Annotated in this window: 56 protein-coding genes, 2 tRNA genes, 6 pseudogenes and 1 other annotated feature (1 of these 65 running past the window's edge); of the genes and pseudogenes, 10 read left to right on the top strand and 54 right to left on the bottom strand. The window is 35.2% G+C overall.

All coding sequences use genetic code 11. The features are described from left to right. The 15 genes and pseudogenes from JCM6256_RS00880 to JCM6256_RS00810 all read right to left on the bottom strand — a co-directional run. Nucleotides 1-683: the 5' portion of a DivIVA domain-containing protein gene (locus tag JCM6256_RS00880; RefSeq protein ID WP_025079964.1), read on the bottom strand. The gene continues 184 nt to the left of window position 1, outside the view; 683 of the gene's 867 nt are visible here — the first part of the coding sequence; it begins with the start codon at nt 681-683; its stop codon lies beyond the left edge, outside the window. Beyond that, nucleotides 656-1,459: a YlmH family RNA-binding protein gene (locus JCM6256_RS00875; RefSeq protein ID WP_025079963.1), complete on the bottom strand. Its 804-nt coding sequence runs from the start codon at nt 1,457-1,459 to the stop codon at nt 656-658. The genes JCM6256_RS00880 and JCM6256_RS00875 overlap by 28 nt, the downstream gene beginning before the upstream one ends. Continuing rightward, nucleotides 1,459-1,755 carry a YggT family protein gene (locus JCM6256_RS00870; protein ID WP_025079962.1) on the bottom strand — a complete coding sequence of 99 codons (297 nt, stop codon included), beginning with the start codon at nt 1,753-1,755 and terminating at the stop codon, nt 1,459-1,461. Before JCM6256_RS00870 ends, JCM6256_RS00875 begins: the two co-directional genes overlap by 1 nt. Next, nucleotides 1,755-2,198 (bottom strand): cell division protein SepF, encoded by a 444-nt coding sequence (locus JCM6256_RS00865; protein WP_025079961.1) that lies wholly within the window; start codon nt 2,196-2,198, stop codon nt 1,755-1,757. The genes JCM6256_RS00870 and JCM6256_RS00865 overlap by 1 nt, the downstream gene beginning before the upstream one ends. A 16-nt stretch (nt 2,199-2,214) precedes the next feature. Continuing rightward, nucleotides 2,215-3,588, bottom strand: coding sequence for a cell division protein FtsZ (ftsZ, locus tag JCM6256_RS00860; RefSeq protein WP_025079960.1), 1,374 nt, complete (start codon nt 3,586-3,588; stop codon nt 2,215-2,217). Nucleotides 3,589-3,604: 16 nt separating this feature from the next. After that, a pseudogene (ftsA, locus tag JCM6256_RS09355) lies at nt 3,605-4,968 on the bottom strand (cell division protein FtsA). A gap of 65 nt (nt 4,969-5,033) precedes the next feature. Then, nucleotides 5,034-5,885, bottom strand: a complete 852-nt coding sequence (locus JCM6256_RS00850) for a cell division protein FtsQ/DivIB (protein ID WP_025079959.1) — start codon at nt 5,883-5,885, stop codon at nt 5,034-5,036. A 16-nt stretch (nt 5,886-5,901) separates the two neighbouring features. Then, entirely contained in the window at nt 5,902-7,008 is a 1,107-nt protein-coding gene (gene murG, locus JCM6256_RS00845) for an undecaprenyldiphospho-muramoylpentapeptide beta-N-acetylglucosaminyltransferase (protein ID WP_025079958.1), read from the bottom strand. 1 nt (nt 7,009) lies between these two features. Then, the gene (murD, locus tag JCM6256_RS00840) at nt 7,010-8,389 is read right to left on the bottom strand and encodes a UDP-N-acetylmuramoyl-L-alanine--D-glutamate ligase (RefSeq protein WP_025079957.1); all 1,380 of its coding nucleotides are present in this window, start codon (nt 8,387-8,389) and stop codon (nt 7,010-7,012) included. 15 nt (nt 8,390-8,404) lie between these two features. Beyond that, the gene (mraY, locus tag JCM6256_RS00835) at nt 8,405-9,364 is read right to left on the bottom strand and encodes a phospho-N-acetylmuramoyl-pentapeptide-transferase (RefSeq protein ID WP_025079956.1); all 960 of its coding nucleotides are present in this window, start codon (nt 9,362-9,364) and stop codon (nt 8,405-8,407) included. Between the two features lie 4 nt (nt 9,365-9,368). Then, complete coding sequence (locus JCM6256_RS00830; protein ID WP_025079955.1) at nt 9,369-11,537, bottom strand: penicillin-binding transpeptidase domain-containing protein; 2,169 nt, start codon at nt 11,535-11,537, stop codon at nt 9,369-9,371. After that, nucleotides 11,537-11,899 (bottom strand): cell division protein FtsL, encoded by a 363-nt coding sequence (gene ftsL, locus JCM6256_RS00825; protein ID WP_025079954.1) that lies wholly within the window; start codon nt 11,897-11,899, stop codon nt 11,537-11,539. The genes JCM6256_RS00830 and ftsL overlap by 1 nt, the downstream gene beginning before the upstream one ends. Before the next feature lie 13 nt (nt 11,900-11,912). Continuing rightward, on the bottom strand, nt 11,913-12,860 hold the full coding sequence (gene rsmH, locus JCM6256_RS00820) for a 16S rRNA (cytosine(1402)-N(4))-methyltransferase RsmH (protein WP_025079953.1): 948 nt from the start codon (nt 12,858-12,860) through the stop codon (nt 11,913-11,915). Between the two features lie 4 nt (nt 12,861-12,864). Then, nucleotides 12,865-13,296 (bottom strand): division/cell wall cluster transcriptional repressor MraZ, encoded by a 432-nt coding sequence (mraZ, locus tag JCM6256_RS00815; RefSeq protein ID WP_025079952.1) that lies wholly within the window; start codon nt 13,294-13,296, stop codon nt 12,865-12,867. 167 nt (nt 13,297-13,463) lie between these two features. Beyond that, complete coding sequence (locus tag JCM6256_RS00810; RefSeq protein ID WP_025079951.1) at nt 13,464-13,793, bottom strand: DUF3397 domain-containing protein; 330 nt, start codon at nt 13,791-13,793, stop codon at nt 13,464-13,466. A 92-nt stretch (nt 13,794-13,885) separates the two neighbouring features. Between JCM6256_RS00810 and JCM6256_RS10455 the strand changes: the two genes are divergently transcribed. Next, complete coding sequence (locus tag JCM6256_RS10455; protein WP_081778526.1) at nt 13,886-14,020, top strand: DUF4044 domain-containing protein; 135 nt, start codon at nt 13,886-13,888, stop codon at nt 14,018-14,020. 47 nt (nt 14,021-14,067) lie between these two features. On the opposite strand, the gene mreD is transcribed toward JCM6256_RS10455, so the two are convergent. The 11 genes from mreD to ezrA form a co-directional block, all read right to left on the bottom strand. Next, a complete protein-coding gene (gene mreD / locus JCM6256_RS00800; RefSeq protein WP_025079950.1) occupies nt 14,068-14,604 on the bottom strand; it encodes a rod shape-determining protein MreD in 537 nt (178 codons plus the stop codon). After that, nucleotides 14,604-15,455 (bottom strand): rod shape-determining protein MreC, encoded by an 852-nt coding sequence (gene mreC / locus JCM6256_RS00795; protein WP_025079949.1) that lies wholly within the window; start codon nt 15,453-15,455, stop codon nt 14,604-14,606. The genes mreD and mreC overlap by 1 nt, the downstream gene beginning before the upstream one ends. 46 nt (nt 15,456-15,501) lie before the next feature. Further along, the gene (locus JCM6256_RS00790; RefSeq protein WP_025079948.1) at nt 15,502-16,506 is read right to left on the bottom strand and encodes a rod shape-determining protein; all 1,005 of its coding nucleotides are present in this window, start codon (nt 16,504-16,506) and stop codon (nt 15,502-15,504) included. 94 nt (nt 16,507-16,600) lie between these two features. Beyond that, nucleotides 16,601-17,224 (bottom strand): JAB domain-containing protein, encoded by a 624-nt coding sequence (locus JCM6256_RS00785; protein WP_025079947.1) that lies wholly within the window; start codon nt 17,222-17,224, stop codon nt 16,601-16,603. Nucleotides 17,225-17,261: 37 nt separating this feature from the next. Further along, nucleotides 17,262-17,939, bottom strand: a complete 678-nt coding sequence (locus JCM6256_RS00780) for an HAD family hydrolase (protein WP_025079946.1) — start codon at nt 17,937-17,939, stop codon at nt 17,262-17,264. Further along, nucleotides 17,939-19,198, bottom strand: coding sequence for a bifunctional folylpolyglutamate synthase/dihydrofolate synthase (locus JCM6256_RS00775; protein ID WP_025079945.1), 1,260 nt, complete (start codon nt 19,196-19,198; stop codon nt 17,939-17,941). Before JCM6256_RS00775 ends, JCM6256_RS00780 begins: the two co-directional genes overlap by 1 nt. Before the next feature lies 1 nt (nt 19,199). Continuing rightward, nucleotides 19,200-21,839, bottom strand: a complete 2,640-nt coding sequence (locus JCM6256_RS00770) for a valine--tRNA ligase (protein WP_025079944.1) — start codon at nt 21,837-21,839, stop codon at nt 19,200-19,202. Between the two features lie 284 nt (nt 21,840-22,123). Then, nucleotides 22,124-22,834, bottom strand: coding sequence for a pseudouridine synthase (locus tag JCM6256_RS00765; RefSeq protein ID WP_025079943.1), 711 nt, complete (start codon nt 22,832-22,834; stop codon nt 22,124-22,126). Nucleotides 22,835-22,919: 85 nt separating this feature from the next. Next, nucleotides 22,920-24,140, bottom strand: coding sequence for a tRNA uracil 4-sulfurtransferase ThiI (gene thiI, locus JCM6256_RS00760; RefSeq protein ID WP_025079942.1), 1,221 nt, complete (start codon nt 24,138-24,140; stop codon nt 22,920-22,922). Beyond that, nucleotides 24,140-25,300, bottom strand: coding sequence for a cysteine desulfurase family protein (locus JCM6256_RS00755; protein WP_025079941.1), 1,161 nt, complete (start codon nt 25,298-25,300; stop codon nt 24,140-24,142). The genes thiI and JCM6256_RS00755 overlap by 1 nt, the downstream gene beginning before the upstream one ends. Nucleotides 25,301-25,384: 84 nt before the next feature. Continuing rightward, nucleotides 25,385-27,100 (bottom strand): septation ring formation regulator EzrA, encoded by a 1,716-nt coding sequence (ezrA, locus tag JCM6256_RS00750; RefSeq protein WP_025079940.1) that lies wholly within the window; start codon nt 27,098-27,100, stop codon nt 25,385-25,387. Between the two features lie 282 nt (nt 27,101-27,382). Between ezrA and rpsD the strand changes: the two genes are divergently transcribed. From rpsD to JCM6256_RS00725, 5 genes are all read left to right on the top strand, one after another. Further along, entirely contained in the window at nt 27,383-27,994 is a 612-nt protein-coding gene (gene rpsD, locus JCM6256_RS00745) for a 30S ribosomal protein S4 (protein WP_025079939.1), read from the top strand. Between the two features lie 80 nt (nt 27,995-28,074). Then, complete coding sequence (locus JCM6256_RS00740; RefSeq protein WP_025079938.1) at nt 28,075-28,545, top strand: YueI family protein; 471 nt, start codon at nt 28,075-28,077, stop codon at nt 28,543-28,545. Then, nucleotides 28,545-29,861, top strand: a complete 1,317-nt coding sequence (locus tag JCM6256_RS00735) for a replication-associated recombination protein A (RefSeq protein WP_025079937.1) — start codon at nt 28,545-28,547, stop codon at nt 29,859-29,861. The genes JCM6256_RS00740 and JCM6256_RS00735 overlap by 1 nt, the downstream gene beginning before the upstream one ends. A 309-nt stretch (nt 29,862-30,170) precedes the next feature. Further along, a complete protein-coding gene (locus JCM6256_RS00730; protein WP_025079936.1) occupies nt 30,171-30,452 on the top strand; it encodes a hypothetical protein in 282 nt (93 codons plus the stop codon). 57 nt (nt 30,453-30,509) lie between these two features. Next, nucleotides 30,510-30,977 (top strand): universal stress protein, encoded by a 468-nt coding sequence (locus JCM6256_RS00725; protein ID WP_025079935.1) that lies wholly within the window; start codon nt 30,510-30,512, stop codon nt 30,975-30,977. 63 nt (nt 30,978-31,040) lie between these two features. On the opposite strand, the pseudogene JCM6256_RS09350 reads toward JCM6256_RS00725, so the two are convergent. From JCM6256_RS09350 to JCM6256_RS00635, 18 genes and pseudogenes are all read right to left on the bottom strand, one after another. Beyond that, nucleotides 31,041-32,233: pseudogene (locus tag JCM6256_RS09350) on the bottom strand (FtsW/RodA/SpoVE family cell cycle protein). A gap of 22 nt (nt 32,234-32,255) precedes the next feature. Then, nucleotides 32,256-32,483, bottom strand: coding sequence for a DUF2969 domain-containing protein (locus tag JCM6256_RS00715; RefSeq protein WP_025079934.1), 228 nt, complete (start codon nt 32,481-32,483; stop codon nt 32,256-32,258). A gap of 8 nt (nt 32,484-32,491) precedes the next feature. Further along, the gene (yidD, locus tag JCM6256_RS00710; RefSeq protein WP_025079933.1) at nt 32,492-32,785 is read right to left on the bottom strand and encodes a membrane protein insertion efficiency factor YidD; all 294 of its coding nucleotides are present in this window, start codon (nt 32,783-32,785) and stop codon (nt 32,492-32,494) included. A 17-nt stretch (nt 32,786-32,802) separates the two neighbouring features. Next, entirely contained in the window at nt 32,803-33,792 is a 990-nt protein-coding gene (locus JCM6256_RS00705) for a rod shape-determining protein (protein ID WP_025079932.1), read from the bottom strand. A gap of 82 nt (nt 33,793-33,874) precedes the next feature. Then, nucleotides 33,875-34,106: pseudogene (locus JCM6256_RS09345) on the bottom strand (DUF1146 family protein). A 70-nt stretch (nt 34,107-34,176) separates the two neighbouring features. Beyond that, a complete protein-coding gene (locus JCM6256_RS00695; RefSeq protein WP_025079931.1) occupies nt 34,177-34,614 on the bottom strand; it encodes a F0F1 ATP synthase subunit epsilon in 438 nt (145 codons plus the stop codon). 11 nt (nt 34,615-34,625) lie between these two features. Continuing rightward, entirely contained in the window at nt 34,626-36,065 is a 1,440-nt protein-coding gene (gene atpD, locus JCM6256_RS00690; protein WP_025079930.1) for a F0F1 ATP synthase subunit beta, read from the bottom strand. Between the two features lie 25 nt (nt 36,066-36,090). Further along, nucleotides 36,091-37,053, bottom strand: coding sequence for a F0F1 ATP synthase subunit gamma (locus JCM6256_RS00685; RefSeq protein WP_025079929.1), 963 nt, complete (start codon nt 37,051-37,053; stop codon nt 36,091-36,093). A gap of 10 nt (nt 37,054-37,063) precedes the next feature. After that, nucleotides 37,064-38,575, bottom strand: a complete 1,512-nt coding sequence (gene atpA / locus JCM6256_RS00680; protein ID WP_025079928.1) for a F0F1 ATP synthase subunit alpha — start codon at nt 38,573-38,575, stop codon at nt 37,064-37,066. A gap of 14 nt (nt 38,576-38,589) precedes the next feature. Continuing rightward, entirely contained in the window at nt 38,590-39,138 is a 549-nt protein-coding gene (atpH, locus tag JCM6256_RS00675) for an ATP synthase F1 subunit delta (protein WP_025079927.1), read from the bottom strand. Continuing rightward, nucleotides 39,138-39,644 (bottom strand): F0F1 ATP synthase subunit B, encoded by a 507-nt coding sequence (gene atpF, locus JCM6256_RS00670; protein ID WP_025079926.1) that lies wholly within the window; start codon nt 39,642-39,644, stop codon nt 39,138-39,140. Before atpF ends, atpH begins: the two co-directional genes overlap by 1 nt. Nucleotides 39,645-39,696: 52 nt before the next feature. Next, nucleotides 39,697-39,921 (bottom strand): F0F1 ATP synthase subunit C, encoded by a 225-nt coding sequence (gene atpE, locus JCM6256_RS00665; protein WP_025079925.1) that lies wholly within the window; start codon nt 39,919-39,921, stop codon nt 39,697-39,699. An 18-nt stretch (nt 39,922-39,939) separates the two neighbouring features. Next, nucleotides 39,940-40,653, bottom strand: a complete 714-nt coding sequence (gene atpB, locus JCM6256_RS00660) for a F0F1 ATP synthase subunit A (protein WP_025079924.1) — start codon at nt 40,651-40,653, stop codon at nt 39,940-39,942. Between the two features lie 134 nt (nt 40,654-40,787). Beyond that, nucleotides 40,788-41,417 (bottom strand): uracil phosphoribosyltransferase, encoded by a 630-nt coding sequence (upp, locus tag JCM6256_RS00655; protein WP_025079923.1) that lies wholly within the window; start codon nt 41,415-41,417, stop codon nt 40,788-40,790. Nucleotides 41,418-41,504: 87 nt separating this feature from the next. Continuing rightward, entirely contained in the window at nt 41,505-42,506 is a 1,002-nt protein-coding gene (locus tag JCM6256_RS00650; protein WP_025079922.1) for an L-threonylcarbamoyladenylate synthase, read from the bottom strand. Continuing rightward, complete coding sequence (gene prmC, locus JCM6256_RS00645) at nt 42,506-43,348, bottom strand: peptide chain release factor N(5)-glutamine methyltransferase (protein ID WP_025079921.1); 843 nt, start codon at nt 43,346-43,348, stop codon at nt 42,506-42,508. Before prmC ends, JCM6256_RS00650 begins: the two co-directional genes overlap by 1 nt. Beyond that, nucleotides 43,341-44,428: pseudogene (gene prfA / locus JCM6256_RS09340) on the bottom strand (peptide chain release factor 1). The gene prmC and the pseudogene prfA overlap by 8 nt, the downstream one beginning before the upstream one ends. Nucleotides 44,429-44,454: 26 nt before the next feature. After that, nucleotides 44,455-45,057 carry a thymidine kinase gene (locus tag JCM6256_RS00635; protein ID WP_025079920.1) on the bottom strand — a complete coding sequence of 201 codons (603 nt, stop codon included), beginning with the start codon at nt 45,055-45,057 and terminating at the stop codon, nt 44,455-44,457. A gap of 142 nt (nt 45,058-45,199) precedes the next feature. On the opposite strand from JCM6256_RS00635, the gene JCM6256_RS00630 reads away from it, so the two are divergent. After that, the gene (locus JCM6256_RS00630) at nt 45,200-46,552 is read left to right on the top strand and encodes a Mur ligase family protein (RefSeq protein WP_025079919.1); all 1,353 of its coding nucleotides are present in this window, start codon (nt 45,200-45,202) and stop codon (nt 46,550-46,552) included. A gap of 28 nt (nt 46,553-46,580) precedes the next feature. Here JCM6256_RS00630 and JCM6256_RS10545 read toward each other — a convergent pair whose 3' ends face one another. The 6 genes from JCM6256_RS10545 to JCM6256_RS00600 form a co-directional block, all read right to left on the bottom strand. Further along, entirely contained in the window at nt 46,581-46,730 is a 150-nt protein-coding gene (locus tag JCM6256_RS10545; RefSeq protein ID WP_155833135.1) for a hypothetical protein, read from the bottom strand. A gap of 51 nt (nt 46,731-46,781) precedes the next feature. Next, nucleotides 46,782-47,018, bottom strand: a binding site (T-box leader). 20 nt (nt 47,019-47,038) lie between these two features. Continuing rightward, complete coding sequence (locus tag JCM6256_RS00620; protein WP_025079918.1) at nt 47,039-47,515, bottom strand: S-ribosylhomocysteine lyase; 477 nt, start codon at nt 47,513-47,515, stop codon at nt 47,039-47,041. A gap of 38 nt (nt 47,516-47,553) precedes the next feature. After that, nucleotides 47,554-48,666, bottom strand: a complete 1,113-nt coding sequence (locus tag JCM6256_RS00615) for a 5-methyltetrahydropteroyltriglutamate--homocysteine S-methyltransferase (protein WP_025079917.1) — start codon at nt 48,664-48,666, stop codon at nt 47,554-47,556. A 41-nt stretch (nt 48,667-48,707) separates the two neighbouring features. Then, nucleotides 48,708-48,830: a hypothetical protein gene (locus tag JCM6256_RS10795; protein ID WP_269079374.1), complete on the bottom strand. Its 123-nt coding sequence runs from the start codon at nt 48,828-48,830 to the stop codon at nt 48,708-48,710. 469 nt (nt 48,831-49,299) lie between these two features. Beyond that, nucleotides 49,300-49,372: transfer RNA gene (locus tag JCM6256_RS00605), tRNA-Gln, on the bottom strand. A 6-nt stretch (nt 49,373-49,378) separates the two neighbouring features. Beyond that, nucleotides 49,379-49,450, bottom strand: a tRNA-Glu gene (locus JCM6256_RS00600). Nucleotides 49,451-49,533: 83 nt separating this feature from the next. Between JCM6256_RS00600 and JCM6256_RS00595 the strand changes: the two genes are divergently transcribed. After that, nucleotides 49,534-50,550 carry a serine hydrolase domain-containing protein gene (locus tag JCM6256_RS00595; RefSeq protein ID WP_025079916.1) on the top strand — a complete coding sequence of 339 codons (1,017 nt, stop codon included), beginning with the start codon at nt 49,534-49,536 and terminating at the stop codon, nt 50,548-50,550. A gap of 94 nt (nt 50,551-50,644) precedes the next feature. On the opposite strand, the gene JCM6256_RS09335 is transcribed toward JCM6256_RS00595, so the two are convergent. Continuing rightward, nucleotides 50,645-51,505 (bottom strand): MFS transporter, encoded by an 861-nt coding sequence (locus tag JCM6256_RS09335; protein WP_051545862.1) that lies wholly within the window; start codon nt 51,503-51,505, stop codon nt 50,645-50,647. Nucleotides 51,506-51,648: 143 nt separating this feature from the next. Between JCM6256_RS09335 and JCM6256_RS10450 the strand changes: the two are divergent. Beyond that, nucleotides 51,649-52,656: pseudogene (locus JCM6256_RS10450) on the top strand (RNA-guided endonuclease TnpB family protein). Between the two features lie 86 nt (nt 52,657-52,742). On the opposite strand, the pseudogene JCM6256_RS09325 reads toward JCM6256_RS10450, so the two are convergent. The 3 genes and pseudogenes from JCM6256_RS09325 to JCM6256_RS00565 all read right to left on the bottom strand — a co-directional run. Continuing rightward, nucleotides 52,743-53,216: pseudogene (locus tag JCM6256_RS09325) on the bottom strand (MFS transporter); the annotation flags it as partial. A 94-nt stretch (nt 53,217-53,310) separates the two neighbouring features. Then, entirely contained in the window at nt 53,311-54,648 is a 1,338-nt protein-coding gene (locus JCM6256_RS00570) for a glucose-6-phosphate isomerase (protein WP_025079913.1), read from the bottom strand. A gap of 89 nt (nt 54,649-54,737) precedes the next feature. Continuing rightward, on the bottom strand, nt 54,738-55,352 hold the full coding sequence (locus tag JCM6256_RS00565; protein ID WP_025079912.1) for a VanZ family protein: 615 nt from the start codon (nt 55,350-55,352) through the stop codon (nt 54,738-54,740). Between the two features lie 150 nt (nt 55,353-55,502). Here JCM6256_RS00565 and JCM6256_RS00560 point away from each other — a divergent pair. After that, nucleotides 55,503-57,671: LTA synthase family protein (locus JCM6256_RS00560; RefSeq protein WP_025079911.1), on the top strand; the 2,169-nt coding region annotated here is incomplete at its 3' end.

The raw sequence follows: 57,671 nt of genomic DNA, 5'->3' as shown, positions 1-57,671 counted from the left end.
ATATCTTCATCATCGATATCATCATCTACTTCAACCCACTCGCCTATATCATCTGAATTCTCATCTTCTTCAGCTATCTTTTCTTCACGTGCAAATTCATCTTCCTGTGAATCAGAAATTGGTAGCGGTTCGGCACCATTTCCTGGATAAAAACGTTCTGTATGGAAGTACTCATCCAGTGAATGTTGCCATTCGCTATCATTCAAACTATCAATTTGCTTTTGAAGCATTTCCTGAATATGTTGACGAAATTCACCAACTTCCTTTTTCAAACGTTTATAATCATCTGATAGTACTTCTTGTTGTTGGCGTTGATAATCAGTATCTGTTTGTGCTTGTTTCTTAGCTTCAGAAACTGTCCTTTCAGCTTGTTTTTTTGCATCCGCAATCATTCGATTAGCTGACTTTTGTGCTGAAACTAGAATCTGATTTACTTCTTCTTCTTTTTTATCATATTCATCAACACGCGATTGAAGATTATCAATCTTTTGATTTAAAGATGCAATTTGATTCTTTAAATCTACAACCTGATCTAAGCTATCACCGTAATCATCAACAATTTGATCTAGAAAACTATCAACTTCATAACGATCATATCCATTGCGACCCCGATGTTTAAACTCTTTATTATGAATATCCATCGGTGTCAATTGACCTACTTGTGTTTCTTTTTTGTCTGCCAAATTCTCAACACCACCCTGTATTTACCTTTTCTTGTTGACACGATGTCTTCTATCTGCAATCTTCCAAAATGTCGTAGACTCAAAACATCATTTGCTTCTACCATTATATTCGAATTTTGGACATCATGCCAATTTAATTTGACCTCTTTAGCTTCAATAGATTTTTGGACTTGTCCTCTGCTTTGTTTGCTGACTCTAGCCAATACAGCATCAATTCGCAAAGAGGCAACTATTTCTGTTCTTTCCTCCGAATCATCTTGAGGCTCAAGAATATTTTTAAATAAGATCGGTCTAACTTTTACTTGCGTTTTACCAATTCTATCAATTTGTTCAGTAAAAAAAGAGGTTAATTCTGATTTGCCGAAAAATTGCCATTCTCCTTCACCATCGGTAATTATGTCACCAAAAGTATCCATTTCAATTCCCGAATTAGCCAAAGCACCTAGAATTGAACTATGATTTAATTGGGTGAATTTTGTTGGATATTCGATATTAAACGCGGTCACCTGATAATCCTTTGGAGTTAAATTAACCCATTCTTCACTTAAATATACTCGCTTTTTTTCAGCATTTTTGTATCCACCAAATTCTTGAATAAAAGCATCATTTCCAACAATAGTTTTCAAAATATCTCTTTCACCTGGGTCTAGAAAATCAGTTAAAATATTTTGATGCTTAAAAACAAGATTATTAAAAAGACCAACTAATTTATCAATAGTTGGTCTTTCTTCTTGGCTAAAATGTGGATAAAAGCTACTAGCTTGTCTTTTCTCCATTATCCCACCAATTTATATAAAATATTTGCTATCCATTGTAAGGCATAATCTTGAATAAAATACAGAATAAAGATCCCAATTACAGGTGAAATATCAATCCCTGTACTATATGCAAGTTTTTCCAATGGACCTTTTCTAAACAAACTTAAATAAGGATTTACAATCTTATTCAAAAATTGTCCAACTACAGAATTGGCTAACATGGGCAACCAACTCATAATTGCACTAATTACAATAAGAAGACAATACAACCATATAATCCATGAGATTACAGATAAAATATAATAAATTGCCATTAACCTATATTATCCTTCTTATCAATTAATTCGCTGATTTTTCCATCAGTAACAAACTTAGGTGGAGTTGCTAAGAAAATTTTGTCACCAATACGTTGAATTTCACCATTTAAAGCATAAACAGTACCAGTAATAAAGTCCACAATTCTTCTAGCTGAACTGTCTTCCATACGACCAAAGTTAATTACTACAGCTTTATTTTGCAAAAGATTTTGTGCCACATCTTTCGCATCTGAATAAACTCTTGGCTCATAAAGAACTATTTGACTCTTAGTAGAACTCATGCCGGATTTAATGGAGACAACATTATCGCGATTGAAATTATTTAAAGGTATTTGTTCTTCTTCAGTGTCTTCTTGACGATCTTCAACATAACTTTCATCATCAACTGTATCATCATCATCTGAGATACCGAAGAATCTACCTAATTTATCAAAAGCCATATTATCTTCCTCCTAATTAGTCCTCGCTACGATGTTTAAAGAACGGAATATCATTATTATCGTCATCATCATCTTGAGCACTAGTTTCAATTTGGGAAATACTATTCTGTTCGTCATTACTAAATGATTCAAAACTAGTATCACGATTTTCATCTGGTTCAGTTGGATTAGGTCTTCTAGTATTTTGGTTAGTATCGTTCAATCCCCAAACACTAGTAGGGTCAACCATTGTATCGTGCTTTTGTGCAGGCTTAACTGCAGATTGACTTTCAGCTGGTTTAACAGTTTGATTTGGTTGAACTGTTTGACCAATTTGTGATTGCTTAGGTGGCACTGTAGCATTATTTTCGTTTGAAGCAGTAGTTTCCTTCTTAGGTTGAGACTTAATTTGGTGACTGCGACCAGGAAGTTGTTTTGATGCAGCTTCCTCAGCAGCAGAATCAATACCTGTGGCAATCACAGTAACAACAACTTCATCGCCCAAGTTAGGATTGATTGATGTACCAAAGATAATATTTACATCATCCCCTGCAGCCTTAGAAACGATTTCTGAAGCATCTTGAGCTTCAAATAATGTCAAATCTGGACCACCAGTAATGTTAAGAAGCACTTGCTTAGCACCATCAATAGATACTTCTAAAAGAGGTGAAGAAATAGCCAACTTAGTAGCTTCAACAGTTCTATTTTCACCACTAGCACGACCAATACCCATTAAAGCTGCACCTTGGTTTTCCATAACAGTTTTAACATCAGCAAAGTCTAAGTTAACGTAGTCAGTTGAAGTTATCAAATCTGAAATACCTTGAACACCTTGTTTCAAAACATTATCAGCTTCTTTAAAGGCATCCATCATTGGAGTCTTTTTATCTACCATTTCAAGTAGACGGTTATTAGCAATAATAACTAAAGTATCAACATATTGCTTTAATTGTGTAATACCTTCTGCTGCGTTTCTTGATCTCTTAGGACCTTCAAAACTGAATGGACGAGTAACAACACCCACGGTAAGAGCACCAGTTTCTCGAGCTATTTTAGCAACAACCGGAGCAGCACCAGTACCAGTACCGCCACCCATACCGGCAGTGATAAAAATCATATCTGCACCTTTAAGTGCATCCTCAATAGTTTGTTCACTTTCCTCGGCAGCTTTTTGTCCAACTTCAGGATGAGAACCTGCACCCAAACCTCTTGTCAACTTAGGTCCAAGTTGAATCTTGTCTTCTGCCTTATTGCTATTTAAAGCTTGAACATCAGTGTTAGCAGCAATAAATGAAACGCCTTGCACACCGTCATCGATCATTCGATTAACCGCATTACCGCCGGCACCACCAACACCGATTACCTTAATGACAGCATTTTTATTGTCATCTGAATCGAATGTAAAATCCATCTAATTTAACCTACCTTTAGTCGAAGAACTTTTTGAAGAAGTTTTTTAAACTTCCAGTTCTACTTTGATTATTTTCTCTTTCTTTTTCAGGAGCTGTTTCTTCTCCTGTTAGCTTATTACTATTATATGCTTCTTTTGACTCAGTTTCACGAGAACTGATAGTTCTTTTTAAATTCTTGGTATTTTCATGATTTACTGGTTCAGGTTGTACCTTTTTAGCTACCACTTCATCACCATAAATTGCACTATTCACAATATAGTCAATATCTGACATTTTATATGAATAATTTACAATACCATAAGCCGCTGCATAAACCGGATTACGTATCCCCATTTGATCGGCTGATATATTCTTGCCTTAATTCCTAAAGTATTTGCAACTAAACTATCAATTCCTTGAAGCAAACTGCTACCACCAGTGATTATTACACCACCAGGCAATTTCAAAGCCTTATTCTTAGCTAACCCCTTACCAATTCTATTAAGAATTTGCATCAATCTAGCATTGATGATTTCGCTTAGGTAAACTTCATCGATCATTTTTTGACCATTCGTACCTACGCTATTTACGGCAAACTTATCATTCTCGGAAGCTAAACTTGGATCTGCAAAACCATAATCAAGCTTGATTTGATTGGCATCTTTTTTAGAAGTACTCAAAACTACTGAAATATCATTACTAATGTCACTTCCACCTTCAAGATCAATATTTGCATATTTAATTTGACCTTCATGGATAACAGTAGCTGTCGTAGTTCCACCGCCGAGATCAAGAATGATAGAACCAAAAGTTCTTTCTCCTTCATCAAGCGCAACACTAGCAATTGCAAGTGGTGTAGGTACAAAGAAATTATTCTTGTAACCTGCTCTCTCTATAGCCTTCTTAATATTATGCAAAGCACCAGTAGGAGCTGTCAAAAGAATGCCTCTCACAGCTAACGAATGTGCAATCATCTTACGAGGATCATCTACATCTGTTTTTCCATCGATTAAAAATCGACTTGGTAAAAAAGCAATTGGATCTCTACCATCTTTAACTGCAGATTTAATAGCTGCTTGTAAAACCCTCTTAACATCGTTGTTTCCAACTTCTTGACCATTATCGGCTACACTAGTTAAGCCAGTAGCACTTTCTAACTGTAACATTCCTACTGGAATACCGGTAACTACTCTATAAATATTAGAATTAGTTTTCTCAGCTACTTCTTTTAAAGCTTTGCTGATTGCAGCCGCAGTTTGATCAATATCTACTATTTTACCATGTCTCATACCAGCGTTAGGTGTTGATACAGCGCCAATCACTTTACCTGAATCGGCAACAACTGCTTTTATACTAGTAGTACCTATATCAAGACCTACTAATAGTTTTGAATTATCCAAAATTAAGCCCCCATTAATAACTGCCTTCAAGAAATTTTAACATAAAAGTGCACATAAAACAGCTACTATATTCCATATGCCTTCTTTTCATTTGAAGTAAGTGGTCTACTAAAAGCTCCTACTTCTAAATCGATCAAACTATTTTTGCCAGCTTTAGATTTAATGGCATCATAGTACTTGATCTTATCTTTCAATGTAGCTATATTTCCAATTACCACATTTCCATCTTTCATAACCAAAATAATTTGTGTTTTTCGAGTTCCGCTTCCGCTCAATAATTTAACTTTTTCACGAAAATCTTTAGGAAAACTATTAAATAATTTTAGATTATCCTTTAACGAAATCTTATGATTATAACCAACAAACACCGGCTTTTCTTGATTTACCTTTGCCCAAGGCAATGCACGGCTTCCAATAGCACCATCAGTTAAAATTTTACGATAGTTATTTCCATCTTTGATATACCCAATCGTCGGATATTCGTCAACATTTAAAATCAAATGGTTTAAGTGCTTTACTTCAACATCTACACTTTTAATTTCAGGATATTTTTGTGATAATTTAGAACTTAGCTTTTTCTTATTAAATAAATAATCAAAAACCTTATCGCAAGTTTCTATACCAGAAGTAGAAATCACTTCTTTAGCCGGTAAATCTGATGCTCCTTCTACCTGGACACTACTTACATTTGCTAATGGAGAAACATAGTATCCAAACATTAGGATTGCAACAATAGATATACCCAAAATAATTCCTAAACGTTTAGCTAATGACTTGCGTCTTTCAGATTTTAATCCAGAAAGCGAGGCAGATACCTTAGTTGATCTTTTTCTACCTTTATTTTGAGTAGTTTGATGATTCAAATAAGGGGATAGTTCCTTTCTTGGATCAATTTTTGTAATATTTTTTCTTGGCAACTGCCTCACCTACTTTCTACTTACTTATTTCTTGCATAACCTTAATAATTTGATCGGAGGCATCAGGAACACCTAAAGCTTTAGATGCTTTCTTCATTTCATTAGCATATTTTTGATCTAATAAAATATGATCAATTGAAGAAACAAAATTATTTGGATTTAAATCATCTTCTGGAAGTACCAATGCAGCACCGGCCTTTTCCAAATCCATTGCATTTTTCATTTGATGATTATGCGTAACATTTGGACTAGGAATTAAAATTGCTGGAACACCCAGAGCCGTAAATTCAGCAATACTTGTTGCTCCTGATCTTGAAACAACACATGTCATTTCTGGCAAAAGAGCAGGCATATTTTTAATATATGGTAATACCTTAATATTTTCACCAAAATCAATGTTTTCTAATTTCTTTTGTACTGCTTCGAAATAATATGTTCCTGTTGCCCAAATAATTTGATATGGTTTTTTCTTTAAATCCATCAATGATTTAAGCATCACGCGGTTAATAGCTAAAGCACCACGAGAACCCCCAAAGACAAGAACAGTTGGAATTTCTGGATTAAAGCCAAACTTTTCTTTTAAATCAAGTGGTTCAATATTTAAACCTAAGACTTGTTGAGAACGAGGGTTACCCGTCTTTACCAACTTTTTCTTTTCTGAAAATTGCTTAGCAGCATCATCAAAAGTGTAACAAATTTTATCAACATAGTGACCCAAGAATTTATTAGCTAATCCTACAACAGAATTTGATTCATGAATCATAGTTGGAATATGCATTCTAGAAGCTTCATAAACCATTGCGCCACTTACGTAACCACCCGTTCCAAAAACAAGATCTGGTTTAAAATCTTCAAGAATTTCACGAGCACGCTTAGTAGCCTTAAAGAACAAATTAATTGTTTCAAAGTTCTTTAAAGGATGTTTACGATTAAAACCTTGAATTTTAATAGTTTCAAAATTAACGCCTGCAGCCGGAACAATTTTGGATTCCAAACCTTTTTGCGTACCAACAAACAAAATTTCATCATTGGTACTGATGCCACGTTCCTTTAATCGTTCAATAATAGCCATAATTGGATAAATATGACCACCAGTACCGCCACCTGTAAAAATAACTTTCATTTTATTTAGTCTTCAATTCCTTAACAAATTTCACAAAATAGTCGCCACGTTCTTCAAAAGTTCTAAATTGATCCCATGAAGCACATGCTGGTGAAAATAACAATACATCACCAGGCTCGGTTAATTCATAAGCCTTTGGAACTGCTTCTTGCAAAGTATTTTCAATTACAATATCTTTAATACCTGCTTTTCTCGCACTATCAGCCAAAAGATACTTACTTTCACCATATAAAACAATTGCTTTAACATGTTTCTTAAATAATGGTACTAAATCATCGAATGTAAATCCACGATCTAACCCACCAGCAATTAATACTTCTGGTTGTTTAAATGATGGAATAGCGACAGTTGCTGCTTCAATATTGGTTGACTTAGAATCGTTGTAAATCTTTCTATCATCTAGAGTCATTACATATTGTAAACGGTGCTTAGCACCTGCAAAAGTACTTAAAACTGCTTGAATATCATCATTTTCTGCACCCATTATCTTAGAAATAGCAATAGCAACTAAACTATTTTGTAAATTATGAATACCTGGAAGCTTAATATCATCAATCTTCATAATTTTTTCGTTTTTGCTTTCAAGATATTCATCGCCAATAAAGTAATCGGCAGTTGAATCAGTCTCTGAAAATGTTTGAATTTTAGCCTTAGTAAGAGCCTTTTCCTTAGCTAAAATATCTTTTTGATCATAGTTTGCAATAAAGTAATCATTTTCATCTTGGAATCTAGTCACATTAAGTTTTGCATTGATATAATTCTCAAAAGTCTTGTGATAATCAAGGTGAACATTGTTGTAAATATCAACAATTGCAGCCACTTTAGGATTGATATCAGTTACACCTAATAATTGGAAACTGGAAATTTCAACAACTAAAATATCATCCTTAGTTGCCTTAGGTACAACTTCAGAAATTGGAACACCAATATTACCAACTGCATAAGCATGATGACCAGATTTTTGAAGATGATGATCTAAGATTTGTTGTGTAAGCATTACTGTAGTTGTCTTACCGTTTGAACCAGTAACACAAACATATGGTGCATCACTACAGCTTAAAGCAATTTCAGGTTCAGTAATAATTGGAATATTTAATTCTTTAGCCTTTGCAACCATTGGATTTTCATATGGAATACCTGGATTTTTAACTAAATAATCAAAATGTTCTTTTTCAAGTAAATCAATTGGATGATGTCCGCCAATTACACGAACACCCTTTTCTTTTAATTCATTCGCCTTTTCATTACTGTCCAAATCAGCCTTATCGTTCAAAGTTAACTTTGCACCAAGCGTAAGCAGTAATTCACTCACTGCAAAACCACTTTTACCAAGACCCAAAACTAATACATTTTTATCTTTATAAGTATCAATTTTTTTCATTGTTCTGTACTCTTTTTAACCCCAAATTACTAAATATATAATACTTCCAATCAAACCAACGATCCAAAATACAATATCAACTTTCCATTCAGACCAACCTAACATTTCAAAATGGTGGTGAATAGGAGTCATCTTAAAAATTCTCTTACCAGTAGTTTGGAATGAAATCACTTGTAAAATTACACTTGCAGTTTCACAAACAAAGACAATACCAACTAAAAGCAAGGACCATGGTCTGTTTAAGAAAATACTTACTACGGCAAGACCACCACCTAATGCTAATGATCCTGCATCCCCCATAAATATTTTAGCAGGCTTATGGTTATAAATTAAGAATGCAATCAATCCACCGATCACACTCATACAAAAGATTAAAATACTTAAATTCTTTTGCTTAAATGCAATATATGCATATGTTCCATAAGCAACAATTGATAAACCTGTTGCTAAGCCATCAAGTCCATCTGAAAGGTTAACTGCATTTGAAAAGCCAACTAACCAGAAAATAATGAATATAATAAATAATATTGCACTATTAACAATTCCAGCAAATGGAATATATAAGCCAAATTGGAAGTGATCTGTAGCTGCAATCCAAACAATAAGGGCTGCAATAATAATTTGTAATAGTAATTTTTGCCATGCACGTAATCCTAAATTACGTTTAAAGTACAATTTAATTCCGTCATCTAAAAAGCCGATAATTCCATATCCTAATAATGAAATAATCAAAATCCAGATAGTTTTATTTAATTGTCCCTGCCAAATAGAAACCCATAGCGTGGAAATTACAGCGGCCAAAACAAAAATTGTTCCGCCCATTGTTGGCGTTCCAGATTTTTTCTGATGCCATTTAGGTCCTTCGTCACGAATTTCTTGTCCTTCATGATGAGATCTCATAAAAATAATTAACCACGGTATAAATATCGCTGTTAACACCAACGAACTAACTAATGCAATAATGCTTATAAGCATGTCATTACTCCTTTAAACTAATTTTTATTTTTTTACCCGCTTTAATAATAGTACCAGGTTTTACATCCTGCTTTTTAACTGTGCCATTACCCACAATATTAATTTGAGCTCCTGACAAACTAGCAAATTGATGCAAATCCTCAATGGTCCAACCTGTCATATCAGGGCATTTAATTTGACCAGAAGTCAAAACAAAGATTCTGTCTCCAGATTCTATCTTCTCTCCGGCTTTAATTCCCTGTTCAATAACCTTACTTCCTGTACCTAATCTATAGAAGTTAAGACCTAATCCTTTAGCCTTATTCTTTGCCTTGGACAAACTAGAATTCTTAAGGTTAGGTACTTTAACAATATTAGTAGAAGAAGCACGATCATTCTTTGACATGATAATTATTCTATTCATAACCGGCTTAAAGATAGAACTAAGAATTTTTTCTGCCGGAATTGTCATTCGACGAGGTTGTTTCATTGTTAAGTACAAACAATATCGAGGATTATTAGTTGGGGTAATTCCAACTACTGAGAAAATATAGTTGCTATCGCCTTTCAAATAGCCTCCACCTTTTGGATTGGCTATTTGGGCCGTACCTGTTTTAACAGCTATGCTTTTTCCATTCATATGATAAGAATAACCTGTTCCGACTTGCTTATTTAAAACTCGCTTCATATTTTCAACTAAAAGTTTACGAGTCTTTTTATTATAAACAGGCTTTCCAACTTTCTTAACTTGATAGCCTTTCACAACTTTATCATCAGAATTAGTAATCTTATCAACAAATTGTGGTTTAACCATCTGGCCATTATTACCTAAAGAACTAAATGCTTGCATCATCTGCATTACATTGACATTTACGCCTTGACCAAAACTAGTAACTGCTTGATCTGTTGATGTCTTAAAGGAAATGAGACCAGGTTGTTCTCCAGGCAAAGTTACGTCCGTTTTCTTACCAATTCTAAAGCGATTTAAATATTTATGCCAAGTTTTCGAGCCCATCTGTTGTTCAATATGAACAAATCCAGTATTACTTGAACGTGGAAACGCTTGTGAAAATGGAATGCTTCCCCAGCCAGAGGTTTGCCAGTCATGAATGGTAGCTCCTCCTACAGTTACTGCTCCAGAGTTATAGTAGGCATTCGGATTGTAACTGCCACTATTAATAGCCGCAGCAAGAGTTAATATCTTAAAGACTGACCCAGGTTCATATGTATCCTGAACTAAAATGTCACGATATGATTTTGTTAAGCCTTTTTTAGTTTGCGGATTAAAAGTAGGCCGTTGAGAAGCAGCTAAAATTTTACCAGTTTTCATATCTTCAACGACAGCCGTTAAACTAACAGGATCATATTTTTCTTGAACATCCGTTAATCGCTCTTCTAAAAAGCTTTGCAGTTGCGAATCTAAAGTTAAATAAAGGTTGTTGCCGTTTTCAACCGGTTTATAAGTTTGAGATTTATTTGGAAGCTGGTTTTCCGATGCATCGACTGCAGAAATACGATATCCGTCTTTTCCAGACAAAGTATCATTAAACCATGCTTCCAATCCCATTGTTCCTACTAAATTTGGAGAACCTGTCTTTTTATTGTATATCGGTTGTGCTAATCCTACAGTATGAGAAGCAAACACTCCATTAGGATAAAGTCTTGACGGTGTTTCAATAAATTTAATCCCTGGCAACTTCATGGCATCAATCTTATTTTTTTGATCTTTAGTTAATCCACTACCAGCGCTGCCAAATTGAACTTGGAATACTTTCTGCTTTGGGGATAAATATTTTAAAATTTTCTCTTCAGATAAAGGCAAGACCTTTGCAAGATCTCTGGCCGTTTTATCCTTATTTACTACATACTCCGGCTTGTTTTTATAATTTATAGATGATTTATCAAGAATTGCATAAACAGTATATAAATGCGAATCTTCTGCAATGGCTAAGCCATTTCGATCATAAATACTGCCACGAGTTGCTTTTAAAACTTGATTTCGATGATACAATTGCTCAGTTCTTTTAGATAAATCTTGACCAGCAACTGTTTTTGAAATCCCTATATATAAAAATCTACCCATAAATACAAGAAAAACCAAAGCCACGGCTAGCTGGAGAAATCTCCCCACCGTAAAGCGGTAGCCGTGGGCTTTGGATTTTTGTAATTTTAAATTGCTATTTTTCTTTTTCATTAGCGAATTGTCCTAATGTTTTTTTCAATTAACGTTAGACCTTTAGCACGAGCAATTTTATTCAAACGAGCACTAGAAGAAAGCTCACCGATTTGTTGACGCAAATCGATATTGCTGTTTTCTATCTTAGTAATTTCTTGTTGAACGTTTGAAAGCTGATGTTGTGCTGATGTTGCAGAAATACTAGAAGAAACCAAGAAAGTCATCATACCAAGAGTAATAATACTTCCAAGAATAACTAAAGTTCTTTCTAATCCGGTCCAACGGACTTGACGTGGATTGGGCGCAATTCGCCGCTTTCTTCCAACTTCAACTTGTTTGTTGGGTTCAAATTCTATTCTTCTTGCAGAACTATCAGCCATACCATTTTCCTCTTTAAATCTTCTCTGCAACCCTTAATTTTGCACTGTGTGAGCGGTTGTTGTTTTCCAGCTCTGAAGCAGAAGCCGTAATTGGCTTACGATTTACCAATCTAAGCGTAGGTTTTAATCCTTCTGGAATCATTGGCATTCCTCTAGGAACTTCTACTTCAGAATATTTTTTAAAAATCTTTTTAACGATTTTGTCTTCATCTGACTGGAACGTAATCACACTAATTCGGCCACCCGGTCGAAGCACTTTGATTGCTTCTTCAAGAGATGCTTGAAGAACATCAAGTTCATGATTAACGGCAACCCGCAAAGCTTGAAAGCTCTTCTTTGCAGGATGTCCACCAGTCCTTCGTGCATAAGCAGGGATTGCATCTTTTATAATATCAACTAATTCAAATGTAGTTTCAATCGGTTTTTCCCTACGTCTTTCAACAATTCTGCGAGCAATCTGACGAGAAAACTTTTCATCGCCATATTTATACAAAATATTTGCAAGTTCTTTTTGACTGCTAGTATTAACTAATTCATAAGCATCAAGATCTTGACTTTGATCCATTCTCATATCAAGTCGTGCATTGTAGCGATAAGAAAAGCCACGATCCGCTTGATCAAATTGAGGAGACGAAACACCCAAGTCGTAATATATTCCATCTATACCATCTGTATAGCCCAGCTCAACCAGATCTCTTTCCAAATGGCTAAAGTTGTCATGTACCAGTTTTAGCTTTGGATTGCTATCGTCTCGTAATAAATCAGCGAAGTTTAACTTCGCTGCCTTTATTGCATATTCATCTTGGTCAAAACCTATCAATGTACCTGAGTCAATTTTACTAAGCAAATACTTAGCATGTCCGCCACCGCCAAAAGTAGCATCTACATAAAGACCATCATTTTTAGGTTCTAAATTATTTATAGTTTCGTGTAAGAGTACACTGGTGTGTTTGAATTTCATATTTTTATAGTTCAATGTCGTCCAAATTCTCTGCGATATCATCATAGCTTTGGTTAGCTTCATTAGTGAAGTTATCCCAACGTTCTTGTGACCAAATTTCAATTCGGTTAGAAACACCTACGATAACACATTCTTTTGTAAGCTCGGCATGCTTTTTTAATGTCGTGGTCAGATTAACACGCCCTTGCTTGTCGAACTCGCTTTCCATCGCACCAGAGTAAAACAAGCGCATAAAACTACGCACGTTTCTCTTAGTCAACGGAAGTTTCGCTAACTTGGCCTCAATTTCGTGCCACGTTTCCATTGTGTAACCGAAAATGCAGCCTTCCATTCCTCTAGTGAATACCATTTTTTCACCAATCTGATTTCTCAGCTTAGCCGGTATAATCAAGCGACCTTTACTGTCCAAATTGTGGTGATATTCACCCATGAACATGGTCTAGCCCCCTTCCATTGAATAATTTACCACAATTCACCACTTCCTACCACAACATGGAAGAAAAAAAACATTTTTTTATTAATTTTTAGTATTTTCAACAGTAAAAAATAAAAAATCCTCTCAGCCTTACGGCCAAAAGGATCATACGTTCTGAAAATGAGCTTTCACGCAATCATTAAACAAACTAAACCTACATACCACATCATTGAACAAACAGCTAAATATTTCCAAATTTTATGAATTGTTTTACCCAAAGAGATATTTTTATTTCGTACAGCAGATTCAACAGTAATAATTATTACCAAAATAAAGAAAAACAGTAATCCATATGGTAAAAAAGAAGGATTATCTTGACGATCTGTTATCATATTGCACACGGGCAAAAAGAAGAATGGCAACACATCATATCCATGAAATACTGCCTTAGGAAAGAATTTATTAATCATTAAATCTAAAATCAAACCAATAACGGGAAGCAAAAAAATAAAAAGCATTGTTGTTCCTCCTACTTTTTTATTCTACCCTTTTCTTCAATTGAAAAAAACTATTAATAAGAATAAAATATTTATTCAGTAGGAGGTATCCCATGGCACGTAAAAGAAAGAAAAAATCAGGTTTTCAAAAATTAACTATTGTTATGGCTTGGTTAATGGCCGTTATAACTTTAGCCGCTGTTGTAGCTGGAGCTGTTCAATCAATGGCTGCTGCTGGCTGGTTCTAAAACAAATAAAAAAGAAAAGCTTTAGGAATTTCCTAAAGCTTTCTTTTTTATCTATAAGCTCTTAAATCAATCAAAAATGGATAGTTTTCTGCCAAATTACCCCATATCCAATAAGTAATCGAAAAGAAAATAATTGTCCAACATGCATTTACCGCAAGACTAATTAACATTATCTTAATCGAGACGGAAATAATGCCGACCATAGTCAGAATAGCCCACGAATAAATATCTAATATAGTCACGCCAATAATTACAACAATTAACCTTGACCAAAATATTTCTGGCAGAAACCTTGCTACCCTTTGACATGCCCAACAGGACACTGGAAAGAACACAGTATAAACACCGATAATTCCTAAAGTAGAAATATCAGCTACTATTCCTGCACCAAGCGCAAGCCAAATTTCATTAGGATTAGTATCATCAAATAAACCTATTAACATAATACCTATAGGCAAAATCCAAGTTGATGCACCGTATGCTCCTATATTCATAAACTGATGCAAATAAAATGCCAATGTACCATCAAGAATTAAGGCTACAAATAATGCTATGGCAAGTACCCATTTGCGAAAAACGCGCATTAATTTGCCACCTTTCTCTTAATGACAGTGACAACAGACGGATCATTAATTTCTCCGGCAGGATTTATTTTAATTAAATCTGATAAACCAAAGGAATCACGGGTAGTTTTAGAAACTGTTCCCACTAATAATCCTTTTGGTGAATTACCGCCCATTCCGCTTGTATATACTTTAGTACCTTGTTTTAATTTTCTACTATCAACAACTTGCGTAAATGCTAAATTATTATCAGAATTTACAGTAATAATTCCGTGAACACTTTTACCATTTGAAGCTGTTGCTTGAACTGCGAATCTATTGGCTGATTTATCAGTCGTAGTAATCAATTCAACCTTAGATGAAGCAGCATTCACCTCAATAATACGGCCAATAACTCCTCCACCACACATAACAGCTTGATTCTTTTGAACTCCCGCTGAAGAGCCTTTATTAATTACTAATAAATCTGACCAAGTATCTGATGATCTAGAAATAACTGATGCATTAATTAGATCATACCCTGTTAGAGTGTCCTTTAATTTTAATGCTGATCGCAATTGTTTATTTTCAGCTTCAAGAGCCTGATTTCTTGCCTTAGTTTGTCCTAAATTTGTTACCTGACTTTTTAAATGGTTATTTTCAGTTTGGGTATTTAAAATATCATTAACATTATTTAAACCGCCAGAAATCCAACCTACTGGAATATCAACGATTCTTGAACCCACAGCAACAACATCATTGCCAAAACTTTGAACTAATAATGGCGTATTACGCTTGTTTCGTAAATTAACACTGCCACCTAGTATTACTAAAATAAGAAATATAACAATAAATGTAGTTAATAATTTTTTATTTTGTAGAAATTTCTTCATACGAAATTTATCCTATAGAAAAACCGGCTTTAGCCGGTTTGATTAATTAATTACGACTTCTACGCATTACTTCGATATTCTTAAGTGACTCGCCAGTACCAATTGCTACACAATCAAGTGGATCTTGAGCAATAAACACTGGTACTTTAGTAGCTTCAGAAATAACTGCTGGTAAGTTCTTAAGAAGAGCTCCACCACCGGTTAAAACGATACCATGATCAATTACATCAGCAGCAATTTCTGGTGAAGTTTGTTCCAAAGTTTCCTTAATAGCCACAATGATATCTTGTACTACATCTTGAATAGCCTTAGCAACATCTTCAGCTTCAATATCAACTGATTTTGGTAAACCAGTTACCAAGTCACGACCACGAATATTCATTGATTCAATTTCTTTTGCTTTTTCTACTGAAGCTGAACCGATTTGAATCTTAACATCTTCGGCAGTTCTTTCACCAATTAATAAATTGAATTTTGAGTGAACATAATTAATGATGCCAATGTTGAATTTGTCGCCAGCTTGACGAATTGAAGTTGATGATACAATACCACCCAATGAAATAGTAGCAACATCAGTAGTACCGCCACCAATATCAACAACCATTGAACCTGTTGGGTCCATTACTGGAAGACCTGCACCAATAGCTGCAGCAAATGGTTCTTCAATAACAAATGCTTCACGAGCACCAGCAACACGCGCTGCATCAATAACGGCACGCTTTTCAACTTCAGTAACGCCTGATGGTACACAAATCATTACTGATGGCTTAGAATTACCAACTGTTTTTTCCATAAAGTACTTAAGCATAGCTGCAGTTGTATCGTAATCTGCAATTACACCATCTTTCATAGGACGGATAGCACGGATAGAACCTGGAGTTCTACCGATCATTTCCTTAGCTTCTGAACCCACAGCGATAACTTCACCACTTTGAGTATTCTTAGCTACAACGGAAGGTTCTCTTAAAACAATTCCTTTACCTTCCATGTATACAAGTGTGTTGGCAGTACCTAAATCAATACCAATATTTTTTGAACCTAATCCAAACACGAAAATCTCTCCTTAATTGTTGCGGTCTTTAAATCTTGAATAATTATAGCATAAACTAGCAATAAAACAGATTTTCGCGAAAATTTTAAAGAATTTAAAACAATTCATTTTCCTTCATGCTTAAATAATGACCTTTTCCTACAATAAAATGATCTAAAAAATCAATTTTCATCATATTAGCAGCTTCTTGCAACTGCTTAGTCATTTTAAAATCACTATGTGAAGGAATTAATTTCCCACTTGGATGATTATGCGCAACAATAATTGCCGAACAATTATATACAACTGCCCATCTAAAGATATCACGTGGATGAGCAATTGATCTGTCTAGTGTACCTTGAGAAATCTTTTTTTCCGCAATAATTTTATTACCATTATCAAGATAAAGAGCCCAAAATTCTTCTTGTTTACGGCCTATTAATTTATCTGATAAATAGCTTCCAACTTCTTTACTTGAAGTTAAGATAGCATCCCTTTTTGATTCCGATAATCTAATTCTATCAACTAATTCTTCAATAGTTATTGCCATTTCATCAACACTATTTGGACCTGATGCATATGTTAGCAAATCCTCAAAAGAATTGATCTTTAATTCTCTTAACTTATTCTTTAGTTCAAAAAATTGATGAACACCATTGTCCTCTAATTGGTCAAAAAGTTGAATTAACAATTCCATATCTGTATGTACTTCATAATGATGTGATTTATAAAATTTCATTGAAAAACCCCCTCATTATTAAGTACGCAAAAAAGGGCTAAATTTTTTTGAGAAATTCAAAAAAACTTTCACAGATCATTGTAGCATTTTCTTTATCCTTAGGTGTAGGGGCAATAAGATCTGGAATCATAACTACTTTAATCCCCGCATTTTTTGCTGCCTGAACACCTGTTGAAGAATCTTCAAACACTAACAAATTTTCTTTAGGAATATTTATTTTTTTAGCAGCAGCTAAATATATATCTGGTGCTGGCTTTGCTTTAATCTTCCCTTTTTGAACATCTAAATAGCTCAAATGAAAATCAAAATAATTTCGAATCCCCGTTGTCCACATTGCATGTTCAACAACGTTTTCATAATTACTTGAAGCAATTGCCATATGTAGTCCTAAATCCTGAAATTTATCTAAGGCTGCTTGAACACCTGGTTGCAACTTCAATTTACCTTGATCAGTCCATTCCCATACAAGGTCATCTGTCCTCTTAATAAACTGATCACGGTCTTCATCTGTCTTAAAATACTTATTATAAAAATCCTGCATTTCTTTAACTGTTGCACCAGTAAGTTTTAAATAAGAATCTTTAGGCGTACCAAGTTTTTCTTCTTCTGCCGCTTGAATGTTTGCATCCCAATAAAGCTTTTCAGAATTGACAAGCAAACCATCCAGATCAAATAAAACTCCTTGAATATCTTCTTGAATACCTTGAACTTTCATTAATGTTCCTCCATATTCAAAATTGCACCAACTAAATAAAATGATCCCGTTACTAATAAAATATCGTTAACATTTAAATCATTTTTCAAATTTTTATATGCCACTTGATAATCTTCCGCATAATTATACTTTTCACGTACTTCTATCGGAAAATCAGCCAATTTAGCAGCTCGAGGATATGGAATAGTTGTCAAAGTAATTTGATCACTCTCATTAAATAAAGAAAAGACTTGATCTAAATCTTTATCTTTCATCATCGTAATTAGAACTTTAACTTTTCCACCTAAAATTTTATTTTGCTTATGAACAAACTCAAGTAAGTTTTTCATTGCCTGAATATTATGTGCACCATCTAAAACAATATCCGGATGCTTCTGAACTAATTGATAACGTCCTGGAATTTGTGTTGCATTAATAGCTTGCTGAATTTTTTTATCCGATAAATCAACTTTTAAAAGATAAAATGCTGTTAAAGCAATTGCAATATCATAGCTCTCAACTTGTGGTCTTTTATCAAAAAGAATTTCTTTATCAAAATAACGATATTCAATCTGCTGTTCATCTGTTACTTGATAATCTCTATTTAATAAATAGACTTTCGACTGCTCTTTACCCGATTTTTTTTCGAGAATTGATAATACCTTATCAGGAATATTGCCCAAAACAACCGGACGATTATGTTTGATAATGCCACTTTTTTCTTTAGCAATATCTTGAATTGTAGGACCAATAATTTTTTCATGATCCAAACCAATTGTAGTAATTACACTTACTTCCGGCGTAATTACATTAGTCTTATCATGTTCTCCACCAATACCCACTTCAATTACTGCATAATCACATTTTTGCTTAGCAAAATAAAGAAAAGCCATGACAGTTTCATATTCAAATGTAACTAATGAAAAATTCGGATCAGAAAGACGAAGCTTTATAATTGCATTCTCTACTTCATTAGCAACGGTAACTAAATCATTATCAGGTATATTATTACCATTTAATTGTATTCGTTCATTAAATTTATTAATGTACGGTGACACGAAAAGGCCAGTCTTTTGACCAGCCTTTTTGAGTAAATTGCTTAAATAATAAGTAGTAGAGCCTTTTCCATTAGTGCCTGTTACATGAATAGTCTTTACTTTATTCTGCGGATTATCTAAAACATCCAAAACTCTCTTAATATAAGAAAGATCATTTTTAGGATGTAAATTAGGCAAGGAATAGATGTGATCGATTACATCTTCAGCATCTTTAAACTTCACGCTACTTACTTTCCTTCAATTCTTGAATTCTTTCACGAACACCTGCAAGTTGGCTTTCGTAATCTGCTTTCTTTTCCTTTTCTTTGTTAATAACTGCTTCAGGAGCATGAGCAACAAAGCCTTGGTTAGAAAGTTTCTTAGTTGCGCGTTCAACTTCACCTTCAAGACGTTTTTCTTCTTTTTCCATCTTCTTCAATTCGTCATCAACATTGACTAATTCAGTAAGTGGAACAAAGACTTGAGCACCCGGAACAACCGCAGTCTTAGCAAGTTTAGGAGCTTCGATATCTGAAGCAACTTCAAGCTTCTTTGGATGCAAGAAGTTTTCTACGTAATCAGCATTATCATTCAAGATATGCTTGTTCTTTTCATCATCTAATTGAATCATAATATCAATTTGTGATGACATTGGAGCATTAACTTCCATACGAATATTACGTACAGCTTTAATAACTTCAATTAAGAATGCCATATCTTCATCTGCTTGCTTATTTTCAAATTCTTTATGAGTTACTGGATACTTAGCAACCATAATTGACTTACCTTCATGAGGCATTGAAAGCCATAACTTTTCAGTTACAAATGGCATAATTGGGTGCATCAAACGCAAAATTTGATCAAGAATCCAAACTAAGTTTTCTTGCTTTCTTGCCTTTAATTCTTCATCATCACCGTTTAAAGCAACCTTAGAAATTTCAATGTACCAATCACAGAAGTCATTCCAAATAAAGTTGTAAAGTTCACGACCAGCTTCACCAAATTTGTATTCATCAAATAAACGGTTAACTTCACCAACAACATGGTTCAAACGATCGAAAATCCAACTATCTGCTAAATCAAACTTGGTAGTATCTGGCATATGAGCAGGCTTGGCATCTTCTGGCAAATTCATAATTACGAAACGAGAAGCATTCCAAATCTTGTTAATAAAGTTCCAAGCAGCAGAAAGCTTCTTTGGATCATAACGAGTATCTTGACCAGGAGCTGTACCGTTAAGAAGGAACCATCTAAGAGCATCAGCACCATACTTATTAACAACGTCCATTGGGTCAACACCGTTACCAAGTGATTTAGACATCTTACGGCCCTCTGGATCACGCATCAAACCATGCAAAACAACATCCTTAAATGGACGTTCCTTAGTAAAGTGCAAACTTTGGAAAATCATTCTAGATACCCAGAAGAAAATAATATCGTAACCAGTTACTAATGCATTAGTTGGGAAGTAACGCTTAAAGTCTTCTGAATTAGCATCTGGCCAGCCAAGAGTTGAAAATGGCCATAAAGCACTTGAGAACCAAGTATCAAGAACATCTGGATCTTGTTCCCAGTTTTCAATATCCTTTGGTGCTTCTTCGCCTACGTAAGTTTCACCAGTTTCTTTATTGTACCAAGCTGGAATACGGTGGCCCCACCATAATTGACGTGAAATACACCAATCATGAACATCTTCCATCCAGTGATTTAAAGTACCTTCAAATCTTTCTGGAACAAAGTTAACCTTACCATCAGTCTTTTGATTTTCAAGAACTTTATCAGCAAGTGGCTTCATCTTAACGAACCATTGCTTAGAAAGTCGAGGTTCAACTTGAACGCCTGAACGTTCTGAGTGACCTACTGAGTGAACGATTGGTTCAATCTTAATTAAATAGCCTTCACTCTTAAGATCCTTAACCAATTCATCACGACATTCAAAACGATCCATACCGGCATATTTGCCACATTCTTCGTTCATAGTTCCGTCATCATTCATAACATTGATTCTCTTCAAGTTATGACGGTTACCTACTTGGAAGTCATTAGGATCGTGAGCAGGGGTAATCTTAACAAGTCCTGTACCGAATTCTGGATCAACATGTTGATCTTCAATAATTGGAATATGACGACCAACTAATGGCAAGACTAATTCTTTACCAACAATATCCTTATATCTTTCATCGCCAGGTGCAACAGCAACTGCAGTATCACCAAACATTGTTTCTGGACGAGTAGTTGCAATTTCTACAAAGCCAGAACCATCTGCAAATGGATACTTAATGTGGTAAAAAGCACCCTTATCGTCTTTGTGAATTACTTCGATATCACTAAGAGCAGTTTCAAGCTTAGGATCCCAGTTAATAATGTATTCACCACGGTAAATAAGACCTTCATTATAAAGTTGTACGAAGACTTTCTTTACAGCCTTTGAAAGACCTTTATCAAGAGTAAATCTTTCACGTGAATAATCAAGAGAAAGACCCATCTTAGCCCATTGGCCTTTAATGATGCTTGCGTATTCATCTTTCCAGTCCCAAACTTGCTTTAAGAACTTTTCACGTCCTAATTGGTGACGATCCTTACCTTCTTCACGAAGACGAGCTTCAACCTTGGCTTGAGTTGCAATACCAGCGTGGTCCATACCTGGAAGGTAAAGAGTGTCATAACCTTGCATACGCTTTAAACGAATTAAAGTATCTTGAATTGCTGTATCCCAAGCATGACCTAAGTGAAGCTTACCAGTGACATTTGGTGGTGGGATAACAATTGAAAATGGGTGAGCTTTTTTATCACCAGATGGCTTAAATAAATCTTCATCAAGCCATTTTTGATATCTGCCTTTTTCAACCTCATTAGGGTTGTATTTAGGTGCTAAATCTGTCATTAAATAATTCCTCCAATAAAAAAGTCCTAGACAAAATTGTCTAGGACGATTTACTAAACCGCGGTACCACCTACGTTAAGTATATAAATACTTCTCTTATAAGCGATAACGGCGCTGAAGTGTCCGGATTAACCTACTTTATTTCAGTTAATCAGCTAATCAAGCTACAAATCAACTTTCGGCCTCTCAGCTGTCTGGCTTTTCTCTGTTAATAAAGTCGATACCTCTTGATCATTGCTGTTGATTTTGATTATAGCATGAAATGTTTTAGGAAAAAAGTTTAATTATTTTATCTTCTCAATTTCATTTAAACTTAGTTCTTTATATTGGCCACGTTTTAAATCGGCAGGAAGACTTAAATTTCCCATTACAATTCTTTCAAGTTCAACAACCTTCATCCCTACCGCACCAAACATACGCTTAATTTGATGATACTTTCCTTCGCTAATTTTTATCTCAATTTTTGAAGTATCATTCTCTACATCTTGAGACAAAATTTTTAGTTCAGCTGGTTTTAACTTAGTTCCGTCACCAAGGGTCATCCCCTTTGCAAACTGCTTTATAGTATCTTCATTAGCAATACCCGCAATATCGGCACGGTAAATTTTATTTACGTGTTTATTAGGAGCCAAAAGTTCATGATTAAGCTGTCCATCATTTGTAAGCAGCAAAAGGCCTGTTGTATCTTTATCAAGTCTACCTACAGGAACAATTCCTTTATACTTATCTTTATTTTGTAACAAAGAAATTACTGTTTGCTGACTTCGATCTTCAGTTGCCGACAAAACACCTTTAGGCTTATTCATCAAAAAATAATGGTATTTTTGATACGTTACTTCTTGATCTCCCACCATAATCTGATCTTTTTCTGTTACTTTTTCTTTTGGTGTTTTTACAACTTTACCATTAATTGTTACTACACCATCTTTTATTAATTTATGAACTTCTTTCCGTGAGCCAACATTCATATTAGCCAAATATTTATCAATTCGCATTTTTTAACCTATCTTTCTTCATTAAAAATAAGTATATCATGCAAAAAAGCGCCAGAAGATTTCTCTTCTAGCGTTTTTTGATTTTTTATAATAAATCAGCATCTTCTTGAGCCTTATCATCCAAGAAAGTTTGGTTTGGATAAATTGGCGTAATATTAATTCCTGCCATAGCTCTTTCAATTAAGCCTTCTGCATCAAGACGATCTTCGTATTCACGAGCTTTATCTAACTTTGGCTTAGTCTTAGGACGTGGTGGAGCAAAAATAGTACAACAATCTTCAAATGGTTGAATTGAAAGATCAAAAGTACCAATTTCTTCTGCACGTTCAATAATTTCTGTCTTATCCATTGTAGCAACAGGACGAATAACTGGAGTTGTAGTTACATCATTAATTGCAACCATAGATTCCAAAGTTTGAGAAGCTACCTGACCAACAGATTCACCATTGAAAATTGCCAAACCGCCACGTTGCTCACGAATACGATCAGCTAATTGAAGCATAAAACGACGTTGAACAGTCATCAAATATCCTTCAGGAATCTTTTCTTTGATAGTTTCTTGAATTTCCGCAAATGGAACAGCAATGAAATTAATTTTGCCACAGAAATTAGCTAAAATTCCTGTTAATTCCTTAGCCTTAGCTAAAGCTTTTTCAGTAGTATAAGGAGGACTAAAGAAGTGAACCATTTCAATTTCTACCCCACGCTTCATTGCAAGGTATGAAGCTACAGGTGAATCAATTCCACCTGAAAGCATCATTACAGCCTTACCAGCAGTACCTACGGGCATGCCGCCAATACCATGGAGCAATTGGTTAGAAATGTAAACAGCATCTTGACGAACTTCAATTCTAAGTACCAAATCTGGATGCTTCATTTCCGCCTTTAAGTTGTCCATACGGTCGAATAAGTAGTCACCAACCATATTATTAATCTGATTAGTATCATATTCGAATTGGTGGTCACTACGCTTAGTATTAACTTTAAAAGTCATGCCATCCTTAAAGGTAGCTTGCATAAGTTCTAAAGAAGTTTTTTCAATATCTTCTAAAGTTTTTGGAACTTTAATAGCAGGTGAATAAGTTTGAATACCAAAAACTTTTTTCAAGCGCTTATCAATTTCTTCAAAAGGTGCATCATTTAAAACAATGTGCATTCTATCATGTCGCGGATGAATTTCAATTTCAGGGAAGTCATTTAAAACACGCGTAACATTACCAGCCAAACGGCCAATAAAATCTTTACGGTTTTTTCCCTTAGTTGATAATTCACCATAGCGAATCATAACTTCAGTATATTTAACCATTAATTTTCTCCTAAGTGATTAATTTTAGCAAAGTGATCATAAATCTTGTCAAAGACCTTGATAAATTGATCAGCTTCTTCCATAGTATTGCTTTCATCGAAGCTTAAACGAATAGCACTTGTTGCTATCTTATCTTCAACACGCATTGATACTAACGTACTTGCTTCATCAGCAGTCTTAGAAGCACACGCAGAAGTAGTTGAAACATAAATATCTTGATCTTCTAAAGTATGAACTAAAGTTTCACCACGAATACCCTCTAATGCAAAACAAAGAATATGTGGTGCAAAGCCTTCACTAAGTGGTGAAAAAATATCAATGCCAGGTTTATCTTTAATATGATTAACAATCTTGGCTTTAATTGCTTCTTCACGATTAGCTTTTTCAGCTTCATCATCTAATAATAAACGAATAGCCTTAGCCATACCAGCAATAGCAGGTAAATTTTCAGTTCCTGAACGCAAGCCTTTTTCTTGTCCACCACCATCATGAAGTGGACTTAACATCTTGCCTTCTTTTTTATATAAAACACCAATGCCACGTGGAGCATGGAATTTATGCGCAGATAAGCTCATTAAATCCACTCTTGGTGTAAATACCTTATCCCAAATATTTTTACCCAATGCTTGAACATCATCAACATGAAATTGAATCGTTGGGTAATTTTCAAGCAAATCACTAATTTCTTCAATTGGCTGAATTGTTCCGATCTCGTTGTTAACACCCATAATTGAAACAAGAGTCGTATCTGAATCAATTGCGTTTCTTAAGTCATTAACGCTTACGCGACCTTCCTTATCAACAGGAAGACGCGTTACGCGATAACCTAAATTTTCCAAACTATTAAAAGCATTAGCAACAGATGCATGTTCAACACTTGACGTAATAATATGCTTGCCAAATTCGCGCTTTTGAATTGCTGTTCCTTTAATTGCCGTGTTATTCGACTCAGTACCACCTGAAGTAAAGAAAATTTCATGTGGCTTTGTTCCTAACAAATCTGCAATCTGCTTACGAGAAGCTTCAAGCAATTGATGAGAGCGATCCCCCATCTTGTGTAAACTAGATGGATTGCCCCAAATGTTTGTTGCCACTTTATCATATGTAGCCAAAACGCCTGGATCAATCTTGGTTGTTGCACTATTATCAAAATAAATCACAATAACTACTCCTCTAAAAAAACGGTCAATTAAATTGACCGTTAAATACTTATAAATTGTAACCTAATTATTACCAAGCTTCAATTATTTGTTATTCTTCTCAGAGTAATATGAATTTTCAATTCTTTGATATGAACCAGGTTCAACTTTTTCAATAGCAGTTGCAATCACATCCAAAGCTTCTTTGTAATTATAATCATACTGATATAGCCTTGTTGCCTTTTCTTGGGCTTTTTTAATTGCTTCTTTTTCTGCATATCTATTTGAATATTGAACTGTTAATTCAACTAAATTAGCAGAATTTATAATATCATCTGCCTCACGTTTAAGCCGTTCTACATCATCAGAAATTTGAATTAGTTCATCGGAAATTTTTTCCATATTAATGCGAACTCTACTCAATTCCTCACTAACATGACCAATTTCATTAACAACTAAAGTATACATTTGAACAAAGCTTTCAGGGTCACCCGGCAATTTGCGACGTTGCAAGCGACGGTAAACCAGTGATACTTCCTGCTTAAATTGCTTAATTGAATCATTGGCAACATTTTCAGAATCATACAATCCATCCACATCTTCAGCCATTGTTTTTTGCTCATCATCAATTTGACGAATTCGATCAAGCATAGCTAGCCATGAATCTTGAATTTCTGAATAAACACCCTTGCCGTCTGCAATGTTTTGGGTGTCAACTGTATATTGACGATTCATGTCATTAACTTCTTGTTCAAGCTTACGGCTTTCTGCCAATTCACCGTGTGTCAATTCATAGCTTTCATCAATATGACGTAATTTTTCAACTAATTTTTTTGAAGCAATTTGCTGATGCGAAATCAAAGCCAACATCTTACTTTGGTTTTTTTCGACAAATGGACGTGCTTTATATTCCTTAGCTAAAACATTGTATAAATCATCAATATCCTTAGCAATTTCTTTATTGCTTTCGCCTAATTTATCAACTTTTAAATCTGCTAATAAACCTCGAGCTTTTTCAATTTTATCGTGAATCTTTTTGATTTGTCCTAAAATATCAGCATCTGCAAAATAAAATTTCTTTGAAATCATTTCTTTATATGCAGCCGATAATTCACGAAGTTGATCTTGAAATACCGTATCTAGTTGATGCTGTGCTTCTTTTATCTTAGGTAATTGTTCCTTTAAAGACGTTAAGTCCATTTTTATCTTTGTAAGAACACGCTTAGCCTCAACATGATCACCTTGTGAAGACAAGTTTTTAGCTTCATCAAAATCACTTTCCATTGCCGTCAGTTCATTTTCAATTTGATCAAGTGCTGAGCCATAATCAAAAGAATCCGCTAAGATCATTTTTCTTGTAGCACGATAAGACTTAATTAAAGCATCATACTGAATTTGATTCTCACGATTTGACTCAAGAAGATCAGTAAACACATCCTTAGTATTTTTAGCATCTTCTAAAGTTGGCTTAATTATTTCTTGCGCCTTCTTGATATTTTTTCTAGCCTTAAAAATATGATAGGACGTATTCTTTTCTGCAGCTTCATCAATTAAATGCTGAACTTCTGGAATTTTTTGGGTCATTGCTTCTTGATATGATTTGCGCCACGTATTTAAAGTTGTTAAGCTTTCGCCTGCTAAATCCATTTTATCTAGTCGCGCAATATCTTGCTCAAGATGCATTTTTTCAATCTTATCCATTGTATCATCAATCGCTTCAATCTCACGAAGTTGTCGTCGATTCGAAATCAACATAAATGCGATGATAAGGATAATTAAAATAATGATTGCGATAACAATTATAGTTTGAACTGATGACATTATTTAATCCTCCAAAACTAACATAATTATACCAAACGATTGAAAAAAGCGGGATAAAAGCTTCCTTTTTCTTGATTTATTCTTAACCACTTTATATAATAGTGTTCGTGTAAAATATTTGCAGCTATAAGTGACAAGAACGTCAACATCTTAATACGCTTTTGAGTGAACGAGTAGCCCACGCTGCAACGGGTGAAAATGAAAATTAAGATGCACGAATGTTGAACTTATTTGTAATATTTTACTCCAAAAATTATTATAAGATTTTATTGGAGGATTTTTATGTCAAGATATACAGGTCCAAGTTGGAAACGTTCTAGAAGATTAGGTATCTCGCTTTCAGGTACTGGTAAGGAAATCGCACGTCGTAACTACGCTCCAGGTCAACACGGTCCTAACAACCGTGGCCGTTTGTCAGAATACGGTGAACAATTGCACGAAAAGCAAAAGTTACGTTGGATGTACGGTTTGAACGAACGTCAATTTAGAACCATGTTTACTCGTGCCGGTAAGATTCGTGAAGGCGAACACGGTACTAACTTCATGATTTTACTTGAACGTCGTTTGGACAACATCGTTTACCGTCTTGGTTTAGCTACTACTAGAGAACAAGCAAGACAATTGGTAAACCACGGTCACATCACTGTTGATGGCAAGCGTGTTGATATTCCTTCATACGAAGTTAAAGTTGGTCAAACTATTGGCTTGAAGGAAAAGTCAAAGAACTTGCAACAAGTTAAGGATGCTCTTGAAGCAGTTACTGCTCGTCCATCATACGTTACTTTCGATGATAACAAGATGGAAGGTAGCCTTGTTCGTTTACCAGAACGTGACGAAATGGATCCTAACGTTAACGAAGCTCTTGTTGTTGAATGGTACAACAAGTTACTTTAATACTTGGATTACATTCCTCAAAAACCTTTCCCCTATGGGAAAGGTTTTTTTCTTGCTATAATTTATGCAGAGGTGAAAAAATGACAGAAGACTTAAGTAAAAGAGTTGAACAAGCAGCTCAGGGAATTACTCCCCAAACTAAACCAGATGAACGAAGAAAATTTTTAGGTTCTTTACGTGAACGAGTTCTAGTTAGAATGAACAACAATGAGGTTAAAGATCCACAATTGACCTCATTGTTTTTACAACATATTGATGATTACAAAGGTTACACTGTTTTAATTAATGGCAACATTGAAGACAACAGTTTCTTAGGCAAAGTGGAAAGTTTGTGCAGTCAAAAACAAATTAATTTTACTTTAGTAAACAACGAAACTGCTAAAACTGGTCCCGAGGATACTGCTGTTCTTGTTGTAGCGAAAGATGCTATTAATAAAATGCGTATTGAGATTGGCCAAGTATATGCGCCAGAAATGCCTAAAGAAGAATTGAATATATCTAAAGAAAAGAAAGGCAGTTTTTGGCATAGACTTTTCCATGGAGATCATTAATGAAACCCTTAGCTTACCGCATGCGACCTAAAAATCTTGATGAAGTTGTAGGCCAACAACATCTTATTGGACCTGGTAAAATCATTCGCAGAATGGTTGAAGCCAAACTTCTTTCATCCATGATTCTATATGGTCCTCCCGGAATTGGGAAAACAAGTATTGCAAGTGCCATTGCCGGTTCTACAAAATACGCTTTTCGAAAATTAAACGCTGCTACAGATAGTAAGAAACAATTACAACAAGTAGCCGAAGAAGGCAAAATGAGTGGTACTGTTATTTTGCTTTTAGATGAAATTCATCGTTTAGATAAAACTAAGCAGGACTTCCTTTTACCTCTGCTTGAATCTGGACAAATCATTTTAATAGGCGCTACTACTGAAAATCCTTATATTTCTATCTCCCCTGCTATTCGATCAAGATGTCAAATCTTTGAATTAAAACCTTTATCAATTGATGATGCAGGTAAAGCAATTGATCGTGCTCTAAGTGATAAAAATAATGGCCTAGGCAAATACAATGCATCTTTATCTCCTGCCGCAAAAAGTTTATTACTTGAAAAAGGCAATGGAGATTTACGAGCAACGCTTAACGGTCTAGAGCTTGCCGTTCGTTCGACAAAACAAGAATTAAAAGAAGCCGGTAAAGATGATGGTTCATTTACTATTACTCAAAAAGAAATGGCGGATTCTATTCAGATAAAAAGCCAAAATTTCGATGCTAATGGTGATGGACACTATGATCTAATCTCAGCTTTTCAAAAATCAATTCGTGGTTCAGACACGGATGCTGCATTACATTATTTAGCTCGTTTGGTAGAATCAGGCGATCTTATTTCGATTTGTCGAAGATTAACTGTAATTGCCTATGAAGATATCGGCTTAGCCAATCCTGCTGCTGCACAACATGCTTTCATTGCTATTCAAGCAGCACAGACTTTAGGATTTCCAGAAGCCAGAATTCCTTTAGCTAACGCCGTGATTGAACTATGCTTATCGCCCAAAAGCAACAGCGCAATGTCAGCTATTGATGCTGCTATTTCAGACGTTGAAAATAAAAATATTGATTCAATTCCAGATAATCTCAAAGATGCACATTACAAAGGCGCTAAAAAACTAGGCCATGGCACTAATTATGTATATCCACATGATTTTTCTGGAGATTGGGTCGCTCAACAATATTTGCCCGATAATTTAATCGGTGCTCAATATTTTAATCCAAAAGGCAATTCTAAAATTGAAAAAGGGCTAAAAAATCAATATCAAATTTTGCGAAAAATGCAAGCAGAAAGACTTATGAAAAAGCCTATAAACAAATGATGTAACCTCTTTCAATATGCTTGACATTTTTCTATAGATCACGTAATATAATATGTGATCTGAGTTGATCGACAAGCTTAAATGTATAAAGTTGACCGATCAAACTATAAGACGTGGGAGTTAGTAAATAACTACCGAATCGGAATACTGACATGCTCAGGATCCATATTCGCTGCGATACTAACTCAAATATTGAACATTGCGGGTTCAACAAGCGTCATTATGCTATGTTCAGTCAACTCAGATTTTTATTTTGAATTTAAAGGAACGGTCGTGTTGACCGCTCTTTTTTTATAGGGAGATTATTGAATGGTTATTAAAATAGTAATGTCAATTTTCATTATTGTAATGATTTTAACAGCATGGTATTTATGGCATCGACGTGGTGGAACATTTTTAATCTACGACGTTGGTGGAGACCCACGTCTAGCTACTATTTTAAAATGGACATCAATTGCCCTCATCATTGAAAGTGTAATTGGAATTATAATTTTATTCTTTACTAATAAATACTTAAATCTAATCACTTTGATTTTAGGGTCTTTAACCATTCTAATTTTTAGCTTATTAATTAATCAAAAGAATGAATAACGTAGAGACAGTTTTTTGGTAAAATAATCTTAGAAAGTAGGAAGAGGTGCTTATATTATGCTTTCACAATACCAACATATTCAAGTTTCAGTTGATGGTTCAAAAGAAGCTGATTTAGCTTTCAGTAAGGCAGCCGCAATTGCAAAACGTAATCATGCAAGTTTAGATATTTTGCACGTTATTGATACTCGTTCATTCCAAAATGTTTCAAGTTTTGATTCTGCTATGGTTGAACAAGTTTCTAGCGATGCTAAAAAACGAATGGAAGAATACTCTGACAGAGCTAAAAAAGCAGGTATTTCTGAAGTTCACTACTCTATTGAATTTGGTTCACCTAAGACAATTATTGCTCATGATTTTCCATCTAAGCATAACATTGATTTAATTGTCGTTGGTGCTACGGGCTTAAATGCCGTTGAACGTCTACTTATTGGTAGTGTAACTGAATACGTTACTAGAACTGCAAATTGTGACGTAATTGTATGTCGTACTAAAGAAGTAGAGGATGCTTTATCCGCTGAATAAACTTCATATAATAAAATAAAAAGGATTCAAGTTTTTTATCAACTTGAATCCTTTTTATTTTATTTAGAAATCGCCAGCTGTACTGAACATATAATCTCGATTATGAAACTTCATTGACAAGACCATACCTATACCAATCATATTTCCAATCAAAGCTGAACCACCTTGAGAAATAAAAGGTAACGGGATACCTGTTAATGGCAACAAATCAATACTCATACCAATATTTTCAAACACGTGGAATAAAATCATCATAATTACACCTGTAGAAATATATGAGTAAAATGCATTTCTAGTATCAAAAGTAATTTTCACCATTTGAATAATCAAATATAAGTAAATTAAAATTACTCCAACACTACCAACAAATCCAAAGGTTTCACCAATAACAGAATATACCATATCGGAACCACGAACAGGTACATAAACACTGATTTTTCCAAAACCATTTCCAAATATCTGTCCTGAACCAATCGCCTGCATACTTTGCCATAACTGGTATGCACTACTATCCGTACTTGTTGATGGACTTAACCATGAGTCAATACGAGCAAATTGATATGCCTTGAAGAAATGACTTAAAAATTGTCGTCCCTGTGTAGTAACAACCATTAAAATTACACTTGTTGCTATAATTGCTACCACTATAAACGCGGGTATAATAATTTTCCAACTTATTCCTGATACTAAAATTACGCCTCCAACAATAGCGAAGAAAACTAACATAGTACCAAAGTCATTCTGTAATTTTAAAAGAACAGCAACGGGTAATAACCATCCAATTATTTTTCCAATCAACAACCAATCATTATGGAGCGTATGCTCATAAACCTGATTATGATCGTGAACAACCCTTGCCAACATTAAAATAAACGCTGGCTTCATAATTTCAGATGGCTGAAATGTTAATGGACCTAATTTAAACCAACTTTTTGCCCCTGTATCTACATAAACACTTCTGTTATACAAAAACAATACGGCTATCAATAAAATGATACCTAATGCATATACATATGGGGCCAACTTGAATAACTGATCGGCATCAAATTGCATTACAAATACAACTATCCCAATAGAAATCAAATACCAAATTGCTTGCATTAAAACAGCTTTAGTTGGTGTACCCATGTGGCTAGGATCATTAACAGCAGCGACATAAATTGAATAAAGCCAATCAAGGCCAACAAAACTACTGGAATAACAACATTCCAAGCAATTCGATCAATTAAACTTGTTTTATTTTCTACTTTTGCCATTAAACCACTACTTAATTAAATACTATTTTTCATGTAATGCGAAGTATGAAAGTAAGTCATTGATACTGCTTTCTAAGCTTTTGGCAAATAAAACATTACTTGTTTTAGTTGTAGTAGCACGGTAACGACCATCCACCTTTTCAATCAAACCAATTGATTTTTTATTAGGAATGATTACTTCCCAAGTTGGAATACTCTTACCTTTAAGCTCATTTACTTCAACATCGATGTTTTCCATTTTTTTTGACATAATTTCTCCTACTTATTCTCTGGATGAAACTTTTTTGCTATTATTGGATCTTCATACTTTTCAGGATGTGGATTCCTAAAAATTGTAAATTTATCCGGAACTGGATCAACTCCCCCTCGAACAAAGGGATTGCATCTCAATATTCGAAATATTCCCATTATCAAACCTAAAATTGGGCCATGCTTTTTCAACGCATCAATCATATAGCTTGAACAAGTTGGATAATATCGACAACTTGGTGGAAATAGTGGCGATATCAATTCTTGATAAATTCGCACTATGAAAATCATAATTTTACGCAAAGTGAAACCCTCACTTTTTAATGACGTTGGTGCTTTTCAATATTTTTAAGCAATGTACCTGTTCCCAATGCAACTGCTTCTAATGGATGATCAGCTGTTAATACTGGTACTTGTAAGTAATATGAAATTAACTTATCAAAATTCTTTAAAAGTGCACCACCACCAGTAAGCATGATACCGCGATCAATAATATCAGCTGAAAGCTCAGGAGGAGTAGTCTCCAAAACTTCCTTAGTAGTTGCTACAATTGACATCAATCCATCTTGTAAAGCTTCATAAATTTCAGGTGCAGTAACAGTTGTCTGCTTTGGCAATCCATCGACTACATCTCGTCCTCTAACTGTAATTGAAGCGTCCTTATCCGGTTCAAAAGCACTACCAATTTCAATTTTAATTTCTTCAGCAGTACGAGAGCCAATTAATAAATTATGCTTATTTTTAATATAAGCAATAACAGCTTGGTTCATCTTGTCACCAGCATAACGTAAAGAACGTGAAGTAACAATTTCACCCATTGATAAAACCGCAATATCAGTAGTTCCACCACCAATATCGATTACCATATTACCTTGTGGTTTAAAAATATCTAATCCAGCCCCTACAGCAGCTACTTTAGGTTCAAAATCAAGATATACATTTCCACCACCAGATTTTTCTGCAGCCTGAATTATTGCCTTTTGTTCGATTGATGTAACACCAGTAGGTGCACAAATTAAAATGTTAGGTTTAGACATAAATCCCTTAACATTTAATTTTTCAATAAAATATGACAACATTTCTTCAGTAACATCAAAATCGGCAATAACCCCATTCTTTAATGGGCGAATAACACGAATATTGCCAGGGGTTCTACCAACCATTTCATAAGCTTCTGAACCTACTGCAACAACTTTATTAGTATTAGTATTTACAGCAACAACAGAAGGCTCATTTAACACAATACCTTTTCCAGAGACATTGATAAGCACATTTGCTGTCCCTAAATCAATTCCTATATCTCTTGCCACGATAACCCTCCATAATTATTCATGCTTCATTTTACCATAAAAAGATAGAGTATTCCTCTTCTATCACTGTTTTAACCATTCTTTAAAAGAAATTGCTAAGTTGCAAAGAAGCATCAATAAAACTTATAAAAAAAACTTCCAACTAAATATCCAAGTCCGATTGCTGCAAAAAGAAGAAAAATTTGTGCCTCGAAAGTTTTTCCTTTACGAATAATTTTTTCAACTTGAATAGCCTTCATTACTTGAAAAGATAATGCTATGCAAATCAAATAAATAATTATACTAATTACTGCATGTATACCTATTTGGACCATTAAACATTCTTTCTAAAAATCAAAAGAAAAGCGGATGCTAATATCCGCATCCGCTTTCTTATTCAATGTATTACTTACGTGAATTGTAAACACTGATTCTGTTAGTAGCACGCTTCAAAGCAATTTCAGCTCTTTCAAATGAACGAGTATCATGCTTTTCACGAGCTTCCTTCATATGCTGCTCAGCACGCTTCTTAGCAGCTTCAGCACGAGAAACATCAATGTTTCTAGCACGTTCAGCACTATCCGCAATAACTGTTGCAGTATTATTTGAGAATTCGATATAACCACCGTTAACAGCAATATGGTCTACTTTATTTGACATCTCACGACTACGTTTTACTTTAACATCACCAATTGAAAGTGGCGTTAAAATAGGAGTGTGATTATACATGATAGCACGTTGACCATCAACTGCTCTCATGTCAATAATGCTACTACGGTGTGAATAAATCAATCCGTCGGGAGTTACAACATTAACTCTAAAAAGTTTTTCTGGATCTGCCATCTGACATCACCCTACTTTTCTAGCAATGCTTTAGCTTCTGGATCACTTGGTGTGACACCCATTTCTTGTGCCTTCTTCAAGACATCTTCAATTGGTCCAACACCACGGAAAGCATCTTCTGGAAGATCATCAAGGTGACCATCCAAAATCAACTTAAAGCCCTTGATAGTTTCCTTAATTGGAACATATGAACCAGGTACACCAGTAAATTGTTCAGCAACAAAGAAGTTTTGTGATAAGAAGAATTGAACTTTACGAGCACGTGCAACGATCAATTTTTCTTCATCTGACAATTCATCCATACCTAAAACAGAAATAATATCTTGCAATTCGTGATAACGTTGAAGAACGTGTTGTACACGCGTTGCAGTTTCATAGTGATCATTACCAACAACTTCTGGATCCAAAGCACTTGATGAAGATTCAAGTGGGTCTACAGCTGGATAAATACCTTGTTCAACAAGGCTACGTTCCAAGTTAGTAGTAGCATCCAAGTGTGCAAAAGTAGTTGCTGGAGCTGGGTCGGTATAGTCGTCGGCAGGAACATAAACGGCTTGAATAGACGTAATAGAACCCTTCTTAGTAGAAGTAATTCTTTCCTGTAATTGACCCATTTCTGTTGCCAATGTTGGTTGGTAACCAACGGCACTTGGCATACGACCAAGCAAAGCAGAAACTTCTGAACCAGCCTGAGTAAATCTAAAGATGTTATCGATAAAGAGCAATACGTCTTGACCTTCAACATCTCTAAAGTATTCAGCAATAGTCAAACCAGTTAATGCAACACGCATTCTGGCACCAGGCGGCTCGTTCATCTGACCAAATACCATGGCAGTTTTACTTAAAACTCCTGAAGCTTTCATTTCGAAGTAAAGGTCGTTACCTTCACGAGTTCTTTCACCAACACCAGTAAATACGGAAATACCACCGTGTTCTTGAGCGATGTTGTGAATTAATTCCTGAATGATAGTGGTTTTACCAACACCTGCACCACCAAACAGACCAACCTTACCACCACGAACATAAGGTTCAAGCAAATCGATAACCTTAATACCAGTTTCCAAAATTTCACGACTTGTAGTCAATTCATCATATTTTGGAGCTGGTTTATGAATACCTTCACGTGGATGATCTTTTGGAAATTCTGGACCGTTATCAATAGGTTGACCCAAAACGTTGAACACACGTCCCAAGGTGTCTTCACCAACAGGAACTGAAATTGGGGCCCCCGTATCCTCGACTTTCATACCGCGTCGAAGACCATCGGTAGATTCCATGGAGATTGTTCTTAAAACACCATCTCCAAGCTCTAGTGTAACTTCCAAGACGATAGATTCATCTTCTGATTTAATTACACGAAGAGCGTTATTAATATCAGGTAGGTCTTTATCAAGTGGGAATTTAACATCGACAACTGGGCCGATTACTTGAACAATTTCACCTTCACTCAAATCATCTACCTCCTTTTCTCTTCTTTTACTCTAAGGCATTTGCACCACTGATAATTTCAGTAATTTCAGTAGTAATTTGTGCCTGTCTTGCACGGTTTAACTTAGTAGTTAAATTATCAACCAAATCATTAGCATTGTCAGTTGCACTTTGCATAGCTGTCATTGAACTAGCATGCTCAGCTGTTTTTGCATCCAAAATAGCTCCGTAAATAGTTGAACGAGCATATTGTGGAAGCAAACTTGTTAAAACAGTGTTAATGTCAGGCTTAATATCATATTCTAATTCTTGATGTGCTTCAGCTTCTTTAACACCAATATCAAGATCAACAATTGGCAACATTTTTTCAACACGGAATGCAGATGAAAGCGAGTTAACATGGTGAGTGTAACAAACATATAACTCATCATAAACACCATTCAAATACATTTTAATTGCTGTTGAAACGATTGGTAAAACTTCATCAAAGGTTGGAACATCTGAAATGCCAGCTTTTTCGTAAATAACATTAACGTTATTTTTCTTAAAGAACTGTGCACCTACTGAACCAACCGCTAAAACCTTAACATCCTTATTTTCGGCTTTTGAATCTTCAAAAAGACCCATCATATTCTTCAAAACTTGGCTATTATAAGAACCAACTAAGCCACGGTCACCAGTAATAACTAAATAACCAGTAGACTTAATTTCTTTACGTTCTTGAACCATATCGGAAGTAATACCTAAACCAAAAACATCAGCATAATCAAGTTTAGCAATATTCTTTTCGTCAACTGAAACATTTTCACCCTTTAAGTGATCAACAATTTGAGAACTCATAAGATGAGAAACTGTTTTTCGAATGTGATCGTTATATACTGTATAACCTTTATCACGTTTTTCAGTTTGACTTAATTTTGATGCCGAAACCATTCTCATAGCTTCAGTAATTTTACCAGTTTGTTTAACTGAAGCGATTTTTTTCTTCAACTCAAGTAAAGATGCAGGCATAATCTACCTCCTAATTCTTACTTGGTGAAAAACTATCATTAAATTCCTCAATAGCTGCTTGCAACTTCTTTTCGTCTGGTAATTCACCAGTTTCACGAATATGCTTAAGCAAGTCAGCGTGACTACTATCAAAGTTGTCGTAGATTTCACTTTCATAACGAGCAATATCTTCAACTGGAATTGAATCTAAGTAGCCATGAGTCAATGCATAAAGAATCAAAACTTGCTTTTCAACTGGAATTGGATCATGAAGTGGTTGCTTCAAAACTTCAACAGTTCTACGACCACGATTCAATTTAGCTTGTGTAGCTTGATCCAAATCACTACCGAATTGGGCAAAGCTTTCAAGTTCACGGTATGCAGCAAGGTCAGTACGCAAAGTACCTGCAACCTTCTTCATAGCCTTAATCTGTGCATTACCACCAACACGAGATACTGAGTTACCAGCATCAATGGCTGGACGAGTACCTGCAAAGAACAAATCACTTTGTAAGAAAATCTGTCCGTCAGTAATTGAAATTACGTTAGTTGGAATATATGCAGAAATGTCTCCCGCTTCGGTTTGGATAAATGGCAATGCAGTCATTGATCCTCCACCCAACTTATCGCTCAACTTAGCACTACGTTCAAGAAGACGTGAGTGCAAGTAGAAGACGTCACCTGGGTAGGCTTCACGACCAGGCGGACGACGGAGAAGTAAGGAAAGTTCACGATAAGCAACGGCTTGCTTAGACAAGTCATCGAATACGATTAATACATCCTTACCATTGTACATAAATTCTTCACCCATAGCAGTACCAGCATATGGTGCAATATAAAGCATTGGTGCTGGTTCACTTGGGCCGGCTTCAACAACGATAGTATAATCCATCGCACCGAAGCGTTTTAAAGTTTCAACTTGAGTTCTAACGGTTGATTCTTTTTGACCAACTGAAACGTAAATACAGATTACGTCTTTACCCTTTTGGTTCAAAATAGTATCAATAGCCAAACTAGTTTTACCTGTCTTACGGTCACCGATAATCAATTCACGCTGACCACGACCAATTGGTACTAAAGCATCGATAGCCTTAATACCAGTTTGAAGTGGTTCATCAACTGATTGACGGTCCATAACACCTGGAGCCTTAGCTTCAATAGGACGAGTCTTATCCGTCTTAATTTCACCTAAGCCATCAACTGGTTGGCCCAAAGGGTTAACAACTCTACCGATAAGTGCGTCACCAACAGGAACTCGCATAATTTGACCGGTTCTTTTAACTCGGTCACCTTCACGAATATCGTCAAAGTTACCTAAAATAATGATACCAACATCATTAGATTCAAGGTTTTGGGCAATACCGTAAGAGCCATTTTCAAATTCCAATAACTCATTAGACAAAACATTGTTAAGTCCGTGAGCTCGGGCGATACCATCACCTACGTAAGTTACAACACCAACTTCATTGACGTCGAGCTTATTATCGTAGTGTTCAAGTTGTTGCTTGATCAAAGAGCTAATTTCTTCCGCTTTAATGCTCAATGGTTTCACCTCTTTTAGTTTTCATCAATTAATTGCGCACGGATCTTTTTCAGCTTATTTTTAACTGAACCATCGATCACGCGATCTTTTACTTGTAAAATCACGCCGCCTAAAATACTTGGATCAACTTGATTCTCAAGACGCACAGCATTTAAATGATATTTCTTTGCAAAACTATCACCCAAACGCTTAAGTTGATCATCATCTAATTTCACTGCTGTAGTTGCAGTTCCGGATGCGATCGACTTTTCCTGATCATAAAAGTCATTGAAACGATCAATAATCGGAATTAAATAAGCAAATCGATCATATTCCAACAAAAGATTTAAAAATCCTTGGACTTCATCAGAAAAACTTTCTTCAATTACTGATAAAGTCTTTTTCTTTTCACCTTTATTTAAAATAGGATCACTTAAGACTCCAATGATGGCTGGATTAGCTTCTACAGCTTTTTTCAATTCAGCCAATTCTTCATGAACAGAATCTAAGACTTTCATGTCTTGCGCATAGCCGAACATAGCAGCGCCGTAACGTGCAGCTATTTCTTCTCTACTTAAAGCCATTAATCATTCAGCCCCTTAATAAATTGGTCGACTAAATCTTTTTGGTCTTCAGCAGATAAATTCTTAGCAATTACTTTTTCAGCAATGGCTACAGAAATGTCTGCAACTTGTCCACGTGCATCATTCAAAGCATCAGCCTTAGCTTGCTTAGCATCAGCTTCAGCCTTTTTACGAATGGATACAGCATCATTATTTGCATTCGCTACGATTTCGTCGCTTGCTTTTTGCGCATTAGTTTTTGCGTCAGAGAGAATTTTGGTTGCTTCTTTTCTTGAATCCTTCAAAGCTGCTTCACGTTCATTGACTAAAACTTCAGCCTTTTTACGATCACTAGCTGCAGAATCCAAGTCTTCAATAACTTTTTGCCGCCGTTTTTCCATCATTTCTGAGACAGGGCCCCAGGCATAATGCTTAACTAAAAGCAATAAGATGGCAAAAACAATAAGATACCAAATAGTATTACCTAGGTATATATGTGAGGCTGCAAATAATGTTTCTAAAGTCATTTACTGCCCTTCTCTCTTTCTCTATCCTAATTCTCGATATTAAAACTAAAAATTAAAGGAAGAGGATTAAGAAAGCAACAACAATAGCTAAGATAGGAACGGCTTCGATCAAACCAACACCAATAAACATTGTTGCTCTCAAGTTGCCGGCACTTTCAGGTTGACGAGCCATACATTCAATGGTCTTTGAAATAACCTTTCCGTTACCGAAGGAAGCAGCTAAGGCTGCTAAACCAGCTGCAATAGATGCAGCAAGATATTTAAATGCTTCTGACATAAAATAAACCTCCAAAAATTATTCTTTTGTAACTTTCTTTCCAATATAAACCATTGAAAGAGTTACAAATACATATGCCTGGATAGAGCCAATGAAGACAGAGAAACCTTGCCAAATCATGGCTAATGGAGCTGCTAATACTAATGTAACAGGACCGCCGCTCATAGCTAAACGATCACCCAATAAAGTTAGCAAAACTTCACCAGCATAAATATTCCCGTATAAACGCAAAGACAAGGTTAAAAAGTTGGTAAATTCTTCAATTATGTTAATTGGAAGTAAAAAGCCAACTGGAGCAGTATAATTCTTCAAATAACCGCCCACACCAAATTTTTGCACTCCAAACGTGAATGAGAGAAGCAAGGTCATCATTGCAAACGACATTGTCGCTACTGGATCTGCAGTTGGTGATTTAATAACCATCCAGTCACCCACTTTGACTTCTAAGAACATACCTAATTGGTTCATAAACCAAATAAATAGAAATAGAACAAATGCATAAAGTGAAAGGTGCTTTTGCGCATCTGGATCACTAACGTTATCTTTAACAATTCCGTTAGTGAAATCAAGCAAATACTCAATCACATTTTGTTTTTTATTTGGTCTCATTTCAACTTTCTTAGAAAGCCAAATGCAGACGAACAGTACTGCTAGTGCCATTAGCGTTGAGCCTAAGATCCCTACAAGATCAAATTTTAAGCCCAAGAACTCAAAAACAAATGATTTCTCCATTACTTCGTGACCTCCCTTCTTTGTGCTGAATAAAACTCGACACGCTTATCATCTTAACACCAAAAAAACTTTTTGTGAAAATTGTAAGCGCATTTAAGATTATTTTTTAATTTAAACTTACAGAAAAGGGAAAATTATTTTGTACCAAATAATCTGTCACCAGCATCTCCCAATCCTGGGAAAATGTAGCCATTATCAAGCAACTTTTCATCTTCTGAAGCAGCATAGATATCAACATCTGGATGTGCTTCTTGAATTGCCTTGACACCTTCTGGTGCTGCAACTAAAACAGCCAATTTAATTTCCTTAACGCCACGCTTCTTCAATGCGCTAATTGCGTCAATAGCTGAACCACCAGTTGCAAGCATTGGGTCAACAATTAAGCATTCACGTTCTGAAACGTCTTTTGGCATCTTGCAGAAGTATTCGTGTGGCTTTAAAGTCGTTTCATCACGGTACATACCAATGACACCAACTTTTGCAGAAGGTACCATTTCAAGAACACCATTAAGCATCCCCATACCAGCACGTAAAATTGGCACAATAGTCAATTTCTTACCGGCAATTTCCTTTTGGGTAGTTTTACCAACAGGAGTTTCAATTTCAACATCCTTAAGTGGTAAATCTCTAGTGATTTCATAGGTCATTAAACCACCAATTTCGCCAACAATTCTACGAAATTCGTTAGAACCTGTTTCTTTGCGACGAATAATTGTCAACTTGTGTTGGATCAATGGGTGATCTAAAACTACAAATTTTCCCATATTGCTACAGCCTCCTAAATATTAATTAAAGTAACATCATCATTATTTTATCAAAAAAGCAAAGGGTTTAAAGCCCTTTGCTTGTATTTATTTATTAAAATGATGTCCAGCAGCTGCTTTATTCAAACGATTCATATATGCCAAGCTTTCTTCACCATCATAAAAGCCTTGAACATAAATTTGTTTAATATTATCTTTATCGTCAAAATAGCGTAACCCGCCAAATAAATTATGATCCGCATCAACCAAATCATTACCCAAATTAAATTTATTTTCATCAGGCAAATCAATTTTAGCTAATTGATCCTTAAGTGCCATTACACCAATATTTTCGTTAAAATCAACCTTAGAGAAATCATTAACGTCATCAACAACTACTACAGGAGCACTTGGCGCATAATGACGATATTTCATTCCTGGTGCCTTTGGAATTTCTTTATCTGATACTTTACCAGTATTAATTAATACCTTTTCACCTAAAACTTCACTAAGTTCTTCAGGAGTGATTTCACCTGGACGAAGAACAATTGGAGTTTTAACAGAAAGATCAATAATTGTTGATTCAAGGCCAACACGTGTAGGACCACCATCAATAATTCCAGCAATTTTACCCTTTAAATCATGGTAAACGTGTTGGGCAGTAGTTGGACTAGGCTTAGTTGAAGTATTAGCCGATGGACCAACAATTGGATAACCTAATTTTGAAATCAAATTATGAGTAAGCTCATCATCTGGGCAACGAAATGCAACTGTATCAAGACCACCAGTAACTGCATCAGGAAGAGAACCAGGCTTAACGAACAATAAAATTGTCAATGGACCTGGCCAAAAATATTTGATTAATTTTTCTGCTCTTTCTGGAACTTCTTTCGCATAGCGACGCATCATTTCTTCATCAGAAACAGTTACAATCAAAGGATTATCACTTGGACGACCTTTAGCTGCATATACGCCTTTAACTGACTTTTCATTAGTTGCAATTGCGCCTAATCCATAAACAGTTTCGGTAGGAAAAGCAACTAATTCACCCTTTGCTAATAAATCAACTGCATCATCTAATTGATCTTTAGCAAAAATCTTTGTTTCCATTATTTTTGCCACCTTCCATGAACCATACGTGGCTTACCAGCCATATCTTTCTTAAATTCTATATCAAAATCAGGTAATTCTTTAGCAAATAATTCTTTTAATTGAGCTTCTTCACTAAATCCAAATTCCATGAAAAATTCTCCGTGACTATTTAAATGTTCACGAACTTGCTTAGCAAATTTTTCATAAAAACTAATACCATCTTTCCCACCAAATAAAGCTTCCTTAGGCTCATTATCAAGGACATTTTGATCCATATCCTTTTTTTCGCTTTCTTTAATATAAGGTGGATTAGAAATAATTTTATCGAACTTAGCAAGACCGATTAAACAATTAGCTTTACGTACTAAAGCATCGATATCGTATGTTAAAAGATTTTCTTCTGTCGTTCTTAAAGCAGTATCCGTAATATCAGAAACCGTGAACTTTAAATCCTTTAAGCCCATTTTTTCAGCTTCTTTAGCCAAAGCAACAGTAATACATCCCGATCCTGTTCCCAAATCAAGAATACTGTCACCATCATTTAAATGCTTTAAAGTCCATTCAACTAATTCTTCTGTTTCAAAACGCGGAATTAACACGCCACGTTGGACTTGAATTTTATAACCAAGGAACCATGCATAACCAAGAATATATTGCGGAGAAACACCCTTAGCAAGCTTTTTAATGTCTTTATTTGCTTGCTTAACTTGATCATCTGTCAAAACCATATCTTGCTTCAATTCAAATTCGCTTGGAGTTAGATTAAGACGCTCTGACAATACATAATCAATATCCTCTGGCAAAGTATTTTCAGCAGTTTCTCCCGCTTTAATTCGGATTTCTTTTAAAGTTTTAGGCATTTTGATCAGCTAACTCCTCTAATTGCTTAGTTTGGTTGTAAAGAATAAGTGCATCAATTATTTCTTCAAGTTCACCATTCATTACACGATCAAGTTTGTTAATAGTTAAACCAATACGGTGATCAGTAACACGGTTTTGAGGATAGTTGTAAGTTCTAATTCTTTCAGAACGGTCACCAGTACCTACAGCATTTTTACGCTTAGCATCATATTTATCACGGTTTTGACTTTCATAGTAATCATAAACACGTGACTTCAAAATTTGCATAGCCTTTTCACGGTTTTGTTGTTGACTACGTTGATCCTGCATTGCAACTACAATACCTGTTGGAAGGTGAGTCATACGAACCGCACTGGAAGTCTTGTTAATGTGCTGACCACCGGCACCACTTGAACGATAAACATCGACACGAATATCTTTAGGATCAATATCAATATCAACTTGTTCATATTCAGGCATAACTGCAACTGTAGCAGTTGAAGTATGAACACGACCTTGGGATTCAGTTACTGGGATTCTTTGAACACGGTGGGCACCATTTTCATACTTAAGTTTTGAGTAAACCTTATCACCAGTAATCATAATAGCCACACGCTTGTAACCGCCGACTTCAGTTGGTTCTGAATCAACCATTGAAACATTCCACCTTGACGTTCAGCATACTTTTCATACATTCTAAGCAAATCACCAGCAAATAATGAAGCTTCATCACCACCGGCAGCACCACGAATTTCCATGATAATATCTTTATCATCGTTAGGGTCTTTTGGAAGCATCAAAATCTTAATTTGATCTTCAAGTTCAGGAAGTTCTTTTTCAAGTTCATTATTTTCTTCCTTAGCCATTTCGACTATATCAGGATCAGATTCACTAGAAATAATTTCTTTATTATCGTTAATTTCTTTTTGATTTTCTTTATATTTCTTATACTTTTGAACCACTTCACGAAGATCGGCTTCTTCTTTTGAAATCTCCATGTAGCGCTTAGTATCATTAATAACTTCTGGGTCAGCCATCATTTCTTGAAGTTCTTCGTAGTGAGCAACAAGGCCTTCCAATTGCGCCATAACTTTATCCATAAAAATAACTCCTTTTTTATTAAAAACTATTTTCTATTCTTATCAGGATGGAAATAGTGAAAACGACAAACGGGGTAATAACTTTCGTCTCCGCCAATTTGGACTTGCTCGCCTTCATAAACAGGACGTCCATTATTAATTCTCAAATTCATAGTTGCTTTATGACCACAATAATGACAAATTGTTTTCATCTCTTCAATTTTATCAGCATAGATCAATAAATTCTCGCTGCCTTCAAATAAATGATTTTGAAAATCATTTTTTAAGCCGAAGGCCATGACCGGAATATTCAACTCATCAACAATTTTAGCGCATTCTAAAACATGATGCTTTCTTAAAAACTGTGCTTCATCAATTAAAACACAAGCAATCTTGCCAGCGCCATCAGCCACATCTTTTTGACTATTTTTTTCAACATAATCAAAAAGATTCATCTGATCATCAACTGGAATGGCTTTTCGATGCAAGCCAATTCTTGAAGCAACTGTTCCTACTCCGCTTCGATTATCAAGTCCACTAGTCATTAATGCAATTTTTCGTCCTTGAGCTTCATAATTATGAGCCACTTTAAGGATTTCAATAGTCTTTCCACTACTCATTGCACCATATCTGAAAAATAACTGCGCCATTGCGACTCCCCTTTATTCAAATATCCGATTATATAGTATAGATTAAAAATCAAATTTATGCATTGAAAGAAACGTAAAAACCTCGTTTTAAATCCATCGATATGCTATAGTAAAAATTAGTTTTAAGAGTGAGGGATTATACATGAATCTAAAATCAGGCATAGCAAAAATTGCTGGTAAATCTTCATATTGGTTCTTGCATAATGTTTTAAAAGGTGGCACAAGCTTTCCTGGCAAACTTGCAATGAAGATTGATCCAGAAGTGTTGAATTCATTAGCTAAGGGATACGAAACAATCATTGTTACTGGTACTAACGGTAAGACAATGACAACAGCCTTAATTGTTGAAGCATTAAGAAAAAAGTATGGTGACGTTTTAACTAATCCATCTGGTTCTAACATGCAACAAGGTATTGTTACCGCATTTCTTGCTCACAAGCATAAGCACAGCACAAGAAAAATTGCTGTTTTGGAAGTTGATGAAGCCAATGTAAAAATGGTTACCCAGCTTCTTCATCCTAAGACTTTTGTTTTAACTAACATTTTCCGTGACCAAATGGATCGCTACGGTGAAATTTACACAACCTATGAAAAGATTGTTAACGGAATAAAATTGGCTCCTGATGCTAAAATTATCGCTAATGGTGATGCAAGCATTTTTTCATCCGTTGAATTACCTAACGAAAAAGTATTTTATGGTTTCAAATTGCCAAATGATAAGGTAGAAAATGACTTCAAAGCTCCTGTTAACACGGATGGCGTTCTTTGTCCTAAATGTGATCACATTTTACACTATCACGAAAGAATCTATGCAAACTTAGGGGACTTCTTCTGCCCTAATTGTGGTTATCACAGACCTGAATTGAAGTACACTGTAAACGAAATTATTGATCAAACACCAAATGGCCTTAAATTTAAGATGGGTAAAAAAGATTACTCAATCAATATTGGTGGTACTTACAATATTTATAATGCATTAACTGCTTATTCAGTTGCCAGAGAATATGGCTTAAGTGATGAGGAAGTCGCTCAGGCCTTTGCTGAAAATAAGCGTATCTTTGGTCGTCAAGAAATGATCAAATATGCCGACAAAGAGATTGATTTGATTTTAGTTAAAAATCCTGTTGGTTTAGACGAAGTTTTACATATGTTAAATACTGAAAAAGATGATTATTCTTTAGTAACTTTGCTTAATGCCAACCATGCCGATGGTATTGATACTTCTTGGATTTGGGATGCTGACTTTGAAGGATTAAACAGAGATAAAATTAAAAAGACCCTTGTCGGCGGTCAAAGATGGCACGATATGGGCTTTAGATTAGAAATTGCTGGTTTTGAACCTGGCAGTATGCTTACAAATCCTGATGATGATAGTTTAATTGAAGAAATTAAGAAACTGCCAACTAAAAAAGTTTACATTCTTTCAACTTATACAGCAATGCTCGCTTTACGTAAGGCAATGGCTGAAAAGAAAATTATTAAGGCAGGTATGTAAAAAAGATCTGGAAAAATCCAGATCTTTTTTAGTCTTCATTTAAATATGAAACCGATCTTTTTACTTCAACTTTCGTTCCGGCAAATTTCTGCTTGATCGTTAACGATACATCATTAACTGCCTTAATCTTATGTTTAGGAAAATCAACTTCAATATGTTTTAGTTTGATACTTGCCATCTTCAACTATCCTTTCCATAAAAAAGCGTCCCTAGAAGTAAAATTTATACTTCCAGGGACGCTTCTTGCGTGTTACCACCCTTTTTTATCTATTGCTCACGCAATAAACCTCACTAACTACTAACATAGCCGGCATTGATAACGCTTGCCAATTTGTAATTAGCTAACTCTCACTAATTATGACCATTTCCAGCCCATATTCACTAAGTCTCTGTTGACTGACTTTCACCCAACGTCAGCTCTCTGTACAACATCCTCTTTAGTTACTCTGCTGTTCAAGATCGTAAAATATTAACTTATTATCTTTTTTATTCAACGACATTTCTATTGAATGGGTCATCTGAAACGCCTTCATTTAAAATCTTCTTGCACCATTCCTTAGCAGAAAAGAGTGAATGATCACGATAATTACCACAAGTCTTTATAGTAGTTCCGGGTACATCTTTCCATTCAATATTATCTCTAATTTCTTCTAAACTAGACTTCAGTGCCTTAGCAACTTCTGTTGTACTTGGCGTTCCCCAAACTAAAAGGTGAAAGCCTGTACGACACCCAAATGGTGAACAGTCAATATAACCATCAATGCGATCACGAAGCAAACTTGCTAATAAGTGTTCAACTGTGTGCAATCCACCAGTTGGAATAGCATTTTCATTTGGTTGAACTAAACGCAAGTCAAAGTTAGAAATTTGATCGCCCTTCTTGCCTTGTTCAACTGTAATTAACCGAACGTAAGGTGCCTTAACTTTAGTATGATCTAATGTAAAACTTTCAACTTTTCCCATAATGAATTTATCCTTTATTTAAAATATGTTTAACTATTCTATTTCCAAATACTATTAGCGGTTGATTCAACCAACTTGATTTTTGCCCATTCTTGGTCTTCGCTTAATTGATTACCTTCTTCGGTTGAGGCAAATCCACATTGAGTACTTAAAGCTAGGTGATCTAAATCATGATATTCACTTGCCTTTTTTACTTTCTGCTCCAGGTCAGCCGCTTTTTCTAAATCGGGTCTCTTACTAGTAACTAGGCCTAAGACTACTTCTTTATCAGCCGGAACCTTGGCTAATGGTTCAAAACCACCAGAACGTTCATCATCGAACTCTAGGTAAAAGGTATCGACATTTTCTTTAGCGAAAACATAGTCTGCTACCGGAGCATAGCCACCTTTGGCTGCCCAAGTTGAGTGATAATTACCACGACAAATATGGGTTGAGAGGCGCAAATCCTGAGGTAAATCTTGCAAGGCTTTATTGTTCAATTCAAGATACTTTTGTTCTAGATCTTCACGATTGAAACCTTGCTTAACCATTGTTGCCCAAAAATCATTGTCAACTACCATACCCCAAGTACAATCATCAATCTTAAGATCCCGACAGCCTGCTTTGTAAAGCGCAATAATCAAATCATGATAAGCTTGCTCAACATCCTTAAACAAATCGGCTTCATTTGGATAGTACTTCTTCACTGCAGCCACGTTTTCAGGTCCTCTGACAAGTTCAGCATAAAATTGGGCCGGCGCAGGAATACTTTGTCTTGCTACCACGTCAGCATCTTTAGTCAAGTTGCGTAAAAACTTGAAGGCCTCCAAATCTGGATGATCACCTGCAAAACGAATTTTACCGTTTACTTGTGCTGAATCGTTACGTGTTTCTTCATCATGGAACAGATAACCTTGTTTTTGTGTAGTATGGGAGATGCCATCAAAGCCCCAAAATGTATCAAGGTGCCAGTAGCTTCTTCTAAATTCCCCATCAGTTACTACTTTTAATCCCTGGTCAATTTCTTTCTTAACTAATTCCGCAATACATTGATTTTCTACTTCACGCAACTCATAAAGTGAGAGCTTGCCTGCAGCAAAATCTCTTCTAGCTTCTTTTAATTGAACTGGTCGTAAAAAACTACCGACGATATCATAATGTAAATTTTTCATATTATTATCTCCAAAATCAAAAATATTTTAAACTACGTTTTTTATTTAACAATTAACAGTCCAATAATAATGAGGACTAACCATGCTAAGATGCACATTCGTTTGAAGGCCGTCTTAAAGTCGATCTTGCTAATTGCCAAATGTTTATTTTCAATTCTTCCCATATGATTAATCCTCCTTTCCAATTGGTAAACAAAAAAGCGCCTCTAGAAAAGCATAATTTACTTTTCTAGGGACGCTATTAAACGTGTTACCACCCTTATTCAACTCTGCTTCACAACAAAGTCCTTACTAAGTACTCCTTCAACGGGATATACTCGAACGAGGTAACGATCGTTAAACGTAAATTGCTTACCAAATGGCTTGCTCTTTAGTCAGCTCCGAGACCATCTTCATCATCCTTAATAACATCGTCTTTCACCTAACACGACTCTCTGAAGAAATCTTGAATGATTACTCATCTCTTCTAAGCTTTCTTTAATTTTGTTGTAATTATACTATTACGATTAAAAGATGCTGTCAATATTTTTTTGCAATAAAATCAAATTTATTTTTCATTTTTTATTTAGGCAAAATAAAAATGCCTTAATACTGGGCTTTTGAAGCTTTCAGCATTAAGACATTTTCTCATCATTGGGATATTGGGGCTCGAACCCAAACATCCAGGAACCAGAAACCTGTGCCTTACCAATTTGGCTATATCCCACTAAAATCACCCGTACGAGAATTGAACTCGTAACTCCACCTTGAGAGGGTGGCGTCTTAACCATTTGACCAACGGGCAAACTTAACAGTGATAATTATGCTTGTTTCTTCTGGTCTTGTCAAGTTCTTTTCTTTATAATGAATTTTATTAAGGATGATATTATGATTGATTATTTAGCTACTCAAAATTTAATTGAATCTATGGTTACTTCTCGTGTAGTGCCAGGAGTTAATTACGCATTTATTAAAGGAAAACAAGTTTTCACATCAACAGTTGGCTTCGCTAGCATTTATCCTCAAATTACTCAGCTTAGCCCCTTTGCAGAATATGATTTAGCCAGTTTAACTAAAGTTCTTGCCACAGAAAATGTCTTGTTAAAATTATACGATCAAGGCAAGTTAAACTTTACCGAGCCACTCCATAAATTTATTCCTGAGTTTAAGGACGAACGAATTCGGCTGTTTCATTTGCTTACTCATACTAGCGGTATTCGAGGCTGGATCCCTAATCGCGACAAATTAGGACACGATGAACTTCTTGATGCAATTATTCACTTACCAGTTACCGATGAATTTAACACTAAAATGCGCTATGCAGACACAAATTTCATCTTGCTAGGTTTAGTAGTCAAAACCATCTTAGGAAGGCCTGTACAAGAAGAAGCGATGAAAGAAGTTATTGAACCTATGGGGCTCAAGCATACGACCTTTTATCCCAAACCTAGCGAGTGCGTTCCAACCGCTCTTGTTAACGGTGATGTTTTACAAGGCATGCCTCATGACCCTAAAGCTCGACAATTAACAAGTGATTGTGGCTCCGCAGGATTATTTTCATCTTTAGATGATTTAATCAAAATTAGCAAAGGCTATTTAGGGTTAGATAAAGATATTTTACCTTATAGTCAAAATACCGTTAGTTTATTATTCGATAACAAAAATCCAAGCAATGTTAAACCACGTTCATGGGGCTGGGACTTACGTTTTGATCCAAAGTATAATTATCCAATCATTCTTCATACGGGATTCACTGGAACCTTGATTATCTTAGATCGAATAAAGCAAAGCGGGCTTATTATGCTTACAAATCGCGTACATCCATCAGGACATAACCTAATCTTCTTGGCTTTACGTGAAAAAATTATTCAAAGCTTTATTGAAGAAAATTCAAAACAAAATTAAAAAGACGGCTGGTGTTCAGTCGTCTTTTTTCTCACCTATTTCAAACATTCACTTTTATTATAGTATATTTTTAGTGAAATGTACTAGTATTAAATTAATTATTTTTCTTATTTTCTAATTTAAACATTCGCCAATAAGAAATAAGAATGATTATGCTTAATAAGCTCGTAAAACCAAATGCAGCTTGACTACCTTGAGCGGTTAATTGTGCATATGAAGCCCCACCTTTACTTTGCCAAACAGCAATAATTGAAGCCATAATTGTTGTACCAACTGATCCAGCCAATTGCTGACTAGTTTGACATACAGCTGTTGCGTCTACTCTTAACGATTGAGGCTGACAGTTTAATGATTCAGCCATTGTATTGCTAAATGCCATTCTATGCCCCAACATTAAGAAACCATAGACTATAACAATTAATAATGAAGTTAAATGTAAACCAAATAGCCAAAATAATACGCAACTTATTGCTAACGTTGTTCCACCCAAAAATAATGGAAGTTTAGCACCTACATGATCATATATATTGCCAAATAATGGATTTAGTACTCCTGCAATGATACTACCGGGTAAGAGTATTAGACCACCTACCAAAGATGTTTGATGACCTACAATTTGGACATAATTTGGCAAGACAAAGCTTGTTCCAATATTAATAAATTGAAGTAAAAAGTACGCTATTGCTCCATAGACAAATGCCCTTTGCTTAAAAACCGCTAAATTAAGTAGCTTTTTTGTTGAATTTTTGGAAAGTTTAATAAAAATATATAAAAGCGTGATTGATAAAATCAAAAATACCCATAAATAAATATTTTTAAGACCATGACTTATTTGATTCAAGACTAATATTAAGCAAGTAAAAGCACCAGCCAAAACTATAAAACTTAGCCAATCAAAACCGTTTTTCTTTTGATCATGATATTTTCCAACTACGAATAAACCCGCAATAAACACAATAAGAGCAAAAACAGTTACTGTATAAAAGATTGCTCGCCAATTTATTGATTATATGCCGGAGAAAACACGGGATTTCAATCCCGTGATGAATCCGGCTTTTTCTTTAGTTTTTTTGCTTGTTCCCATCCTTTCTTGAACATATGTTTGATACAATATTACGAGAAGGAAGGAACAAATGTGCTGAAGGGAATCAAGTTAAGGCTCTATCCTAACAAAACCCAGCAAGACCAGCTTGAGCAGATGTTTGGCAATGATCGTTTTGTCTGGAACCAGATGCTGGCTATGATGAATGAGCGCTATCAGAATAATAAGGATTTGCCTTTTTTAGGCAAGTTTAAACTGAATTACCTGCTTAAGCCGCTTAAGAAAGAATATCCCTTTTTGAAAAACAGCGATTCTTCAAGTCTGCAGCTAGTTAATGAGTTTCTAACCCAGTCTTGAAAAAACTTCTTTCAAGATAAAAGCGGCAAAATTGGCAAGCCGCGCTTTCATTCGCGCAAGTATTTGAAGAAGTCTTATACTGGCAAGTCTATCATAAAAGTTGCTGGCAAGCGATACCTGAAGATCCCTAAGTTGGGTTATATTAAAACCAGTAAAACAGGGTTTTTGGAAGGTGCTAAAATCAAGCGTTATACGGTTGTGCTTGAACCAACGGGCAAATATTATCTGTCTCTGCAGGCAGAAGTGTCTGAGCCTCAAAAGCATCGCCTAACTGGCAAAAAGCCCAAAAGCTAAAAGCCAGATATCAAGCCAAAGTGGCTAATCAGCGTAAGAATTATCTTCATAAGCTAACAACTCATTTGGTCAAGCAGTATGATGTAATTGTTATTGAAGATTTGAAAACCAAGAATCTTCAACACAATCACTGCCTGGCCAAATCAATCGCCAATGCCTCATGGCGGACGTTCAGACAAATGCTGGAATATAAATGTAAATGGTACGGTAAAATACTAATTGCCGTAGATCCCAAAAACACCTCCAGAATTTGTTCAGAATGCGGCTATAACAGTGGCGCCAAGCCATTAGAAATTCGTGAATGGACTTGTCCTAAGTGTCAAGCTAGGCATGACCGGGATATTAACGCGGCAGTTAATATTCTGCATAAAGCAAAGCCAACTGGTCAGGGACTGGCCATGGTAAAGAGCTAAGTTCTGTGAGTTAGGTATTTGAGCAATCAATATAAGATCCTAAACACTACTTGGTGTTCCCAGAAACCCGGCACTTTAGTGCCGGTGTAGTTCATATAATAAGTAATTGCTCCACCAAAAACCGGTCCCAATGTAGGTGCCATAGCAATTATCAGGCCCGCGATTCCCATATACAATCCCCATTTTTTACGAGGTAAAATTTCAATAATCAAATTAAACATCAATGGAGTTGCTAAGCCAGCTCCTAAAGCTGAAATCAAACGACCAATTAATAAGATATAAAATGTGGGTGCTATAGCACTTATCAAGCTACCTACCATAAAACCCAAACAAGCACAAATAAACAATTGTCGAGCAGAAAATCGTTCATTCAAATACGACGAACAAATCATAATAATTGCTATCATTAATAAATAGCCTGTTGTAGTCCACTGAAGGATATCCAAACCAACATTTAACTGTTTCATTATTGTTAGAAAAGAAACATTCAAACTTGTTTCCGTTAAAATCCCAACAAAAGATATAAAGGCCGTGGATAGAACAGCTAAAATATTCTTGATTTTCTATTGCATAAGAACTCCAATCTATTTCAAACAAAAAGAGTAGAAACCAAAATAGTTTCTACTCTTTCTTTGATAACTGAGCATACGCGAATTAAAGACGTTTAGCTAAATCATCATGTAAATCTTCGTAACCTGGCTTGTTAAGAAGACCAAACATGTTACGCTTGTATTCTTCAACACCTGGTTGGTTGAATGGGTTAATACCATTCAAGTAACCAGAAATAGCAATAGCTAATTCGAAGAAGTAGATCATGTAACCCAAAGTGTGTTCAGTTTGATCTGGAATGTTAACAGTCATTACAGGAACACCACCATCAGTGTGAGCTAAAACAACACCTTCGTAAGCACGATCGTTTACGTAGTTCAAGCTCTTGCCTTCCAAGAAGTTAAGTTGATCCAAGTTCTTTTCATCGCCTGGAATTTCAACATCGTGGCGTGGGTTTTCAACACGGATAACAGTTTCGAATAAGTTACGTAAACCTTCTTGGATGTATTGACCAAGTGAGTGTAAATCAGTAGTAAAGTTAGCGCTTGATGGCCAAATACCCTTTTGGTCCTTACCTTCTGATTCACCCATTAATTGCTTGCACCATTCACCAAACATTCTAAGGTTTGGTTCGTAGTTTTCAACAATTTCAGTAGTGTAACCCTTACGGTAAAGAATGTTGCGAAGTGCAGCATATTGATATGGTGAGTTCTTGCTTACATCAGTATCAGTGTATTCTGCACGAGCATCTGCAGCACCCTTCATCAAAGCATCAATATCAGCACCAGCAGCTGCGATTGGAAGTAAACCTACAGCAGTAAGAACACTGTAACGACCACCAATATCATCTGGAACTACGAATTCTTCGTAACCTTCTGCGTCAGCTTCAGTCTTCAAAGCACCCTTAGCACGGTCAGTAGTTGCGTAAATTCTCTTAGCAGCTTCTTCCTTACCATACTTCTTTACTAACTTATCCTTAAAGATTCTGAATGCTACTGAAGGTTCAGTAGTAGTACCTGACTTAGAAATTACGTTAATGCTGAAGTCCTTGTCGCCAACCCATTCAATAAGGTCGTAAAGGTAAGAACCTGAAAGTGAGTTACCACAGAATACAACTGTTGGCATATCAGTCTTTTCCTTACCGTAGAAGTTGCTGTTCAAGAATTCAATTGCAGCTTGAGCGCCAAGGTAAGAACCACCAATACCAATACATACTAAAACTTCTGAATCGCTTTGGATCTTCTTAGCAGCTTTTTTAATACGTGCAAATTCATCCTTGTCGTAATCAACTGGCAAATCAAGCCAGCCACGGAAATCGCTACCTGCACCAGTGCCATCACGAAGTTCAGCATCTGCAGCATTTACCATAGCTTGCATTTCACTTAATTCATTTTCATGAACAAATGGAGTTAATTTACTACTATCAAAATTAATTAAACTCATAAATCTGCTTCCTAACTAAATAAAATTATTTATTTCACAAAACCATTTTAGCAATCTTACCAGCTGAATACCAGTGTCAACTCCAAAATTTAAAATTTATTTTTTATCCGCTTACTTAGTTGATACAATAAGTATCCGATAAACATACCAATGGTGTTAAAAAATACATCATCAATATCTGATACGCCCGTTCCTAATAAAAATTGTAAAGTTTCAATCAACATAGAAAAAAGCATCCCGCCAATAATAATTCTCCAAAAAGTCTGCTTTTTTGAAAAAACAATTGGTGATAAAAACCCCAGTGGCAAGAAACAAAGAATATTTCCAAAGCAATTATAGATAAAATCCACTCTGCTTTGAGCATAAAGCAATTTCCAAGTTTCCTTCATAAATACCAAATTAACATCACTCAATGGACGATGAAAATTGAAATTTAATTGCCACGGAAAATACGTATTTCTAAAAGTAGTAAGCATCAGAATTAAGATAATATAAAAAGCCAGCAGCCACACACTCATTTCAGATTTAATCGTGCGACGATGTCTAACTGCTAAAAGCCAAATTAATCTTAAAATTGCAAAAATCAAAAAATATAAAATAGTTTTATCAATTGCCATTAATGTTAATTTGATCAAAGCAAAGTGATTAATTCTCATTGCTAAATGATCTGCTAATAATTTATATAAGGGTCCTAAAAAAAGCATGCTAGCACTTATTCCTTTAATTATATCTTTCCATTAAATTATACCCATTTTTTATTCAATAAAATATTAAGAAAAAACTAACTCTGCTTATAACATTGTCTAAAATCATTTGAACATATAAAATTAATCTATATTAAGGAGGATTTCGTTTTGAATAAGAGAAATCTCATTGATTTTATCCAAACTCGCACTGGCTTTTTAACATTGCTGGTATTGCTTTTTTGGATTAAATACATTTTTGTTGCTTATTGTGATTTTAACCTGGGCTTATCTGACCCTTACCAGCACATAATTATGTGGCTCAGTCCTCTTCCAACTGCAATTTTATTTACAAGTATAGGCTTTTATTTCCCTAAGCCTATCGTATCTTATATTGGCATGCTGGTGATGGACTTTCTAAACACAGTCTTACTATTTGCAAATGTTTTATACTATCGCCAATTTTCAGATTTTTTAACAATAAAAACAATAATGAATACAGGAAAAGTAGCACCGGGACTTGGAAAAAGTGCTGTTTCCTTACTTCATCCAACTGATATTTTTATTTGGCTGGACCTGATTATAATTATTGCTTTATTAATTTTAAAAAAGATAAAAATTGACCAAAAATCTTATGGACTTTCAACGCCTTTTGCAATTACCTCTTTTGGAATGTTTTTGCTCGGCTTGAACATGTTCTTAGCAGAATCATCAAGACCGCGCCTTCTTCGCAACACTTTTGATCGTTCTTATGTAGTTAAATATTTAGGTTTAGATACATACACTGCATATGACGGAATTAAAAGTGCACAGAGCGTTCAAGTTACCAAAAATGCTAATGCTTCAGATTTAAATAAAATTCTAAATTATACGCAAAAGAATTATTCTGCGCCTAATTCAGCTATGTTTGGAAAAGAAAAAGGAAAAAATGTTATTATCATTCACCTTGAAAGTTTCCAACAATTTTTAATTAATCTAAAAGTAAATGGAAAAGAAGTTACCCCATTTCTAAATTCTATTTATAAAAATAAAAACACTGTAAGCTTTGATAATTTTTATCATCAAGTTGGCTTAGGTAGAACCAGTGACGCAGAAACCATGCTCGAAACTGGAACATACGGAATTTCTGATGGTTCATTGTTTACTTCATTAGGTTCAGAAAATACTTTCCAAGCAGCCCCACAAATTTTACGCCAAGATGGCTACACTTCCGCTGTCTTCCATGGTAATGTGGGTACTTTTTGGAATCGAAACGACGTTTACAAAAATTTAGGCTATAATTACTTCTTTGATCAAAACTACTTCAGTAATGCTCGAACAGATAAGATTGGTTACGGTTTAAAAGATAAGCTTCTATTTTCAGAAAGCGTAAAATATCTTGAACAAATGCAACAACCTTTCTATGCTAAGTTCATTACAGTTACAAACCATATTCCATTCTCGATGGATGCCGAAGATTTAGATCCCAACTTCAAAACTACCAATACTCGGGATACAACTATCAATAATTATTTCGAAACGGCACATTATTTAGATCAGGCCGTACGCGAATTCTTTACTTATCTTAAAAAAGCAGGTCTATATAAAAATACAATGATCGTAATTTATGGAGATCACTACGGATTAAGCAATTCAGAAAACGAAACTTTGGCTCCAATTATTGGTGAAAGCTCTGATACCTGGAACACCTATAATAATGTTCAAATGCAACGTGTACCATTTATGATTCATTCATCGAATTTAACAGGCGGTATAAACCATGAAGTTGCCGGTGAAATCGATGTTTTACCAACCTTGCTTCATCTTTTAGGAATTGATACTAAAGATTATGTAGAATTTGGTAATGACTTATTTTCACCTAACTACAAAAAATGGCTGGTCTTTAGAAACGGAACTATTGTAAGTGATAAATACATTATCGTAGGCGGAAAAGGAATTAAAGGAACAGTTTATGATCGAGCAAATGGTAAACAAATAATCAATTTTACGCCAATTGAGAAAAAAGAAATTGCTGAATTAAGCAAAAAAGCGAAAAAATCGCTTAAATATTCAGATTTATTAAATAACCATAACTTGCTTCGCTTCTATACTCCAGTAGGCTTTGTTCCTACTAATCCGAACCAATTTGATTATCTAACCAATTATCAGCAAATGATCCAATTAGAACAGCAACTTGGTAAAAGATCTACTTCTCTTTACAGTCAAAAACATAAATCTACTTCATCCTTGTATCAAACAGATGCTCCACAACTAAAGAATCGTAGAACTGAAATTACCCAAGTTCCTAAAAATGTGTTGGATAATAAATTAACTACAAAGAAATCTGATAAAGCAAAAAAA

Source organism: Lactobacillus hamsteri DSM 5661 = JCM 6256, assembly GCF_000615445.1.
GTDB classification, from domain to species: Bacteria; Bacillota; Bacilli; order Lactobacillales; family Lactobacillaceae; genus Lactobacillus; species Lactobacillus hamsteri.
Note: the sequence above shows the minus strand (reverse complement) of the source record. Positions and strands in the feature narration are given on the sequence as shown.

Bases quoted from the DNA above. Each gene is read 5' to 3' on its own strand.
- JCM6256_RS00740 (WP_025079938.1), top strand. From the start codon at position 28,075: ATGACAGAAGACTTAAGTAAAAGAGTTGAACAAGCAGCTCAGGGAATT.
- JCM6256_RS00810 (WP_025079951.1), bottom strand. From the start codon at position 13,793: ATGCTTTTTATTTTTTTGCTTCCCGTTATTGGTTTGATTTTAGATTTA.
- JCM6256_RS00870 (WP_025079962.1), bottom strand. From the start codon at position 1,755: ATGGCAATTTATTATATTTTATCTGTAATCTCATGGATTATATGGTTG.
- JCM6256_RS00730 (WP_025079936.1), top strand. From the start codon at position 30,171: ATGGTTATTAAAATAGTAATGTCAATTTTCATTATTGTAATGATTTTA.
- JCM6256_RS00685 (WP_025079929.1), bottom strand. From the start codon at position 37,053: ATGCCTGCATCTTTACTTGAGTTGAAGAAAAAAATCGCTTCAGTTAAA.
- mraZ (WP_025079952.1), bottom strand. From the start codon at position 13,296: ATGTTCATGGGTGAATATCACCACAATTTGGACAGTAAAGGTCGCTTG.
- mreD (WP_025079950.1), bottom strand. From the start codon at position 14,604: ATGCGCGTTTTTCGCAAATGGGTACTTGCCATAGCATTATTTGTAGCC.
- JCM6256_RS00570 (WP_025079913.1), bottom strand. From the start codon at position 54,648: ATGAGTTTAATTAATTTTGATAGTAGTAAATTAACTCCATTTGTTCAT.
- JCM6256_RS00770 (WP_025079944.1), bottom strand. From the start codon at position 21,839: ATGACAGATTTAGCACCTAAATACAACCCTAATGAGGTTGAAAAAGGC.
- JCM6256_RS00865 (WP_025079961.1), bottom strand. From the start codon at position 2,198: ATGGCTTTTGATAAATTAGGTAGATTCTTCGGTATCTCAGATGATGAT.
- mraY (WP_025079956.1), bottom strand. From the start codon at position 9,364: ATGCTTATAAGCATTATTGCATTAGTTAGTTCGTTGGTGTTAACAGCG.
- atpF (WP_025079926.1), bottom strand. From the start codon at position 39,644: ATGACTTTAGAAACATTATTTGCAGCCTCACATATATACCTAGGTAAT.
- JCM6256_RS00875 (WP_025079963.1), bottom strand. From the start codon at position 1,459: ATGGAGAAAAGACAAGCTAGTAGCTTTTATCCACATTTTAGCCAAGAA.
- JCM6256_RS00830 (WP_025079955.1), bottom strand. From the start codon at position 11,537: ATGAAAAAGAAAAATAGCAATTTAAAATTACAAAAATCCAAAGCCCAC.
- JCM6256_RS00650 (WP_025079922.1), bottom strand. From the start codon at position 42,506: ATGGAAACAAAGATTTTTGCTAAAGATCAATTAGATGATGCAGTTGAT.
- JCM6256_RS00620 (WP_025079918.1), bottom strand. From the start codon at position 47,515: ATGGGAAAAGTTGAAAGTTTTACATTAGATCATACTAAAGTTAAGGCA.
- JCM6256_RS00785 (WP_025079947.1), bottom strand. From the start codon at position 17,224: ATGAAATTTTATAAATCACATCATTATGAAGTACATACAGATATGGAA.
- JCM6256_RS00695 (WP_025079931.1), bottom strand. From the start codon at position 34,614: ATGGCAGATCCAGAAAAACTTTTTAGAGTTAATGTTGTAACTCCCGAC.
- JCM6256_RS00765 (WP_025079943.1), bottom strand. From the start codon at position 22,834: ATGCGAATTGATAAATATTTGGCTAATATGAATGTTGGCTCACGGAAA.
- murG (WP_025079958.1), bottom strand. From the start codon at position 7,008: ATGAAAGTTATTTTTACAGGTGGCGGTACTGGTGGTCATATTTATCCA.
- JCM6256_RS10455 (WP_081778526.1), top strand. From the start codon at position 13,886: ATGGCACGTAAAAGAAAGAAAAAATCAGGTTTTCAAAAATTAACTATT.
- JCM6256_RS00780 (WP_025079946.1), bottom strand. From the start codon at position 17,939: ATGAAAGTTCAAGGTATTCAAGAAGATATTCAAGGAGTTTTATTTGAT.
- JCM6256_RS10795 (WP_269079374.1), bottom strand. From the start codon at position 48,830: ATGGGAAGAATTGAAAATAAACATTTGGCAATTAGCAAGATCGACTTT.
- JCM6256_RS00635 (WP_025079920.1), bottom strand. From the start codon at position 45,057: ATGGCGCAGTTATTTTTCAGATATGGTGCAATGAGTAGTGGAAAGACT.
- atpH (WP_025079927.1), bottom strand. From the start codon at position 39,138: ATGGCTTTAAGTAGAGAAGAAATAGCTGCACGTTACGGCGCTGCTATG.
- rpsD (WP_025079939.1), top strand. From the start codon at position 27,383: ATGTCAAGATATACAGGTCCAAGTTGGAAACGTTCTAGAAGATTAGGT.
- atpE (WP_025079925.1), bottom strand. From the start codon at position 39,921: ATGTCAGAAGCATTTAAATATCTTGCTGCATCTATTGCAGCTGGTTTA.
- JCM6256_RS00565 (WP_025079912.1), bottom strand. From the start codon at position 55,352: ATGCTTTTTTTAGGACCCTTATATAAATTATTAGCAGATCATTTAGCA.
- atpB (WP_025079924.1), bottom strand. From the start codon at position 40,653: ATGGAGAAATCATTTGTTTTTGAGTTCTTGGGCTTAAAATTTGATCTT.
- JCM6256_RS00595 (WP_025079916.1), top strand. From the start codon at position 49,534: ATGATTGATTATTTAGCTACTCAAAATTTAATTGAATCTATGGTTACT.
- mreC (WP_025079949.1), bottom strand. From the start codon at position 15,455: ATGAAGAAATTTCTACAAAATAAAAAATTATTAACTACATTTATTGTT.
- murD (WP_025079957.1), bottom strand. From the start codon at position 8,389: ATGAAAAAAATTGATACTTATAAAGATAAAAATGTATTAGTTTTGGGT.
- ftsZ (WP_025079960.1), bottom strand. From the start codon at position 3,588: ATGGATTTTACATTCGATTCAGATGACAATAAAAATGCTGTCATTAAG.
- rsmH (WP_025079953.1), bottom strand. From the start codon at position 12,860: ATGAAATTCAAACACACCAGTGTACTCTTACACGAAACTATAAATAAT.
- JCM6256_RS00735 (WP_025079937.1), top strand. From the start codon at position 28,545: ATGAAACCCTTAGCTTACCGCATGCGACCTAAAAATCTTGATGAAGTT.
- JCM6256_RS00725 (WP_025079935.1), top strand. From the start codon at position 30,510: ATGCTTTCACAATACCAACATATTCAAGTTTCAGTTGATGGTTCAAAA.
- thiI (WP_025079942.1), bottom strand. From the start codon at position 24,140: ATGGTTAAATATACTGAAGTTATGATTCGCTATGGTGAATTATCAACT.
- JCM6256_RS00630 (WP_025079919.1), top strand. From the start codon at position 45,200: ATGAATCTAAAATCAGGCATAGCAAAAATTGCTGGTAAATCTTCATAT.
- ezrA (WP_025079940.1), bottom strand. From the start codon at position 27,100: ATGTCATCAGTTCAAACTATAATTGTTATCGCAATCATTATTTTAATT.
- JCM6256_RS10545 (WP_155833135.1), bottom strand. From the start codon at position 46,730: ATGGCAAGTATCAAACTAAAACATATTGAAGTTGATTTTCCTAAACAT.
- JCM6256_RS00615 (WP_025079917.1), bottom strand. From the start codon at position 48,666: ATGAAAAATTTACATTATGATATCGTCGGTAGTTTTTTACGACCAGTT.
- ftsL (WP_025079954.1), bottom strand. From the start codon at position 11,899: ATGGCTGATAGTTCTGCAAGAAGAATAGAATTTGAACCCAACAAACAA.
- JCM6256_RS00715 (WP_025079934.1), bottom strand. From the start codon at position 32,483: ATGTCAAAAAAAATGGAAAACATCGATGTTGAAGTAAATGAGCTTAAA.
- prmC (WP_025079921.1), bottom strand. From the start codon at position 43,348: ATGCCTAAAACTTTAAAAGAAATCCGAATTAAAGCGGGAGAAACTGCT.
- upp (WP_025079923.1), bottom strand. From the start codon at position 41,417: ATGGGAAAATTTGTAGTTTTAGATCACCCATTGATCCAACACAAGTTG.